This window comes from Natrinema sp. CRL1 (assembly GCF_059162405.1).
Window position 1 is genome coordinate 1 of sequence record NZ_JBLVOY010000008.1, and the last position, 54,501, is coordinate 54,501.

Annotated in this window: 55 protein-coding genes and 8 pseudogenes (1 of these 63 only partly in view); 33 read left to right on the forward strand and 30 right to left on the reverse strand. The window is 59.9% G+C overall.

The window, feature by feature from the left end:
* Positions 1 to 183: 183 nt before the first annotated feature.
* Positions 184 to 815: pseudogene (locus ACJYUO_RS19915) on the forward strand (GAP family protein).
* A 265-nt stretch (positions 816 to 1,080) separates the two neighbouring features.
* Complete coding sequence (locus tag ACJYUO_RS19920; RefSeq protein ID WP_494347083.1) at positions 1,081 to 1,485, forward strand: DUF5518 domain-containing protein; 405 nt, start codon at positions 1,081 to 1,083, stop codon at positions 1,483 to 1,485.
* 100 nt (positions 1,486 to 1,585) lie between these two features.
* On the opposite strand, the pseudogene ACJYUO_RS19925 reads toward ACJYUO_RS19920, so the two are convergent.
* Positions 1,586 to 1,864, reverse strand: a pseudogene (locus tag ACJYUO_RS19925) (DNA-binding protein); the annotation flags it as partial.
* Between the two features lie 91 nt (positions 1,865 to 1,955).
* Between ACJYUO_RS19925 and ACJYUO_RS19930 the strand changes: the two are divergent.
* From ACJYUO_RS19930 to ACJYUO_RS19960, 7 genes and pseudogenes are all read left to right on the forward strand, one after another.
* A complete protein-coding gene (locus tag ACJYUO_RS19930; protein ID WP_494347084.1) occupies positions 1,956 to 3,383 on the forward strand; it encodes a sodium-dependent transporter in 1,428 nt (475 codons plus the stop codon).
* A 371-nt stretch (positions 3,384 to 3,754) separates the two neighbouring features.
* On the forward strand, positions 3,755 to 4,009 hold the full coding sequence (locus ACJYUO_RS19935; RefSeq protein WP_494347085.1) for a hypothetical protein: 255 nt from the start codon (positions 3,755 to 3,757) through the stop codon (positions 4,007 to 4,009).
* Between the two features lie 10 nt (positions 4,010 to 4,019).
* Entirely contained in the window at positions 4,020 to 4,964 is a 945-nt protein-coding gene (locus tag ACJYUO_RS19940) for a mannonate dehydratase (RefSeq protein WP_494347166.1), read from the forward strand.
* Between the two features lie 27 nt (positions 4,965 to 4,991).
* Entirely contained in the window at positions 4,992 to 5,882 is an 891-nt protein-coding gene (locus ACJYUO_RS19945) for an NAD-dependent epimerase/dehydratase family protein (RefSeq protein WP_494347086.1), read from the forward strand.
* 110 nt (positions 5,883 to 5,992) lie between these two features.
* Positions 5,993 to 7,143: pseudogene (gene dgoD / locus ACJYUO_RS19950) on the forward strand (galactonate dehydratase).
* A gap of 270 nt (positions 7,144 to 7,413) precedes the next feature.
* A complete protein-coding gene (locus tag ACJYUO_RS19955; protein ID WP_494347087.1) occupies positions 7,414 to 8,070 on the forward strand; it encodes a nucleotidyltransferase domain-containing protein in 657 nt (218 codons plus the stop codon).
* Positions 8,067 to 8,549 (forward strand): DUF8154 family protein, encoded by a 483-nt coding sequence (locus ACJYUO_RS19960; protein ID WP_494347088.1) that lies wholly within the window; start codon positions 8,067 to 8,069, stop codon positions 8,547 to 8,549. The genes ACJYUO_RS19955 and ACJYUO_RS19960 overlap by 4 nt, the downstream gene beginning before the upstream one ends.
* Before the next feature lie 389 nt (positions 8,550 to 8,938).
* Here the strand turns inward: ACJYUO_RS19960 and ACJYUO_RS19965 are convergent, their stop codons facing one another.
* Positions 8,939 to 9,796 (reverse strand): SMP-30/gluconolactonase/LRE family protein, encoded by an 858-nt coding sequence (locus ACJYUO_RS19965; protein WP_494347089.1) that lies wholly within the window; start codon positions 9,794 to 9,796, stop codon positions 8,939 to 8,941.
* A gap of 422 nt (positions 9,797 to 10,218) precedes the next feature.
* Between ACJYUO_RS19965 and ACJYUO_RS19970 the strand changes: the two genes are divergently transcribed.
* Positions 10,219 to 11,397, forward strand: coding sequence for a Fic family protein (locus tag ACJYUO_RS19970; RefSeq protein ID WP_494347090.1), 1,179 nt, complete (start codon positions 10,219 to 10,221; stop codon positions 11,395 to 11,397).
* Positions 11,398 to 11,452: 55 nt separating this feature from the next.
* On the opposite strand, the gene dgoD (ACJYUO_RS19975) is transcribed toward ACJYUO_RS19970, so the two are convergent.
* The 5 genes from dgoD (ACJYUO_RS19975) to ACJYUO_RS19995 all read right to left on the reverse strand — a co-directional run bounded on the left by dgoD (ACJYUO_RS19975) (position 11,453) and on the right by ACJYUO_RS19995 (position 16,906).
* Complete coding sequence (gene dgoD, locus ACJYUO_RS19975; RefSeq protein WP_494347091.1) at positions 11,453 to 12,607, reverse strand: galactonate dehydratase; 1,155 nt, start codon at positions 12,605 to 12,607, stop codon at positions 11,453 to 11,455.
* Between the two features lie 170 nt (positions 12,608 to 12,777).
* Entirely contained in the window at positions 12,778 to 13,632 is an 855-nt protein-coding gene (gene nadE, locus ACJYUO_RS19980) for an NAD(+) synthase (RefSeq protein ID WP_494347092.1), read from the reverse strand.
* Between the two features lie 459 nt (positions 13,633 to 14,091).
* Positions 14,092 to 14,676 carry a cysteine hydrolase family protein gene (locus ACJYUO_RS19985; RefSeq protein WP_494347093.1) on the reverse strand — a complete coding sequence of 195 codons (585 nt, stop codon included), beginning with the start codon at positions 14,674 to 14,676 and terminating at the stop codon, positions 14,092 to 14,094.
* A 6-nt stretch (positions 14,677 to 14,682) separates the two neighbouring features.
* Entirely contained in the window at positions 14,683 to 15,504 is an 822-nt protein-coding gene (locus ACJYUO_RS19990) for a YqcI/YcgG family protein (RefSeq protein WP_494347094.1), read from the reverse strand.
* A gap of 73 nt (positions 15,505 to 15,577) precedes the next feature.
* Positions 15,578 to 16,906, reverse strand: a complete 1,329-nt coding sequence (locus ACJYUO_RS19995; RefSeq protein ID WP_494347095.1) for a 5'-deoxyadenosine deaminase — start codon at positions 16,904 to 16,906, stop codon at positions 15,578 to 15,580.
* Between the two features lie 348 nt (positions 16,907 to 17,254).
* Between ACJYUO_RS19995 and ACJYUO_RS20000 the strand changes: the two genes are divergently transcribed.
* The 3 genes and pseudogenes from ACJYUO_RS20000 to ACJYUO_RS20010 all read left to right on the forward strand — a co-directional run bounded on the left by ACJYUO_RS20000 (position 17,255) and on the right by ACJYUO_RS20010 (position 20,121).
* Positions 17,255 to 17,794 (forward strand): TrmB family transcriptional regulator, encoded by a 540-nt coding sequence (locus ACJYUO_RS20000; protein WP_494347096.1) that lies wholly within the window; start codon positions 17,255 to 17,257, stop codon positions 17,792 to 17,794.
* A 406-nt stretch (positions 17,795 to 18,200) separates the two neighbouring features.
* Positions 18,201 to 18,638, forward strand: a complete 438-nt coding sequence (locus ACJYUO_RS20005; RefSeq protein WP_494347097.1) for a DUF7575 domain-containing protein — start codon at positions 18,201 to 18,203, stop codon at positions 18,636 to 18,638.
* A gap of 174 nt (positions 18,639 to 18,812) precedes the next feature.
* Positions 18,813 to 20,121 (forward strand): annotated as a pseudogene (locus tag ACJYUO_RS20010) (RNA-guided endonuclease InsQ/TnpB family protein).
* A gap of 484 nt (positions 20,122 to 20,605) precedes the next feature.
* On the opposite strand, the gene ACJYUO_RS20015 reads toward ACJYUO_RS20010, so the two are convergent.
* From ACJYUO_RS20015 to ACJYUO_RS20040, 6 genes are all read right to left on the reverse strand, one after another.
* Positions 20,606 to 20,881, reverse strand: a complete 276-nt coding sequence (locus tag ACJYUO_RS20015) for a hypothetical protein (RefSeq protein ID WP_494347098.1) — start codon at positions 20,879 to 20,881, stop codon at positions 20,606 to 20,608.
* 963 nt (positions 20,882 to 21,844) lie between these two features.
* Complete coding sequence (locus ACJYUO_RS20020) at positions 21,845 to 22,357, reverse strand: hypothetical protein (RefSeq protein ID WP_494347099.1); 513 nt, start codon at positions 22,355 to 22,357, stop codon at positions 21,845 to 21,847.
* The gene (locus tag ACJYUO_RS20025) at positions 22,357 to 24,045 is read right to left on the reverse strand and encodes a sodium/proline symporter (RefSeq protein ID WP_494347100.1); all 1,689 of its coding nucleotides are present in this window, start codon (positions 24,043 to 24,045) and stop codon (positions 22,357 to 22,359) included. The genes ACJYUO_RS20020 and ACJYUO_RS20025 overlap by 1 nt, the downstream gene beginning before the upstream one ends.
* Positions 24,035 to 24,181: a hypothetical protein gene (locus ACJYUO_RS20030; protein ID WP_273737065.1), complete on the reverse strand. Its 147-nt coding sequence runs from the start codon at positions 24,179 to 24,181 to the stop codon at positions 24,035 to 24,037. Before ACJYUO_RS20030 ends, ACJYUO_RS20025 begins: the two co-directional genes overlap by 11 nt.
* A gap of 236 nt (positions 24,182 to 24,417) precedes the next feature.
* Positions 24,418 to 25,257: a proline dehydrogenase family protein gene (locus ACJYUO_RS20035; protein ID WP_494347101.1), complete on the reverse strand. Its 840-nt coding sequence runs from the start codon at positions 25,255 to 25,257 to the stop codon at positions 24,418 to 24,420.
* Positions 25,258 to 25,345: 88 nt separating this feature from the next.
* Positions 25,346 to 26,074, reverse strand: coding sequence for a helix-turn-helix domain-containing protein (locus tag ACJYUO_RS20040; RefSeq protein ID WP_494347102.1), 729 nt, complete (start codon positions 26,072 to 26,074; stop codon positions 25,346 to 25,348).
* Between the two features lie 133 nt (positions 26,075 to 26,207).
* Here ACJYUO_RS20040 and ACJYUO_RS20045 point away from each other — a divergent pair, with 133 nt between their 5' ends.
* Positions 26,208 to 27,743, forward strand: a complete 1,536-nt coding sequence (locus ACJYUO_RS20045) for an aldehyde dehydrogenase family protein (RefSeq protein ID WP_494347103.1) — start codon at positions 26,208 to 26,210, stop codon at positions 27,741 to 27,743.
* A 504-nt stretch (positions 27,744 to 28,247) separates the two neighbouring features.
* A complete protein-coding gene (locus ACJYUO_RS20050; RefSeq protein WP_494347104.1) occupies positions 28,248 to 29,024 on the forward strand; it encodes an IclR family transcriptional regulator in 777 nt (258 codons plus the stop codon).
* Positions 29,025 to 29,079: 55 nt separating this feature from the next.
* Here the strand turns inward: ACJYUO_RS20050 and ACJYUO_RS20055 are convergent.
* Positions 29,080 to 29,404: pseudogene (locus tag ACJYUO_RS20055) on the reverse strand (aldehyde dehydrogenase family protein); the annotation flags it as partial.
* A 12-nt stretch (positions 29,405 to 29,416) separates the two neighbouring features.
* Entirely contained in the window at positions 29,417 to 29,587 is a 171-nt protein-coding gene (locus ACJYUO_RS20060; protein ID WP_494347105.1) for a hypothetical protein, read from the reverse strand.
* 153 nt (positions 29,588 to 29,740) lie between these two features.
* Here ACJYUO_RS20060 and ACJYUO_RS20065 point away from each other — a divergent pair, with 153 nt between their 5' ends.
* Positions 29,741 to 30,418, forward strand: coding sequence for an IS6 family transposase (locus ACJYUO_RS20065; protein ID WP_494347106.1), 678 nt, complete (start codon positions 29,741 to 29,743; stop codon positions 30,416 to 30,418).
* Positions 30,419 to 30,634: 216 nt separating this feature from the next.
* Here ACJYUO_RS20065 and ACJYUO_RS20070 read toward each other — a convergent pair whose 3' ends face one another.
* The 6 genes from ACJYUO_RS20070 to ACJYUO_RS20095 form a co-directional block, all read right to left on the reverse strand.
* Positions 30,635 to 31,195, reverse strand: a complete 561-nt coding sequence (locus ACJYUO_RS20070; protein ID WP_494347107.1) for a class I SAM-dependent methyltransferase — start codon at positions 31,193 to 31,195, stop codon at positions 30,635 to 30,637.
* A 2-nt stretch (positions 31,196 to 31,197) separates the two neighbouring features.
* On the reverse strand, positions 31,198 to 31,638 hold the full coding sequence (locus ACJYUO_RS20075; protein ID WP_494347108.1) for a DUF302 domain-containing protein: 441 nt from the start codon (positions 31,636 to 31,638) through the stop codon (positions 31,198 to 31,200).
* Between the two features lie 489 nt (positions 31,639 to 32,127).
* Complete coding sequence (locus ACJYUO_RS20080; protein ID WP_494347109.1) at positions 32,128 to 32,577, reverse strand: universal stress protein; 450 nt, start codon at positions 32,575 to 32,577, stop codon at positions 32,128 to 32,130.
* Between the two features lie 192 nt (positions 32,578 to 32,769).
* Positions 32,770 to 33,195, reverse strand: coding sequence for a universal stress protein (locus ACJYUO_RS20085; protein ID WP_494347110.1), 426 nt, complete (start codon positions 33,193 to 33,195; stop codon positions 32,770 to 32,772).
* A 451-nt stretch (positions 33,196 to 33,646) separates the two neighbouring features.
* A complete protein-coding gene (locus tag ACJYUO_RS20090; protein WP_494347111.1) occupies positions 33,647 to 34,531 on the reverse strand; it encodes a universal stress protein in 885 nt (294 codons plus the stop codon).
* Between the two features lie 63 nt (positions 34,532 to 34,594).
* A complete protein-coding gene (locus tag ACJYUO_RS20095) occupies positions 34,595 to 35,056 on the reverse strand; it encodes a DUF2267 domain-containing protein (RefSeq protein WP_494347112.1) in 462 nt (153 codons plus the stop codon).
* Between the two features lie 189 nt (positions 35,057 to 35,245).
* On the opposite strand from ACJYUO_RS20095, the gene ACJYUO_RS20100 reads away from it, so the two are divergent.
* The 6 genes and pseudogenes from ACJYUO_RS20100 (at position 35,246) to ACJYUO_RS20125 (ending at position 38,406) form a co-directional block, all read left to right on the forward strand.
* Complete coding sequence (locus tag ACJYUO_RS20100; protein WP_494347113.1) at positions 35,246 to 35,713, forward strand: hypothetical protein; 468 nt, start codon at positions 35,246 to 35,248, stop codon at positions 35,711 to 35,713.
* Positions 35,714 to 35,785: 72 nt separating this feature from the next.
* Positions 35,786 to 36,196, forward strand: a complete 411-nt coding sequence (locus tag ACJYUO_RS20105) for a universal stress protein (RefSeq protein WP_494347114.1) — start codon at positions 35,786 to 35,788, stop codon at positions 36,194 to 36,196.
* A 66-nt stretch (positions 36,197 to 36,262) separates the two neighbouring features.
* On the forward strand, positions 36,263 to 36,682 hold the full coding sequence (locus ACJYUO_RS20110) for a universal stress protein (protein WP_494347115.1): 420 nt from the start codon (positions 36,263 to 36,265) through the stop codon (positions 36,680 to 36,682).
* Positions 36,683 to 36,798: 116 nt separating this feature from the next.
* Complete coding sequence (locus tag ACJYUO_RS20115) at positions 36,799 to 37,002, forward strand: dodecin family protein (protein WP_494347116.1); 204 nt, start codon at positions 36,799 to 36,801, stop codon at positions 37,000 to 37,002.
* A gap of 53 nt (positions 37,003 to 37,055) precedes the next feature.
* Entirely contained in the window at positions 37,056 to 37,496 is a 441-nt protein-coding gene (locus ACJYUO_RS20120; protein WP_494347117.1) for a universal stress protein, read from the forward strand.
* 89 nt (positions 37,497 to 37,585) lie between these two features.
* A pseudogene (locus ACJYUO_RS20125) lies at positions 37,586 to 38,406 on the forward strand (IS5 family transposase).
* Positions 38,407 to 38,620: 214 nt separating this feature from the next.
* On the opposite strand, the gene ACJYUO_RS20130 reads toward ACJYUO_RS20125, so the two are convergent.
* A complete protein-coding gene (locus ACJYUO_RS20130; RefSeq protein WP_494347118.1) occupies positions 38,621 to 39,031 on the reverse strand; it encodes a winged helix-turn-helix transcriptional regulator in 411 nt (136 codons plus the stop codon).
* Between the two features lie 134 nt (positions 39,032 to 39,165).
* Between ACJYUO_RS20130 and ACJYUO_RS20135 the strand changes: the two genes are divergently transcribed.
* A complete protein-coding gene (locus ACJYUO_RS20135) occupies positions 39,166 to 39,726 on the forward strand; it encodes a DUF2703 domain-containing protein (protein ID WP_494347119.1) in 561 nt (186 codons plus the stop codon).
* Positions 39,727 to 40,183: 457 nt separating this feature from the next.
* Here ACJYUO_RS20135 and ACJYUO_RS20140 read toward each other — a convergent pair whose 3' ends face one another.
* Complete coding sequence (locus ACJYUO_RS20140; RefSeq protein WP_494347120.1) at positions 40,184 to 40,846, reverse strand: SOUL family heme-binding protein; 663 nt, start codon at positions 40,844 to 40,846, stop codon at positions 40,184 to 40,186.
* A 159-nt stretch (positions 40,847 to 41,005) separates the two neighbouring features.
* Between ACJYUO_RS20140 and ACJYUO_RS20145 the strand changes: the two genes are divergently transcribed.
* A complete protein-coding gene (locus tag ACJYUO_RS20145) occupies positions 41,006 to 41,947 on the forward strand; it encodes an ABC transporter ATP-binding protein (RefSeq protein WP_494347121.1) in 942 nt (313 codons plus the stop codon).
* 27 nt (positions 41,948 to 41,974) lie between these two features.
* Here ACJYUO_RS20145 and ACJYUO_RS20150 read toward each other — a convergent pair whose 3' ends face one another.
* Positions 41,975 to 43,144: a COG1361 S-layer family protein gene (locus ACJYUO_RS20150; protein ID WP_494347122.1), complete on the reverse strand. Its 1,170-nt coding sequence runs from the start codon at positions 43,142 to 43,144 to the stop codon at positions 41,975 to 41,977.
* Positions 43,145 to 43,308: 164 nt separating this feature from the next.
* Between ACJYUO_RS20150 and ACJYUO_RS20155 the strand changes: the two genes are divergently transcribed.
* Both ACJYUO_RS20155 and ACJYUO_RS20160 read left to right on the forward strand, forming a co-directional pair.
* Positions 43,309 to 44,109 (forward strand): ABC transporter permease, encoded by an 801-nt coding sequence (locus ACJYUO_RS20155; RefSeq protein ID WP_494347167.1) that lies wholly within the window; start codon positions 43,309 to 43,311, stop codon positions 44,107 to 44,109.
* A gap of 191 nt (positions 44,110 to 44,300) precedes the next feature.
* Complete coding sequence (locus ACJYUO_RS20160) at positions 44,301 to 44,489, forward strand: hypothetical protein (RefSeq protein WP_494347123.1); 189 nt, start codon at positions 44,301 to 44,303, stop codon at positions 44,487 to 44,489.
* 94 nt (positions 44,490 to 44,583) lie between these two features.
* Here ACJYUO_RS20160 and ACJYUO_RS20165 read toward each other — a convergent pair.
* Positions 44,584 to 45,048, reverse strand: a pseudogene (locus ACJYUO_RS20165) (zinc ribbon domain-containing protein); the annotation flags it as partial.
* Positions 45,049 to 45,131: 83 nt separating this feature from the next.
* Positions 45,132 to 45,581, reverse strand: a complete 450-nt coding sequence (locus ACJYUO_RS20170; RefSeq protein ID WP_494347124.1) for a pyridoxamine 5'-phosphate oxidase family protein — start codon at positions 45,579 to 45,581, stop codon at positions 45,132 to 45,134.
* 504 nt (positions 45,582 to 46,085) lie between these two features.
* Here ACJYUO_RS20170 and ACJYUO_RS20175 point away from each other — a divergent pair.
* Complete coding sequence (locus ACJYUO_RS20175) at positions 46,086 to 47,234, forward strand: MBL fold metallo-hydrolase (protein ID WP_494347125.1); 1,149 nt, start codon at positions 46,086 to 46,088, stop codon at positions 47,232 to 47,234.
* 259 nt (positions 47,235 to 47,493) lie between these two features.
* Positions 47,494 to 47,919 (forward strand): universal stress protein, encoded by a 426-nt coding sequence (locus ACJYUO_RS20180; RefSeq protein ID WP_494347126.1) that lies wholly within the window; start codon positions 47,494 to 47,496, stop codon positions 47,917 to 47,919.
* A 155-nt stretch (positions 47,920 to 48,074) separates the two neighbouring features.
* Here ACJYUO_RS20180 and ACJYUO_RS20185 read toward each other — a convergent pair whose 3' ends face one another.
* Positions 48,075 to 49,313, reverse strand: a complete 1,239-nt coding sequence (locus ACJYUO_RS20185; protein WP_494347127.1) for an RNA-guided endonuclease InsQ/TnpB family protein — start codon at positions 49,311 to 49,313, stop codon at positions 48,075 to 48,077.
* Positions 49,314 to 49,502: 189 nt separating this feature from the next.
* Here ACJYUO_RS20185 and ACJYUO_RS20190 point away from each other — a divergent pair.
* From ACJYUO_RS20190 to ACJYUO_RS20205, 4 genes and pseudogenes are all read left to right on the forward strand, one after another.
* A pseudogene (locus tag ACJYUO_RS20190) lies at positions 49,503 to 49,598 on the forward strand (IS6 family transposase); the annotation flags it as partial.
* A 107-nt stretch (positions 49,599 to 49,705) separates the two neighbouring features.
* Positions 49,706 to 50,734 carry an ABC transporter substrate-binding protein gene (locus ACJYUO_RS20195; RefSeq protein WP_494347128.1) on the forward strand — a complete coding sequence of 343 codons (1,029 nt, stop codon included), beginning with the start codon at positions 49,706 to 49,708 and terminating at the stop codon, positions 50,732 to 50,734.
* A complete protein-coding gene (locus ACJYUO_RS20200) occupies positions 50,731 to 51,573 on the forward strand; it encodes an ABC transporter permease (protein WP_494347129.1) in 843 nt (280 codons plus the stop codon). The genes ACJYUO_RS20195 and ACJYUO_RS20200 overlap by 4 nt, the downstream gene beginning before the upstream one ends.
* Complete coding sequence (locus ACJYUO_RS20205) at positions 51,564 to 52,352, forward strand: ABC transporter ATP-binding protein (protein WP_494347130.1); 789 nt, start codon at positions 51,564 to 51,566, stop codon at positions 52,350 to 52,352. The genes ACJYUO_RS20200 and ACJYUO_RS20205 overlap by 10 nt, the downstream gene beginning before the upstream one ends.
* Before the next feature lie 379 nt (positions 52,353 to 52,731).
* Here the strand turns inward: ACJYUO_RS20205 and ddfA are convergent, their stop codons facing one another.
* The 3 genes from ddfA to ACJYUO_RS20220 are packed head-to-tail and all read right to left on the reverse strand — an operon-like array spanning position 52,732 to position 53,834.
* Entirely contained in the window at positions 52,732 to 52,977 is a 246-nt protein-coding gene (ddfA, locus tag ACJYUO_RS20210; RefSeq protein ID WP_494347131.1) for a DdfA family disk-determining factor, read from the reverse strand.
* A gap of 3 nt (positions 52,978 to 52,980) precedes the next feature.
* Positions 52,981 to 53,589 (reverse strand): DsrE/DsrF/DrsH-like family protein, encoded by a 609-nt coding sequence (locus tag ACJYUO_RS20215; protein WP_494347132.1) that lies wholly within the window; start codon positions 53,587 to 53,589, stop codon positions 52,981 to 52,983.
* Positions 53,589 to 53,834 (reverse strand): sulfurtransferase TusA family protein, encoded by a 246-nt coding sequence (locus ACJYUO_RS20220; protein WP_444722355.1) that lies wholly within the window; start codon positions 53,832 to 53,834, stop codon positions 53,589 to 53,591. The genes ACJYUO_RS20215 and ACJYUO_RS20220 overlap by 1 nt, the downstream gene beginning before the upstream one ends.
* Positions 53,835 to 54,077: 243 nt before the next feature.
* Here ACJYUO_RS20220 and ACJYUO_RS20225 point away from each other — a divergent pair, with 243 nt between their 5' ends.
* Positions 54,078 to 54,501, forward strand: the 5' end (the start) of a protein-coding gene (locus ACJYUO_RS20225; protein ID WP_494347133.1) for an MBL fold metallo-hydrolase. It continues 770 nt past the right edge of the window; 424 of the gene's 1,194 nt are visible here — the first part of the coding sequence; it begins with the start codon at positions 54,078 to 54,080; the stop codon falls past the right edge of the window.

Here is a 54,501-nt window from a genome sequence, read left to right on the forward strand (position 1 = left end):
TTTTTAGCTAACTGAACGACTTTGCTCGTGAAGCGGGAAATTTTCGACATGGACATCGACGGTTTCCCGCTTCATCTTTCTAGTTCTGACGGTTGAAGCCGACGCCGTACAGCGATTCACCAGAGCCCTACAAACAGAACGCCGTGAGGGCGAAAGCGAATCAAACCACAGTGGGTTCCAGCCATGAGCCTCGTACAGGTTCTCCCACTGGCTATCGTAATGATCGCGGGTCCACAGATACTCTCGACTATCTTCCTCGCCACGAGCGAACAGTGGCAAAAAACTCTGCGGCGTACGTCTTCGGCGCGTCTCTCTCGATCAGTCTCATCGTTATCATCGCATACTTCCTCGGGAACAGCTTCGGCGGCGGTGGCGGTCTACTCGGTGCGAGTGCAAGGGAATTGCTCTATCTCATCGTCTTCGTCCTCCTCCTCTACGCGGCGGTAGATACCTACCGAAAGCGGAACGTGTCTGAACCGCCGGAGTGGATGGGCAAGTTGACCAACGCGTCACCGCGGTTCTCGTTTCGACTGGGGTTCCTCCTGTTGGGGGTTTTCCCGACTAACATCCTCACCTCAATCAGTGTCGGCACCTATCTCGCGGCGAACGGTGCCCCGGTTACGGACGCGATTGGATTTGTCCTGCTCACGCTGTTCCTCCTGGCGATCCCGTCGCTCGGCGTGTTTCTGCTCGGAGAACGAGCGGAAACTGTACTCCCCGAAATCCGCGACTGGATGAACGACAACTCGTGGATTATTTCCGAGGCAGTGATTCTGCTCTTCGTCGTCCTGACGCTCCAGAACCTCCTCGGGTAAGACCGGTATTTTCGGACAAGACGAAACTGATCCTGGTATTCCTTCGTCGCACGGACTCGAATAGTGGTGGTACCGTGGGGCGGCGAAGCCGGTTTGTCTTCCGCACGATATTCCTGACTAACATGTCAGCTTGGGAATTGTTTATTACCACAGATGTCCGTTACACCGTATGCTCGGATGGAAAACCAGCCAGTCCGTACAATTGCACTGTCCGTATCCCCTGAGATGGTGTTTATATCCAGTAACAGCATAGTAACAATTGATCATGGACATCAACTGGACAGCTGTACTAACTGGATTCGTCATGACCCTCGCATTGGGGTTCATCAGCGGCCTCGTCTTCGTCGGATCGGGGGCTTCGATCGTACTCCTGTACTGGGGTGGGATCGGGCTCCTCGGCGGGCTTACCGCCGGATACTTCGCTGGCGGAACGATAGGGTCCGGTGCAATCCACGGCGGTATCGCCACCGTCTTTGGATCGCTGGTTCTGTTAGCCCTTGCGACGTTTACGACCCTGCTCTTCGGGGGCCTGGTCGCATCGTTCAGCGTGCTTGTGCTCGGCCTGCTGATGCTTGCGTTCTACGCCATTCCCGGTGCCCTGGGTGGCGCGATCGGCTCGTGGGCAAAGCACCGCCGGGTCACTCCGGAACCGACGGGAACCCGAGCCTGAATCGATCACTGGCGGCTCATACCGACTTTTTGTCGACTAGACGCGGCGAACGATGTTCACCGTTTCACAGCTCATATCCTCGAGTTCAGATATATTCCAGCGCCGTCTGTAACTCCTCAAATACACTAACGACCGCAGTCGGAAGCTCGCCCGTTGACAACCGCCTCGGCCAGCCGCCAACTGATTGCCGCTCGAGACCAGCCATCGAGCCGTTTGCCTACCCGTATCGACTGTTCGTTCACGGCCGCCAGTTTGGATCGTGTGCGGACTCTGGGGTCCGCCACTCTGAGTTTGCTTTCGGGGTCACGCTCGCTGCCCGTTTCTGGAACTGCTCTCCTCGTTCCGAACTCCGTCGCATGGCGATGTCTCGCACCCGCCTCACGGAACGCTACCGCGTGATGTAACCACGACTAAATCTATGTCATTAATCGACAACCCTTATGCGTACCGAGTCGGTTCGCTGAGACAAGATGGGACGTGAAAGTTGGTCCAGTCGGACAGGATTCATCCTGGCCGCGGTCGGAAGCGCCGTCGGCTTAGGGAATATCTGGCGGTTCCCGTGGATGACCGCGGAGAACGGCGGCAGCGCCTTTCTGTTAGTATATCTGCTTATCGTCCTTATCGTCGGGGTGCCGGGCTTGCTGGCCGCGTTCGTGATTGGACGCCGGTCAAACCGGAATCCGGTCGGGGCGTTCAAATCGCTCGCCGGATCGCGCATCTGGACGGCGCTGGGCGCGCTCTGTGTCGTCACCTCGATCGTACTACTGTCGTTCTACAGCGTTGTCGGCGGGTGGATCCTTCGCTACTTCCTCGAGAGCGCGACGGGTGCCTATTTCGCGGCTCCCGAGACCCACTTCGCGGCGATCAGCTACGGTGCCGAAGCGTTCGGGTACCAGCTCGCCGTCCTCGCAATCACGTCCCTGATCATCGCTGCGGGGATCAGACGCGGCATCGAGGCGACGACGAAGGTGATGATGCCCGGCATCGTCGTCTTACTCATCGGACTTGCGGTCTGGGCGGCCCAGCAGCCCAACGCGACGCAGGGATACGAGTTCTACCTTAGGTTCGACGGTACCTACCTCGCGGAGAATTTCCTGTCGATACTGGGGGCCGCTGCTGGCCAGGCACTGTTCACTCTCTCGATCGGCAGCGGAACGATGATCACCTACGCCTCCTACGTCGACGACGATCGTTCGCTGCCCCTCGACGCCTCAGCCATCGCTGTATTTAATCTCGGTATCGGCATCGTGGCCGGACTCGTGGTGTTTCCGTTGTTGTTCTCGTTCGCATCGGGACCCACTGGGGGCGGTCCCGGTGCCCTGTTCGTTGGGATCGCCGGCGCGTTCGCGAGCCTGCCCGGCGGACGACTCCTCGGCGCGGTCTTCTTCCTCGTGGTTCTGCTCGCCGCCCTCACGAGTCTGGTCAGCATGCTCGAGATTCCGGTTTCGCTCCTAGTCGACGAGTTCGATCTCGAGCGGTCAACGGCGACCGGCGGGCTCTTCGCGCTGGTCGCACTGACCGGCGGCGTGAACGCGTTCAGCCCCGCAGTGTTTACGTTATTCGCGGACCAGCTCGTCAATCTGCTTCTGGTGCTAGGCCTGACCGGGTTCATGGTGTACGCGGCCTGGGTACTCGGTCCAGCCGCAATCGAGGAGTACCTCAAAGGCGCGGGACCGATCTCGCGCCCACTGGTAATCCCGTGGCGATACGCGATTGGGACACTCTTCCCGGCGTTCCTCCTCTTTACGTTCTACGCCGACGTCACAGCCCTCGTCGGGCTTTCAGTCGGCAGAGGGTCGTTGTTGGTCACGTCGCTGGTGACGCTGCTAGTACTCGTGGTAGTGGCCTGCCGCTCCGTCTCCGAAACTCGACCGCAACTGAACGAGAGTGCGGACTGACTGAGAGGGCGGGTAATGCAAACAGTACCGGCCGGAGTGACGGAGATGATGTACTGTTGAGGCAACGGAAGCGGCCACGGTACTCGACCGGACGAGTCTCTCGTGTATCTTGTTGGTCGAGTTCAACGCGAAATATCCGCCTCGAGGACGTCGAACTGAACGCCGAGGCAGTCGACCGAAACAGTTTCGAGGTTGTCGTCGACGTAGTCGAACCCATGGGGAGCATCTCGTACGTCCACAAAGGAAACAAGGCGAGTGCCTCGGGGCTTGACCTGAGGCGGACGGAACGCCAATCGTGTCCGACCAGTATGGGTGGGCGCTGGCTGAGGCCATCGGCGCTTCCGCGGCGCTCGCCGAACGAGCGACCACACATGGAGACATCGACGTGGTCGACCGCCTACGGGAGGAACCGACGGTTCCTCGCGTGTACAGACAGCTACCGCGGCCCCGCCGGTCTCTGGTACGAGAAGCGCCTCGCGGCCGATGATACCGGTCTCGTTGTCCTCGACCCGCCGGACGTCGAACCCGACTCCCATCCCGCCAGTGCCTTCTATGAGTGCTGGCGTTCCGCACAAGAGGCACAGCGTGACGACCGCCCTTTCGCGACCACGAACACAAATGACTGACCGATACGACATGGATCCGACCGTACTGCTCCCGCCGAAGCCCGATCGGCGGTGGACTATCGCCAAGCAACTCGGCATCGACACGGCCGTCGTGCGTTTCTGGGGCGTCGAGAACTGGTGGAAGTACGACACGCTCCAGCGCACCGTCACCCGCTTTGAGGACCACGGCTTCTCACTGGACGTCGTCGAGGATCGCCCGCCGATGGAACAGACCGTCCTCGGACGAGACGGCCGCGACGCGGAAATCGAGACGGTAAAGACGCTACTCGAGAACATGGGACGGCTCGGGATCGATACCTACTGCTGGGTGTGGACCGAGAACCCGCTCGGCGTCGTCCGGACCTCGGACTCGCTGCCGGGTCGCGGCGACTCCCAGCGCATCGGCTACGACCACGAATGGACGGAACGCGCGCCCGAGCACGAGGCCGCCGACATCACGGCGGCAGAACTCTGGGAGAACCTGGAGTACTTCCTCGAGGAAGCCGTTCCCGTCGCCGAGGAGTACGGCGTGAACCTCGCGCTCCACCCGGACGATCCGCCGACCTCACCCGTCCGCGGGGTTCCGCGAATCGTCCAGTCCGTCGAGGACTACCGCCGTATCCTCGAGCTCCACGACAGCGAGCGCCACGGCGTCACGTTCTGTCAGGGGAACGTCTCCGCGATGGAAGCCGACATCCCAGCGACGATCCGCGAATTCGGCGACCGGATTCACTTCGTCCACTTCCGCGATGTCGAGGGCAGCGAGCGAAATTTCGTCGAGACGTGGCACGACGAGGGACCGACCGACATGAAAGCCGCCATCGAGGCCTACCAAGAAGTCGGCTTCGACGGCCCCATTCGTCCCGACCACGTCCCGCGGATGGTCGGCGAAGAGGACCGCGAGGACGCGATGGCCGGCTACACCGATATGGGTCGGCTGTTTGCGATCGGCTACATCAAAGGACTGCTCGAATAGCGACTCAGGACTTAGACCTTCACAGAGATGACACTCGAGACCATCGCAGTCACGGGCGGCAACGGGAAGATCGGCGAGGTGATCCTCGCACACCTGAACGAACACGGCTACGAGACGGTCAACGTCTCCCGCGGCAGACGGCGCGAGGAGGAGGCAGACAAATACATCACGACGGATCTCTTGGACGCAGGGGAGACCTACGGCGCGCTCGCGAAGACTGATGTGGACGCCGCCGTTCACATGGGGACGATTCCGAACCCGTACAGCAACCCCGACTTCCGGGTGTACGAGAGCAACGTGATGTCCGCAACGCACGTCTTAGAGGCCGCCGAGGGGCTCGGACTCGAGTCGGTCGTCCTCCCCTCGAGCATCAACGTCATGGGCAGCGAACACCAAGAGCGGCCGGCTGACGTGCGATACGTCCCGATCGACGAAGAGCACCCGCGGACGCCCGACGACCCGTACGGCATCGCCAAGCATGCGATGGAGGTGACCGCTGATGGCGTCGCCCGGCGTCCCTCGACTGATCTCACTATCGCATCACTGCGGTATCCGTGGGTGATGACAGATGAGGAGATGCGTGAAAATTTCATCGAACGGGACCGCTCGCTGGCTGCACTCCACGATGTCCACCCCGCGACCGGCCGCGACGTCCTGTTCTCGTATCTCACCCTCGACGATGCGGCGTCTATCGCTCGAAACGCCGTCGAGGCCGACTTCGACGGCCACGAAGCGTTCTGGGCGGTCGCCAGCGATACAACCGCCAACGTGCCGACGGCCGACCTCGTCGAAGCGTTCTATCCCGATGCGGAACTGCACGAGACGCCCGAAGATCGCGACGCTATCGTCGACCTCTCGAAGGGGCGCGAGCTCCTCGGCTGGGAGCCCGAACACAGCTGGCGCGATCTGTCAGCGTAGTTGCTACAGGATTCGGTCGGTTCGACGACAGCGGTTGCCCTGCGAACGATGCCGTCCGAAACGCATCGGGTACTCGGTGTCTTGAAGTGACAGTCGTCGAGAAATAGGGCATGTGCGTTACCGGCTACGAACTCTTCGCTGTCCCGCCGCGGTGGCTCTTTCTCAAACTCGAGACGAGCACCGGCCTCGTCGGCTGAGGCGAGCCGATCGTCCAGGGGCGACTCGAGACGGTCAAGACTGCCGTCGACGAGTTCGTCAGTGGGTACCTCCTCGGGAAAGATCCGTTAGCGGCCGAACGCCAGTGGCGGACGATGTATCGGGGCGGATACTACCGCGGTGACCCGATCTTGATGAGTACCCTGTCCGGGATCGACCACGCCCTGTGGGACATCAAGGGGAAACACTACGGGGCACCGGTCAACGAACTGCTCGGCGGACAGGTCCGAGACCGGGTGCTGGTCCACCAGTGGATCGGCGGCGAGGACGAAGAGGAGATCGCGAAAGCGGCGATCACCCGTCGCAATCAGGGGTACAAAGCCCTCAAAATGAACGCGACCGCCGAGTTCCGTGCCCTCGAGCCACCGGGTGCAGTCGAACGGGCGAGACGGCGCGTCGCCACCGTTAGAGACGCCGTCGGCAACGATCTCTATCTCGGCGTCGACTTCCACGGGCGCGTCTCGAAGCAAATGGCCCGCCGCCTCGTCGAGGCACTGGAACCGTACGGGCTGATGTTCGTCGATCAACCGGTGTTGCCGGAACACTCGGAGTATCTCTCAACGCTTGCCGAGCGGACGACCGTCCCCGTCGCGACCGGCGAGCGGTTCTACTCACGGTACGATTTCAAACCGCTTCTCGCGGAGGGTGCAGTCACGGTCATCCAGCCCGACGTGACACACGTCGGCGGCATCACGGAACTACGGAAGATCACGACGATGGCCGAGGCATTCGACGTGGCCGTCGTTCCGCACTGTCCGTTGAGTCCGATCGCCTTCGCAGCGAATCTGCAAGTAGTCTTCTCCTCGCACAACGCCGTCATGCAGGAACAGGATCTGTCGCTGCACGACCCCGAGGAGAGCGTCGGTCTCCAGTACTTAGAAGACCCGGAGACGTTCGAGTTCGACGACGGCTACGTCAGTCGCCCGACCGAACCGGGGTTGGGAATCGACGTAGACGAGCCGTACGTCCGCGAACAGTCACGGGCCGACGTGAAGTGGTACAACCCGTCTGGCGTCACGAAGACGGCGGGATCGCCGAGTGGTAGATCTGTTTCGATTGGGCACCCCGTCTATGATACCCATTTCGACGTTCGATCGGGACTCGAGTCCGCCAGTTCTCGCCTCTCGTTGCCGGCCCGGCACAGTCTCATGTGGGTCCCTCCCCTCGAGAACTCGGCAGCCTGCCGGGCCGGTGGAGAAACGCTCGACGGTCTCGGACCGAGCGCGTTCCTCGCGAGTGCGTCATTCGCGCGTTGAGTCCCCTTCTGCCGATCGATGAGTATATGTGGTATAACGCGTTACAAGAGATATAACGAATGGCCGTCGAAGTCCGACTCCCACTCCCTGACGAGCAAGTCTTTCGGTACGGGGCGATGGACGAGGCGCTCGAGATACTCGCCCGTAACCCGACCGAGGAATTCTCGAACCGAGATCTCCAGCGACTGACCGGTTACGGCGGTCCCAGCGTTTCGAAGGCGCTCTCCCTCCTCGAGACGATGGGACTCGTCGTCAGGCGCGACCCGGGGAATCGGACCCTCTATCGGATCGACGAACGCCGGCTTCACGATGCCGACGACCCGCTTCTCGAAATCCCGCAGGCAGAGTTTCGCGAACCGCTCGGACGATTCGTCGAACGAGTAGACGACGAAGTGTCCTCGATTGCTGGAATCCTCTGTTTCGGCAGCGTGGCACGCGGCGAGGCGGACCGCGCGAGCGATGTCGACCTCTTCGTCCTCGTTGACGAGGGCGAGGATCCGGTTTCGGTGCGACGAACCGTCTCGGACATCGTTCGCGATCTCGAGGAAGAACCGATCGAGGGCGATCGGTACGAGTTCGATGTCTTCGTCGAATCGCCCGAGAGCGCCCGTAAGCGCGGCGAAGATTTGCGCCCCATCCTACAGGAGGGAATTACCCTCACCGAGAGCGAGACGTTCCGGCGGGTAAAGCGCGACGTCTTCGGGGTGGACGGATGACATCGAAGGAACTCGAGGCGGCGCTCGCGGACGCGGAAGACGCGTTCCAGCGAAAGCCCGAGAATCCGGAGGTCGGACTCGAGCACGTCTCCGATCCAGCCGTCCTCCAGTTGCGGAAGGCATGTCGACTCCTCGACGCCGCCGGCTTCCTTCTCGATCGAAACGGCCACTTTACCGTCATCATCGAGAGTTCTTTCGTCGCAATCGAACGCTCGATCCAGTTCTACGTCGAGGAGAAGGGGTACGACGTTGCCGGGCAGCGCCACACCGAAGTGTACGATCTGGGAGTCAGAGCTGGCCTCTTCTCGCGGGACGTTGCTGAACGACTCGAGGAGCTCTGGATCGAGAACCGGTCGGAGTCGTACTATCGCACCGGCGTCGCAGGCGAGTATCGGGCGCGAACGATCTACGAGCTCGCGGCGCAACTTCACGACGAGATCGTCCAATTGACCCGGACCCGGGACTGCCTCTACGAGTAACCGCGGCCGATCCCCTAAGTACGATGAGGGGAACACATCCGGAATGCGTGTTGAGGAGATGATGAGTCCGTCGAAACATTCCTCGAAAGACACGTCGAAAACGGACGCCACGATCTACCGTGGCGCGACCCGGACGCGTCGCCCTTCGAAACCGATCGGTGAGGTGATCGAACCGCTGGGGCTGCAAAAATGGACGGAGAACGTCAGGCACGCTTCGCCCAACTCCGCGCGTCACATCGGTCGCGCACCCGACTCGCGATCGGAACTCCTCGGATTGACGGAGTCAGCGAGTACACCGCCGCCTCGGTGCTGGCACACGGACGGGAGTCGCAGGACGGTAGAAACCCACACCGGATTGGAGCCTGGCGCCTCGAGTTGTCAGCCCAGCGTTACACGTCGGATCGGAATTCGGCTCTCCCCTCGACCTCCGTCTCCGGTTCGAAACGCAACAGTGCACCGGCGTGTTCACCCTCGTCCTTGCGGCTCCCGTCGGTCAGCGCCGTGGTCACGTACGCGTCCGTATACCCAGGTCCCCCGAAGGCGATCGAGGACGCTTTTCGTGCGGGAACTTCGATGCGATCGACTTCCTCGCCGGCTGGATCGTATCTGACTACACAACTCCCGTTCCACCGTGCAGACCAGAGATAGCCGTCAGCATCGACGGTCATCCCGTCCGGGATACCGGCTTCGTCCTGTACGTCGACGATCACCTCGCGGTTCGTGATGGCACCGGTTTCGGGGTCGTAGTCGAACTGGGAGATGCAGTTTCCGTCCGAGTCAGTGAAGTAGAAATGGCGCTGATCGGGTGAGAACCCCATGCCGTTGGGGAGCCCGACATCGTCGAGGACGCGCGTCACCGATCCGTCGGTATCCAGTCTGTACAGTCGGCCCGGCCGTTCCTCTGTCGGCATCGTTCCGCAGAAAACCCGACCGCGCGGGTCGGCGATGACATCGTTGAATCGGGAGTCGGCTTCGCCGTCGATCTCCGCGACAGTTGTCGTCTCACCGTTGACCAGACGCTCGATTCGGCCGCCATCCTCGAACAGCAACAGTCCCTCGTCTTGGATGGTGAACCCGCCGATGACGTCCGTCTCGTAGCGCTGCGTATGGGTATCCGTTGCGGGGTCGTAGCTGAACAACCGACCGTTGGGGATGTCGACCCAGTAAAGCAATTCTTCGTCCGGGTGCCACACGGGACCTTCACCCGTGTGACACCGATAGTCCGCGGCGACTGTCATCGGCGACATATACGGTTCCACTACCGTGAAACATCAAAGGTCTTACTCAGCGCGTTCGGCGTTCCGATCACCGACTGTACTTTTTCGCCACGCTGCCCCTTCACAGAAGTCTATTCGGAAGGGGATGCTTGGGACCCGCTCCGACGTTTTTTCGAGGTCTCCGATACCACGAGCAGGGCTCGCTACCCGTCTCGCCGAGTACCGATCCAGCGCGATGGTTCCTCGAGGTACGGGTTCCCGGACACGGCATACTGCAGAGTCACACTAGACCGTGGCTGCAGACAGTCCACTGAGACACAACAAGGCCCTCCGCTAAGACCATTGTATGCATTTAGCGGTTCTATATACAACTACGATGGAGAGGTAGCGGTGTTGTTCGCATTTAGTGCCGGTAGATTCAACTATGTCGGATCAATAGAGCAGTTACGTGCATGAAGAGGATCGAAGTTCAAGACACGGCACCTGGCGAACTCATTTCCTACGGGAGAGAGTCATACTACAAGCCGGATCCACTGCCGCCCTCACGAGACCTCACGGTAGATGCAGACTTCTATGACCTGCTCGCCGACGCCACGTTTTGGCTCGGCAAACTCAGCGGCGTCAGTCTCGAACTCGACTTTCTGCCCGTCCTCTACACGTCGCTTCTACGGAAAGAAGCGATGGAATCCGCTGAGATCGAGGGCGCTGATGTCGACTATAACGCACTCTACAGCCTCGAGACGCGAAATCTCGACGAAGCTGAGGACGAATATGCTATCGGACCAACGAGTGACACAGATACCAAGGACACGCAGGAAGTCCTCAACTACGAACAGGCTATCGAAGACGGTATTGAGAGACTCGACAGCGGGGGAGAAATTTCCGTGTCGCTTCTTCACGATCTCCACGAAACGTTACTTACGGACGTCCCGGACGACCGCGTCGATACGGATACGATTGGTGCCTACAAGGCGGTCCCGAACCACCTCGGAGACTTTCTCCCACCAGTTCCGGTCGAAGTTGACGGGCTGATGGACGCACTGGTGACCTACTACCGGACCGGCGGGAGCTATCACACGCTCGTAGACATCGCGCTCTTCCACTACCAGTTCGAAACGATCCACCCGTATGGCGACGGGAATGGACGGCTCGGTCGTCTGCTCATCACACACCAACTGTACGATAGTGGCCTTCTCGAGCGCCCGAACCTCTATCTCAGCGAATACTTCAATCGAAACAAAGCCGCGTATGTCGACCGCATGGACGCTGTCCGATCCCGCGGCGACTGGGAAAAATGGCTCTCGTTTTTCGTGAAAGGAGTTGCCCAGCAGGCAGAAGAGTCCGTTACGCGAACGCTGGCATTAGACGAGCTACGACGCAGTTACGAGGCGGAGTACGGTGGCGTCCAGTACGCGAAGAATCGCTTAGCGTGCAGCCTCTTCGAACAGCCGTACCTAACGACCAAGACAGTCGCCGAGAGGCTCGATATCGAGCGATCGACCGCGTACCGTGCGATTGACACCCTGGAAGCAGAAGGTGTTTTAGAGGAAGTGACGGGCAACGATCGAAACAAGGAGTATCGGGCGAAGGAAATATTCGACATTCTCGAGCGGCCGCCCCAGACGTACTGAGCTTTCTTGACCTCCTCCCGCGCCTAAAGTCGCGGGAGGAGGTCAAAAACCGCTGTTACCACTCTGCGACGCTACCGTCGTCGTGTCGCCAGACTGGATTGTGCCAGTCGTGGTCGCTCTCGGCTTGCTCTCGAACATGTTCTTCGTCGATTTCGATACCGAGCCCGGGCTCGTCCGGAATCTGGACGTAGCCGTCGTCGTAGTCGAAAACGGACGGATCGGCGAGGTACTCGAGTACGTCGCTGGTCTCGTTGTAGTGGATGTTCAGGCTCTGTTCCTGAATGAACGCGTTGTGCGAGCAGGCGTCCACTTGAAGGCAGGAGGCGAGTGCGATCGGTCCGAGCGGGCAGTGGGGGGCCATCGCCACGTCGTAGGCTTCGGCCATCGCCGCGATTTTCTTGACTTCCGTGATCCCGCCGGCGTGGCTGAGATCGGGCTGAATCACGTCGACGGCACCGTTCTCGAACACCTGCTTGAAATCCCACCGGGAGAACATCCGCTCGCCGGTGGCGATCGGGATCGTCGTGTGAGATGCGATCTCCGGCAGTGCGTCGTTGTGCTCCGGTAGAACCGGCTCTTCGACGAACATCGGTTCGTGGGGCTCCAGCTTTTCGACGAGCCGTTTCGCCATCGGTTTCGAGACGCGGCCGTGGAAGTCGACGCCGATGTCGACCTCGTCGCCGACGGCCTTGCGAACCTCGCGGAGCCGCGTGACGGCGGCCTCGATCGTCGCGGGATCGTCGACGCGTTCGATCTCCTCCGTCGCGTTCATCTTGAGCGCTGTAAAGCCCGCTTCGACCTGCGCTCGAGCCTGTTCGGCGACGTCGGAGGGGCGGTCGCCACCGATCCACTGGTAGACCCGAATCCGATCCCGAGTTGCGCCGCCGAGCAGGTCGTGGACCGGGACACCCAACTGTTTGCCCTTGATGTCCCACAGCGCCTGATCGATGCCTGCGATGGCGCTCATGAGCACTGGGCCGCCGCGATAGAAGCCGCCGCGGTACATCGCCTGCCAGTGGTCCTCGATCCGTCGTGGGTCCTTCCCGAGCAGGTAGTTCTCGAGGAGTTCCTCGACTGCGGTCCGGACGGTCTTTGCGCGACCCTCTACGACCGGCTCGCCCCAGCCAACCGTTCCGTCAGCCGTTTCAACACGCAAAAACAGCCACCGCGGTGGTACTTCGAAGAGTTCGTAATCGACGATTTCAGACATTCCGGCTCTTGCAGAGCCTTTCCGGCTGTTTCGTTTAGTCGTTTCGGACGGTACTGCCCGACGATGAGAGAGAACCGGAGCGATCCCTCGAGTTTGTCGTTGAACCGCTTATCGGCCACGCGTCTCGGAGGAGAGGTATCTATCCCTTGGTCCGAATACGGCCGACACGACTAACAGCGATCTACCCCCGGCGTCGGCGGTTGCTGTCGTTTGTGTCGGGTTCGGACACACCACTCGTCGAGCCGGTCGACGAGTTCCGGATCGACCTCGAGCCGCTCCGCAACGGTCGCTATCTCCACCTCCTCGTCGAAGCGCAGTCGAAGAATGCGATCGACGGTTTCCGGCGGGACAGCTACCTGTTCGATTGCTGACTGCCCGGCGTACAGCGGCGACCCCACCGTTTCGACGGTGAGGTCCTCGGGAATCCCGATGTGGCGTGCGAGCGCTCGCACTTCGGTTCGGTAGAGATCGCCGAACAACAGGCAGTCCGCCGCCGTTTCACCGTGTTTCGTCGCGGATCCGAGGAGGTACCGCGTGCGATCGATCGGGCCGACGACGAGGGCATTCGACGTGTTCGAAACGTAATAGGTACAGGCCATTCGGAGCCGTGACAGCACGTTGTTCGTCGCGAGTACGTCGTCGACCGGCCCGTCCGATTCGCCGAGTGTTTCCTGAACGGCGGCCAGTACCGGCTGGAGCTGGAGTCGGCTATGATCGATCCCCAGTGACTTGGCGACGGCTTCCGCGTTTCGAGCGATTCCCTCGTGACTGATGAACGCCGGCATCACGAGCCCCGTCACGCGGTCCGCGCCGATCGCATCGACGGCGATCGTCGCTGCGACCGCCGTTTCGACACTCCCGTCCAGTCCCACGACGAGGCCGTCCGCGCCGGCGTCGGCGATCAGTTGTTCGAGAAACGCGGGGAGCCGTTCGCGAAGGGTCATCAACGCCTCGTCGGTCGTCGCGAGCCCGTCCGAATCGCGGGGGAGATCCCTGACGGCCGTGTCGGAACCGGTCGCCGTCATCGTTCCGTCAGCAGGAGACGAACTGGAGCAGTAGTCGGACGACGGTCGCGCGGGTCGACCGGCCGGGAACGGCTCGAGACCGGGCCGAAAGCCGTGGTGGAAGACGGATAGATCATCGTTCAGGTTACGAGAAACTGATCACGAGATATAATGCTTTCTAGCCGAATCCTTGCCCACTTGTGAATCGATAGGAGAATATATTATAATATATATGTGGTAGAAGACTATCTTGCTGTAGAAGCGTTTCTTTATTCGAGTGCTCAGTCAGGCAGTAGGACTGCGATTCGATTCGAGCGTTTTGCGCCCAATGCAACACTGACTGAGAGACCGGTCGAGGGGAGGACAAGCGTGCTCGAAGTTCCACCAACGTCGGCCGCGGGTGTGACCCGCAGCACCCTAATCGCGTCGACCGTGGTTCCTCGAGGTGCTTCGCACTCGGAAGGCCGAACGATGATCGAATTACGACGATTCCCGGTCGCACTCGGTGCTCGTGGCGTTGATGAGATCTGCCGCCGAACTGATTTCTGCGAATTCGCCCTCGAGGTGGGCGAGAGCCGTTTTGTGGACCAGCGACGGGTCGAAGCGCTCCCCGTCGAACGTCCGACCGAACGTCGCCGTCGCGTCCCGAACGAGGGTAACATCGAACCCTCGATTCTCCGCCATTCGGGTCGTCGTCGAAACGCAGTGATCCGTCGTCAGGCCACAGATTACGAGCGAGTCGACACCCTGTTCGCGTAGCCACGACTCCAATTCAGTGTCGACGAAGGCCCCGTTGACCCGTTTGACGAACTCGGGCTCGCCGTCTCGAGGGGCGAGTTCCGATTTGAATTCGAATCCCGGCTGGTCGCCACGAAGCGGCGACTCCGCTTCCGTCGAATCGTGCCGAACGTGGGCGATCGGCGAGCCGGCAGTCCGCCAGTGGGAAAGCAGCCGGGCCGCGTTTGCTTCCGCGTTCGGATTGTTGCGACTCCCCCAGACCGGATCGTCGAACCCCTGCTGGAAGTCGATGAGTACGAGGGCCATGCGGGCCAAAGTATCGGTCATCTTTGATCACCGCGTGACCGCGTGACTCGACGATTCGAGGAGATACTCCGATTTAGGATGGGTTCGGGTTACGGTAATCGGACACTCGCTCGGCGATTCGGTATCGGTTTCGGTCAGCATGTACTGCGGCCACTCGCGGTCGCCCTCGTTGCCCCAATCGCCGAGGTCGGCGTGGGGACAGACGCCGTCGTAGTCCTCGAGTCGGTCCTGAATCACGTCTCGGGCGTGCTGGCCGGCCTCGGTGTCGCCGGTGACGTTCAACTCCTCGAACAGCGCGCGGGGCTGGAACGTGATCTCGAGGCCGACCGGACAGTAACGGCTCTTTCGGTCCTCGTAAAACGGGGCGCGACAGGTCGGGAACATCGGCTCGCCGCCGAAGCAAAACTCCCAGTGAGGGTCGTCGGGCTCGGTCGGGATCCGGTCAGGCCACGGCTCCGGATCGTGGACGTGGAGAAACTGGAGGATGTGCCAGAGCGCGCGGTGGTACTCCGCCTCGGACAGGCTGTCTTCGGGCGGTTTGAAAAACGTCACTAACGACGCGCGCTCGCTGTGGTCCCGATACGTCTCGAGGTACTCGAGCAACGTTCGACCCAGCTCAAGCAGGGCGTCTTTGTCGGTCATCGACGGGACGGCCGTGTACAGCGGCTCGCCGTTCTGGACGGACTCGACGCCGAAGAAACAGGGGAACGGACTGTCGTTTCGCTCGCCCAACAGCCCATCGCGAAACGACTCCCAGTGGGCCGCGACCCAGTCGGGTGCCCCACCGGATTCGACGCGTGCCGCCACGGTCGCTTGGTCGTTGAGCGTGCCGACGACGGAATCGGTCATCGACTAGAATTCGATCCGTTCCGTCCTTTTAGGTATCGGTTCCCACGAGTGCGGCACAGCCGCGAGCGTCTACTCATGGTCGCGCGTCGGTCGCATCCTCGCGGTGTTCCTCGAGCGAAAGATCGATCTCATTTGCCTGTTCTCGGATCTCGGCTGCGTCGACGACGGTAACCTCGCCGTCCTCGAGGAGGACCTCCCCGTCGACCATGGTAAACGCTACGTCATCGCCGTGAGCGCCGAAGACGAGATGCGAGAGCGGGTCGTGCAACGGCGTCGCTCGAGTCAGATCGGTATCCAGCCCGATGATGTCGGCACGCCATCCCTCGCGGAGTGCGCCGAGGCGGTCGAATCCGGCCGCCTTCGCGCCGTTTATCGTTGCCATCTCGAAGAGCGCCTCGGCCGGTGCGGCGACCGGATCCAGCCCGTCGACTTTCTGGAGGAGGCTCCCCTGGCGCATCTCCGTGAACGGGTCGAGCGTGTTGTTACACGGCGGGCCGTCGTTGCCGATCGCGACGTTGATCCCCCGCCCGAGGTAGTCGGTGATCGGCGCGATCCCGCTCGCGAGTTTCATGTTCGACGACGGGCAGTAGGTGACGTGGGTGCCCGTCTCCGCGAGCAGCTCGCGTTCGCTCTCGTCGGTCCAGACGCAGTGTGCGAGGACGACATCGTCGCCGGTGAGGCCGACTTCATCTAGCCAGTGGATGTTCCGCATCCCGGTGTCGTCCTCGACGGTCTCGATCTCGCCGCGGTTTTCGCTGGCGTGGGTGTGGATCCGAACCCCCTCGTACTCGTCCGCGAGGGCTCGAGCCCCGCGTAGACATTCCTCGCTGCAGGAGACGGCAAAGCGCGGCGTTACCGCATACCGGATTCGGTCGTCGAACGCCCCGTGGTACTCCTCGATCAGCCGCCGACTCTCGGCCAGCGCCTCGTCGGTGTCCTCGAGCAGGCCGTCCGGCGACCGTTGGTCCATCAGGACCTTCCCAAGGATGCCGCGAATCCCGATCTCGCCGGCCGCCTCAAACGCGCGCTCGGCGTGGTTGACCGAGAGGTGATCGATGCAGGTCGTCGTCCCGCTCTCGATCATCTCGAGGTAGCCCAGTTTCGCCGCGATCTCCATCTCTGCGGCCGAGAGCGACGCTTCCATCGGCAGAACGTACTCGAACAGCCACTCGAGCAGTTCCGAATCGTCGGCGATGCCGCGACCGAGGCTCTGGACCGAATGGAGGTGGCCCCCGACCAGTCCCGGCAGGAGAATATCGTACGACTGCTCCTCGCGGTCCGGGTACCGATCGCGGAGTTCGTCGTATGGGCCGACGGCGGCGATTCGAGAGCCGTCGACGACGACCGCCCCATTCTCGATGACGGTGTCCGCGTCGGCGATGACCGTTCCGGAAAGTAGCATATCACCCGAGAATCCAGTCCGACGGGCAAAACGGTTTGGACTACGGCCGACCGTGGCGTCTGCGGGGTGCCGCTACTGTCTCGGTAGGCATCTCGGATCTCGGTTTGCCTCGGCAACTCTTGACTCGCGATACCGTCCCGAGCGGGTTCGACGCGGCGAGAGTGACTGTTTAAGACCGGATCGAAGTCGGTTCGATTGTCGGCAGAACTTACCCACCCTTAGTGTGTATAACCGTTTTATCGATGTCGTTGTCGCGATATAATCGAACGATCCCTAACCGCATGGCGGCGGCGATGTTCCGGCCCTCGATACCTAAGTACGAAGAGCGTGTACGGTGCTTGTACGACGATGAGTACGATTGATTTATCGCAACGACAACGACGAACGCTTACTGAACTCGTCAACGAGTATCAGGCGACCGACTCGCCGGTTTCGGCGACGGACCTCGCAGACACGCTCGACCGCAAGCCGGGCACGCTTCGGAACCAGATGTCGTCGCTCCGCTCGCTCGACCTCGTCGAAGGAATCCCCGGGCCCAGCGGCGGGTACAAACCGACTGACACCGCCTACGAGGCTCTCGATCGAGAGCCGCTTGCCGACGCCGAATCAGTCACCCTCGCGCGCAACTACGACCGCGTCACGGCGACCGTCGACACGATCGATTTCACGACGGTTCACAATCCGGATCTCTGTCGAGCGCAAGTCCACTTTCAGCAGTCGGTCCGGGGCTTCGAGAAGGGCGACGAGATCGCGATCGGACCGACGCCGGTCGCGAACCTCGTCCTCGGCGGTGTGATCGTCGCTGTTAACGAGAGCGAAAACATGGTGATCCTCGATGTCGCTCTCTTGGAGGCACCGATGGAGGGGGACGGGACGGAACCCGCCTGAGAGTCGCGAGCGCATCGAACTGTTGTGCGTCGACGATTACCGAGTTACCGCGGTGTCTGCCGATATCTCGTCGGTTAATCCAGTCCGATAGGCGGTTCGAGAGCGGGATGTAGCGGTGATTGCTCTGTCCGAACGCTGAGAGATCCAACGCGAGCGGACACGCTGTCCGACCTGTCGTCGGTGGTCCGTTCGGGCGATGCCAGTCAAATCGGGACCTAATCAATTAGACTAACTGGTTAGACTAACCAGATTGATGGAACTATTCGTTCACGTAGCCACGCTGACTACCGGCTCTCGACCTCGTTTACCGGTCGCTCGAACGAACGACTCACCTCTGAGCAACGCCTTCACACAAAGCGGGGCGCGGAGAGGAAGATTTATGGCTGACTGACTGGTTAGTCAGTGCATGGGCCAGCTATCGCAGAAACGACCGTGGCTCGCAGCGCTGCTTGCGGCACTCGTGACCGGTCTCGGCCACCTCTATCTCCGTCGGTGGCGTCGCGCGGTCGGATGGCTCGCCGCGTCTTTCGTGACGACCGCGCTATTCGTCGACCCGGCCGCATTCGACGCGTTCGTTGCCGGTAGTTTTGGCCGCGAGACGCTGATCGCGATCGCGCCGATGTTCGTCGTCATCGGCCTCAGTATCGTTGACGCGTATCTCCTCGCTCGAGCACAAACCGACGGCACTGTCGCCGGCTCGGGCGACGGCACCGATGCGGACACGGTCGCCTGCCCTCACTGCGGGAACGAGCTCGATCCGGATCTCGAGTTCTGTCATTGGTGTACGAACTCGGTTGCGGATATCGATCGCGACCGCTCGGACCCGATGGACGAGGATCGCTGACGACCGCTGGATCAGCCGACGGAAACCGCGGTTGCAGTGGGACGTGACGACCGCACTGTTGGCCTCCGATTATTCTGAGCGACAACCCACCGACGACACTCTAGCCAGATATTCAACGCCTAGTCGTGTATTTTAATAGGTCTCTTCTCATAACTAGTTATGGACCACAGACAGATGCTGGAGACGACCCGTACCTACGTCGCACGCATTACGAATCACGAAGAGGTCCGTAACGACCTCGACCAGTGTGGGTTCTCCGCATCCAAACTGTGGAACGTCGGTCGCTACTACATCCAAGGTCGGTGGGACGACGACGAAATTCCCGACGAGGCCGAACTGAAATCGGAGTTGAAAGACCACGAACGCTATAGTGACCTGCATTCTCAGTCAAGTTCGCTCGAGACGGCGAAGCCGTCTCGTGATGCCAATGAGCTTCGCTCATTGAGCACAGCGAGTTCTCGAAGAACTTGCTGAGGCGTTTATCGGCTGGTACAACTCCGACGACGGTAACAACCCACCGGGCTACCGGAAACGTGGCGACGCCCACCCGCGTTCCACTGTCACGTGGAAGAAACGGGCTATCAAGCACGACGACAAACACGGCCAACTCCGCCTCTCGAAAGGGTTCAACTTGAAAGAGAGTCGGTCTGACTTCATCCTCGCGGAGTACGAAACCCGCCCCGACGTAGAGGTCGAGAATATCCAGCAGGTGCGTGCCGTCTGGAACGGAGACGAGTGGGAACTGCATCTCGTCTGCAAGAAAGAGATTCCAGTCGAAGACGCACCCGGCGACAAGACAGCAGGTATCGATCTCGGTATCACGAACTACCTCGCCATCGACTACGAAGACGGCCCTTCGGAGTTGTATCCGGGGAACGTGCTGAAAGAGGACAAGCACTACTTCACCCGCGAAGTGTATCAAACTGAAAGCGAGAACGGGCCGTCAAAACGTGCGCGAAAAGCCCGAAAGAAACTCTCCCGACGCAAAGACCACTTCCTCCATACCCTCTCGAAACACATCGTTCAGCGGTGTGTCGAAGAAGGCGTAGAAGAGATCGCGGTTGGTGACCTCAGCGGTATCCGCAAAGACGAGAACGGTGACTCACGGAACTGGGGCCAGTCGAGGAACAAGAAACTCCACGGATGGGAGTTCGACCGATTCGCTCGCCTTCTCGAATACAAGACCGAGGAACATGGCATCCTCGTTGACCGCGTAGATGAGGAGAACACGAGCAAGACGTGTTCGTGTTGCGGGCAGATTCGAGATAGCAACCGCGTGGAGCGCGGTCTGTACGTCTGTTCGTCGTGCGAGGCGACGATGAACGCAGATGTGAACGGTGCGGTGAACATTCGCAGAAAGATAACTCAAAATCCCCCGACGGGGGATATGAGTAACGGCTGGTTGGCACAGCCCGAAGTCTTCCTGTTCGACCGCGAGAGCGGGTCGTTCAAAACGAGAGAGCAGGGAGTCTGCAAACCCTAATATCCCAACGCTGAGCGAACCGGTGGTTCGCGACGTACGCGAATCTTCGATTCGCTTGACTCGGGATTCCTCCGCCTTCAGGCGGAGGAGGATGTCAACGAGGCGCTAGGGACTGTCGAAAGCCAGTCGTCGGTATCGGTGTGACGCTTGCGGACATCGACGAGCAGTACAGAGAACACGTCACGACAGTGGAACGGGGGTTCGGAACAGTCAGTCGAATACAGTTCGTCCTCGCGGAAGACACCGTCACTCTCCAACCTGGTTCGCTGTCGTCCACTGTACGACGACTCCGGCGGCACGCGACGCGCCGTCTGACCGAGGTCGAGCGGGCGCTCGATGAACGATCGCCCGTCGCCGATGTCGTCCCCGTACGAGCCTTCGTTAGAGAGGCTGCGCCGGACCGGCTACCGAAGCGGTGTCGGGACTGACTCGAACGGGGCCCCCTGTTGGTGATGACGGGTCGCCGAGGCGGTTCACAAACGAATCAGGCCGTTTCTGACTGCTCTCCCCTCGAGCGAAGATCGGTCTCAGTAAGCCACTCCCACTCCGAAAGCTGATCCGCGATATCGTTCGGCTGTCCGGATAGCGACGCATCGGCATCATCGATCGGGACGACTCGCTTCATCGGATACGGGGCGTGGCCGAGGCGGTCGCCCCGCTGATACTGCTGTCGGTCGAATACGTAAACGCCATCGCTGCTATCGATAACGATCGCGGCGATATCGTCGGTCTTGAGATCTTCCAGGAAGCTTTCTGCCAACGGATAGCCGTCGTGTAAGTTCGAAAAATGCTTCCGCTCTCGAGAAACGTATACTGCGGCTCGACCGTCCGAAAGGGTGAATTTCGACACGGACTCCGGTTGGCTATCGTACAGCCTCGACATATAGGAATCTGTTATCATCATCAGATCCTATACGTATGCCTGTCTGCGTGTACGCTTGAAAACAGCGGGGAGCTTTTGCCAGAGTTTGTCGAGATGGTTACAGCAGCCGCTGCAAACGGAGACGATATCCACAGCTAGTTGACTTTTGACAGACCGAATCGGGCGGGAATTCATAGCCCAGTGCTATCCTGGGTAGATCGTCCGACGGCACACACGTTCCAACAGAGTCTTTCTCGAAATGTCGACAAATAGAACGTTACGAAGAAACATAAGAGATCCTGTTTTTCCTATTCTATCCCGGCGGCTACGTTTCGCGAATCGAACCGAAACTGGTGTCGACGACCCACAGCGGTAGATTCCGGAACGGGACCGACGAGAAAGACATCGGTTCAACGGTTCGTGATTCCGTGACCGTGGTACCATCAGACAAAACCACAACGACGCCGAATCGGGAGTATAGACGGCGAGTAGTTGCTCTTTCGACTGGCAGCGATGTGTGGCTACCAGCGGTCAGGAGCGTAGCGGATCACTGCGTGCTACTCGTCAGTCGGAGCATCTGTCTGGGGTCCGCCTCCAGACGATGATTTGCGTTCCTGTCGTGATCCGGAATCATCGACCGCACCACCTCGATCGATACCTTTCTGGAAAATAACCACTATCGGAAACTGGTAACTACTGTTTCGTGAGACGTAGATATGTAATCGACTCGAGAAAGTCACTCACTGATAACTGATCGAAGCAGGTATCTGGAGTCGGCGGTCGGTGCTTCCCCCGGCGACAGCGAAGATTTGGCCGGCGGTTTCGATCGCGCCGAAAGCGTTCGGTGGCGTCCGAGCGCTCTCAGCCGTCCAACGGCGACTCGGTACCGCGAACGCTGTCGACGATCACGTCGCCGTCGGGCCGGGACGCGATCCAGAACAGTTTGTGGGCGTCGACCGACTGCTCGAATTGGACGTCCGGCGCGGAACCCACGGCGATCTTCCGGAGCGTCCACTTGAATAGCGCGTTCTCGGCTTTCTCGTGGACCTGCTCGTCGGTGAGTTCGGACGGAACGACGAGGACGTCATCGACGGTTCTCGAGACGGTCTCGGGGACCACGTCGGCCCGCACGGCGAGTCGTCGAGCGCGGTCGACGCTGACGACGTACTCGAGGTCCCGGTCCGCGATTAGCGGCCGGTTGACCGTCACGACCGCGTCGTAGACGCGGTACGGATACGCGACCGCGCCGACGCGGCCGGTCGAGTCGACGTCCTCGCGTGCGACCGTCGGCTCGATGACGGTCAGGTTCGTACGCTCTCGGGTCTGCCCCGTGATGTCGGCTGTCTCGGCCTGCTGTCGACGCGTTTCGCTCATTATTCTTCACCCGAGTCCCAATACTTGCTCTCTTCGACGTGGGCGCGAATGGTGTCCGTTTCCGTCACGGCCTTCGGATCGACGTCGCGACCGCCGTCGGTCACGTACTCGGGCGTCCCGGTTGGATCGTCGCTGCTCGAGAGCGCCGAGAGCGGCTTGTTGAACGACTTGAAGTGATCGTCGACGCCCTCCGGTGGCTTCGTCAACAGCGAGACGACGATAAGCGTCGTCGTCGAGAGGATGAACGCGGGGAAGAGCCCGTAGACACCGACCAGCCCCGTGAGGAACGGCGAGCCGTCGATCGCACCCATGAGTCCGAGCAGTTCGAGGACGGTCGAGAGCTGGGTCCACAGGATCATCGTCGTCGTGCCGACGATCATACTCGCGACGGAGCCCGTCGCAGTGACGCGTTTCCACCACAGTGCGGCGATGAGCGTCGGCCCGATGGCCGCTCCGAGACCGCCCCACGCGTAGTCGAGGACGAGCGTGTAGATGGGCGTGTTCTGTGCGAGGAAGGCGAAGGCGACGCTCGCTGCACCGAGCGCGAGCGTGACGTACTGGGAGTACCGAACCAGCGTGTCCTGACTCGCTTCCGGATTAACGTAGCCGTGGTAGACGTCCTCGACGATGGCGCTTGTCGCGACGAGCAGTTGCGAGTCGGCACTGGACATCATCGCGGCGAGTGCGGCCGCCAGGATGATCCCCGCGATCGCACCGGGGAAGAACTCGAGGGTGAGCAGCGGCATGACGTTGTTCGGGTCCTCGATGCCGCTCTGGCCGAAGACGACCAGTGCGTACAGCCCGACGAAGCCGGCCCCGAGGTAGGCGATGAACATGAACAGCTGGGCGACGAGGGCAGCGAGACGGATGTTCTTGACCTCGTCGATCCCCATGAACCGGACCATCACGTGCGGGTTTCCGGGGATACCGAGCCCGATGGCCGCGTAGCTGATGATGCCGAAGATGGCCGCCCAGCCGGTCATGCCGGCCGTGACGCTGGTGTAGGAACTCCCGACGGACGCGAGTTCGCCGAACGGGAGCCCGTAGTTGGTAAACGCGATAACTGGCAGGATGATGAACGCGGCTAAGATGATCGCGCCCTGCACGTAGTCCGACCACGCGACGGCGAAGTAGCCGCCGAGCATGGTGTAGCCGACGACGATGACGCCGCCCACGAGGATCCCGACCACCGACGAGACGCCGGTGAGGACCTCCAGTAGCGTCCCGGCGGCGACGATCTGTGCGCCCACGTAGCCGCCCTCAAAGATCATCAGGACGAACGCGGAGACGCCTTTGACGTAGCCGGTGTCGTCCTGCAGCCGCGTCTCGAAGAAGGTCGGTAACGTGACCGCTTTCACGATCTCCGTATACTTCCGGAGGCGCTTTGCGAGCCCTGCCCAGGCGAACAGGTCGGCTGGGATCATCCCGAGCCCGTTGTAAAACGCCATCACACCGGTCCCAAACGCGTCGCTCGGGACACCGAGCGTGAGCCAGCCGCTCATCTCGGAGGCGCGTTCGGAGAACCCGGTGACGACCGGGCCGATGCTGCGCCCGCCGATGACGTAGTCGTCGACGGAGTCCATGAGTTGCGAGGAGTACAGCCCGATTCCGAGGAGGACGAGCAAATACACCCCGAAGGTCCCAAGCACCCAGACGCCAGCCGAGCCGGCCAGTCCCTCACTGACCATGCTCTGCCTCCTCGTAGCGTTGGCGCAGTTGTTCCTCCCGTTTCCCCTCCCAGACGTAGTATACGCCCAGCATGACTAGGTACACGGCGAACGGTCCGAATAACCAGACCAATTCGACCGAACCACTCTCAGGCATACAGGTGTGTGCTTACCACCCACACATAAACGTACCGAATTTGCCCCTTTTTTTAATGGTGAATTAGTCGTCTCGAGGAGAGTGCTGTTGCTGTCGTCCCGCAGTGAGATCGTTTCGAGCGGTCGATCGCGGGCCACCACGAGATGCTTCCGTCGAGTCGGGCAGCTCTCGGGAAGCGTGTCTCGAGTCGGAACCGGCGAACGCGTCTCGCGCGCAATGGAGCGAAACCGGGTCAGTCAGACGCCGACGACGGCCCGAAGCGCGAACAAGGCGTTTTCCTTTCGCTCGCGGATCCGACGGTAGAAGTACTGCATCCACTTGTCGCCGTAGGGGATGTACTGATTGACCTCGTAGCCCTTCGTGGCGAGGTCGCGCTGGGCGTCCTCGCGAACGCCCATGAGCATCTGGATCTCGAAGGGAGTGTCGTGTTCCTTGTGAAGGTCGATCGCAGTCTCGAGCATCTCCAGGTCGTGGCTTCCGACTGCGATTCCCTGATCGAACTCTCGGAACAGGAACTCGAGATGCTCGATATACGCCTCGTTGACGGCTTCTTTCTTCTCGTAGGCGACTGAGGACGGTTCGTCGTAGGCACCCTTAACCAGTCGGACCGCCGCGGGAACGTCGGCGAGGCGACGCAGGTCGTCACCCGTGCGTTTGAGGTTCGCCTGAATGGCGACGCCGACGCCGTGGGGATGGTCCCGGGCCGTCGATTCGACGGCGTCTAAGGTCGTGTCAGTCGTCGTGTGGTCTTCCATATCACACCAGACGAAGACGTCTTCGTCGGCTGCGACGTCGACGATCCGTTCGAAGTTCTCCGTGAAGACCTCGGGGCCGACGTCGATCCCGATCTGGGACGGTTTGACCGAGACGGACCCGTTCAGGCCGCGAGAAGCCAGTTCGGAAACGAGACGGCAGTACTCGTCTGCGTCCGCGTCCGCGGGCTCGCGGTCGTGATAGTGTTCGCCGAGGAGATTGACGATGCCACCCATCCCCGACTCGTTACAGTCGGAGACGTGATCCAGCGTGCCGGACACGGTCGTTCCGGCGACGAATCGGCTCGCGATCGGGGGGATCATACCGTGTCGGTGGCACGCAATCCCCCTAAATCGATACCCGACCAAAAGATTCAGTCGGAAGCACCGAGAATCAATTACGGGTAGTCGATCAGGATTCGTCCGGGTTGAGCAGTTTCGCTTCGGCTTTCCGGAGGTGCTCGAGCAGCGTCGTCTTCGACACGCCGAGTTCGTCCGCGAGTTCGCGCGTGTCAATCTCGCGCGGCCACGCGTAGTAGTTGTGCTCGCAGGCGAGTTCGAACGCATCCCGTTGGCGGGGCGTCAGCCGATCGAGCCGGTCCGGCGTTCCCGACGAGTCGCCCGCCGGCGAGGCGATCTTGCTGATCGAGATCTCGGCATCGGTCTCGGCTCGGATGCTCTCGAGTCGGCTCTGAATCTCGGGGCGACCGTCGGCGACGAAGACCGGCCAGTGCTCGAGTCCGCGTTCGACGCGCACCGACGCGTCGTGAATGAAGCCGTGGGAGACGAGCGTGTCACTGATACTGTGTTCCGGCTCGTACTCGACGAAGAGTTCGCGGGTCGCGTTCCCGGGATCCGGTGCCCCGCTGGTCGGGCGCTGGCCGAGTTCGACCGTCGAGTGTGTCAGCGGTGACTCGTTTGCGAATTCGACGAACTCGTCGAGTTGCGCCGTCGTGTCCGCGTAGACGGTGAAGTGGCCCTTGACCGTTTCCTCGACGGTTCGGTGGACGGTATGGACGAGCAGTCCGGCGTCGACTGCCTCGGTCGCCTGTAACCCCCAGCAGTCGGGATGCCAAATCTCGAGCGCGAGTCGCGTGCCGTCTGTCCCCGTCGTCGTCGCTGTAGAACTCGTGCTGCTCATGTGTCGGTTCTGTTCGTCCGTTTCGGTGTGAGCAACATAAACATACTGAATACGAATACCGTGGTCCCCGCTCGAGTCGGTCCCGACCATGGGAGGCGGTGGTTATTCCCTGCCAATCCGTGACTCATACGGTATGAGCCAGCAGACGACAGCCCAGCCAAACCGTCACTACATCAACGGCGAGTGGACCGACGGCGAGGGCGACGAGACGTTCGAGAGCGAGAACCCAGCAACCGGTGACACGCTACGGACCTTCCACCGCGGAACCGAGGCCGACGTCGACGCGGCCCTCGAGTCTGCAGAACGCGTCCAAGACGAGTGGGAGGAACTGTCCCATATCGACCGCGCGGAGTACCTCTGGGACATCTATCAGGAACTCCGTGACCGGACGGACGAACTCGGCGAAATCGTCACCAAGGAGTGTGGGAAGGAAATCTCCGAAGGGCGAGCCGATGTCGTCGAGGCCGCACACATGGTCGAGTGGGCGGCCGGGAACGCCCGTCACCCACACGGGGACGTCGTTCCGTCCGAAATCGGGAGCAAGGACGCGTACATGCGGCGCAAACCCCGCGGCGTCATCGGCTGTATCACGCCGTGGAACTTCCCGGTCGCGATCCCGTTCTGGCACATGGCCGTCTCGCTGGTCGAGGGCAACACCGTCGTCTGGAAGCCCGCCGAGCAGACGCCGTGGTGTGCCCAGATCGTCGCCGAAATGTTCGAGGCAAGCGGCATTCCGGACGGCGTCTTCAACATGGTTCAGGGCTTTGGCGACGCCGGCGAAGCCATCGTCGAGGACTCGCGCGTCGACACCGTCCTCTTTACTGGCTCGGCGGAGGTCGGCCAGCAAGTCGGCCAAACCGTCGCCGAACAGCCCGGCAAGCTCGCGGCCTGCGAGATGGGCGGCAAGAACGCCGTCGTCGTCACCGACGAAGCCGACCTCGACACGGCCGTCCACTCGGCCGTGATGAGTTCGTTCAAGACGACCGGCCAGCGCTGTGTCTCCGCCGAACGCCTGATCGTCCACGAGAACGTCTACGACGAGTTCAAGGAGCGATTCGTCGACATCGCCGCGAACGTCGCCGTCGACGACCCGCTCGCTGAGGACACCTTCATGGGCCCGCTCGTCGAGGGCGAGCACAAGGAGAAGGTCCTCGAGTACAACGGACTCGCTCGTAGCGAGGACGTCAACGTTCTCGTTGACCGCGACGAACTGGCCGCAGACGAGATTCCAGAGGGCCACGAGGACGGCCACTGGGTTGGTCCGTTCGTCTACGAAGCCGACCACGAGGCGAATCTCCGCTGTACGCAGGAGGAGGTCTTCGGACCCCACGTCGCGCTCATGGAGTACTCGGGCGACATCGAAGACGCCGTCGAGATCCACAACGACACCGAGTACGGACTCGCTGGTGCGATCATTTCCGAGGATTACCGCGAGGTCAACTACTACCGCGACAACGCCGAGGTCGGACTCGCGTACGGCAACCTGCCGTGTATCGGGGCGGAAGTTCACCTGCCGTTCGGCGGCGTCAAGAAGTCCGGCAACGGCTACCCGAGCGGCCGCGAAGTGATCGAGGCCGTCACCGAGCGGACCGCGTGGACGCTGAATAACTCGAACGACATCGAAATGGCCCAGGGGCTGTCCGCTGATATCACGACAGACGATGACTGAGACGACCTGTCCCCTCTGCGGGCGAGAAGTCCGCGTCTCCGGCGAGTGGTGTCAGCGGTGCGGACGAACCGACCGCTGCGGTGCCGATTAACGCCGATCGGCGACGATCCGATCGACGCTGAACCGCCTGTCGGACCGGTCGTCGTCGGCCGATCGCGGGAGCGACCGCCTGATCGGCGTTCCGAATACGTGAACGAACCGTACGAAGAGCGGTCCGTTACCGTACGACACACTACTGGTAACCGATGCAACTATCGAACGACGTGGCTGATTCACACATTCCGAACAGGGGGTCGGCCGAAGGACGGCGCGATCGATCACTAGTGATAGACGGACAGAAATATCGTCAGTATACGGCCAGTAGTGTAAAATATAACAGAAACAGATCAGTAATATTCCCGGGCCTGTGAAACGAACCTCTAACCGACGCCCGTCATCACGACCCGTCCGAGCCCGTTCACACATTCCGAACGCTTATGCGTGGGTACGGCGAGGACTCGAACCATGACGGACGACGGCCCTCGCCCGGTCAAGACCACGAAAGCCTCGATCGCGCTCGTTCGCGCGGTCCACGACAGCGACGGCGCGACGCTGAGCGAACTGGCGGATCGTCTCGAGATGGCAAAGAGCACCGTCCACAATCACCTCCACACGCTGGTCGACGAGGGATTCCTCGTCCGCGACGGCGATACCTACCACATCGGACTCCAATTCCTCCCGTTCAGCGAGCACGCGCGCACCCGCAATCCGTTGTACGCGACGGCCCGACGGCGCGTCTATGCCCTCGCCGAACAGACGGGCAACGAAGCCGACTTCATCGTCGAAGAGAACGGCCGCGCTTATTCCCTCGAGTACGCGATCGGCGAGTCCTCTCGCGGGGGACTGCCGGAATCGAGTCCGTTTCGGGCGGGCAACCGCTTTCACATGCACAACTGCGCCTCGGGAAAAGCCATGCTGGCCTCGATGCCCGAATCGCGCGTTCGAGAGATCGTCGACCGATGGGGGCTTCCTGCCACGACTGAGCACACTATCACTGCGGAATCGGCCCTCTTCGACGAACTCGAGGCGATCCGCGACCGCGGGTACGCGACGAACGACGAGGAACTGATCGACGGCTACCGATCCATCGGCGCATCGGTAACGAGCCCCGACGGCGACGTGATCGGCGCGTTCTCCATCGGCGGCCCGGCCTATCGCATGGCCGTCGACGAGTCGACGACCGAAGAGATTGCACAACTACTGCGCGACGAGATCGACGCGCTCGAGGCGGACCTCTTCTGAGTCTGTCTTACATACGTATGTGTGTAATCTGTTCACTAGGGAACGGTACGGAGTATCATCTCAGTGCGAACCAGTGAACCGCCTCGGGGTCAAGCCCCGAGGCACTCGGCCTGCTCCGCCTGTAGACGGTCTTCGTCTGTCGGTAGTGATCGAGAGCCTCCTCGCCTAAGTCCCGCCCTACGCCCGATTGCTTTACGCCACCGTAGGACGTCCGGCAGAATCGGTCCGTACTCGATGTCGTTGGCCATCTCGATTACCTCGTCATACTCGCTGAACGAGAACACCCGTTTGACCGGTCCGAAGATTGCCTCCCTCGCGATCCGCATGTCAGGTGTCACGTCGGTAAAGACGGTGGGCTCTACGTCCCACCTGTCCTCAAGTCCGAGGGGATATCAGTGGACCACGTACTGAAGACGCCCGTCTTCCGCGACGACATCGACGATCACGAGTCGTCCAACGAAGCGTACAGTGACTTCTTCGATGACCATTTGGGTCACGATTTCTCGCGTTTTCCGATCGATCGGGTCGATACCTGCGTTTGCGGTTTCGAGGGTGCCGTTCAATTTTATCCACCGGCACCGTCTAGTGGTTCTTCAGCCGTGAATAGATGCATCAAAACCAGCAGACGAGAGCAGTCCTGTACTTATCGATTGAATCTGGAAGCAACACTAGTTAGCGCAGTTTGAGGAGTGAGCAGGTCGTAGAGTTGGCTTGGAATGATGCTCTCAGACCTGCTCAGCGAGAGCTACGCGGCGGAATTTGATGAATGTTGGGAGCGTGAGCGGACGGCGACGCCCGTCAGGGCGTTCGCCGTCCGGCTCCACGCGACCGGTTGTTCGCTTCGAGAGACACAAGCGATTCTTCGCTCAGTCGGCATTAAACGGTCTCATCAAGCAATCTGGCAATGGGTACATCGGCTGGCTGACAGCATCCCAGACCCGCCGACGGCGCAGCCGTCGCGGGTCGCGGTTGATGAAACCGCTGTCAGGATTAACGGCGACCGATCTTGGCTGTATGCTGCAATAGATCTCGACACGAAACTCATTCTCGACGTCGCGCTCTTTGGGCGACGAGGCACCGATCCAGCTGCTGCGTTTCTGCATGGACTCACCGAGAAACACGATCTCTCCGAGGCTGAGTTTCTCGTTGATGGCTACGGCTATCTGACTGCCCTCTCTCGGTTAGGATTGAGCAGTCACCTGGATTACGTCGATCGAAACCACATCGAAAAGTGGTTTCACACACTCAAAATGCGGATCGACCGCTTCCACAACTCGTGGGTGGGCAGTCGGGCGAGCGTCAGGGAGTGGCTTGAACAGTTTGTACACTATTATAACACGCAGCGACCGCACCAGTCACTCGACAAACAACCGCCAGCGGAGATGCTAAACTAGACAGTGCCATAGTCCTCCCACATACCATATAATTACAATACGTTACTCCGGATCGGCGGCTGATTCGAGCGAGCAGTTTAGTCGTTCATGTCCATCACAAAATTACCCACGACCACTGTGAAAAATGACGGGCATATCAGTGCACGATACGTTCGTTCGCGTCGGAGAAACGCGGTCTCGGAGCCGAAAACTGCTCTCGAGCGGGCTGTGTGACCGTCACTCGAGCGTCGCTATCAGCAGGAAGGTCTCCGGTCGGACGGCCTCGTGATCGATTGTGAACCCGGCGTCACGGAGGGCGTCCGCCGTCTCGTCGGCGCTGTATCGCTCGTCGACCGGGGGACCGTCCGCACCGGTACCGGTCGACGCCCAGTCGACGACGACGAATCGGCCGCCGGGCGCGAGGATTCGCCGAATTTCCGCGAGCGCCTCGTCGCTCGCGAACTCGTGGTAGGTCATCGTCGAGAACGCGGCGTCGATGCCGTCGTCGTCGAACGGCAGGTCGCTCACATCACTGGTCACGAGGTCGACGTTCTCCGGGACCCCTTTCTCCCGGTAGTATTCGTGCATCTCCTCCTGGACATCGACTGCGTGGACCGTGCCGGCGTGGGGAGCGACATCGTCGGTGAAAAAGCCCGTCCCGCTGCCGAGGTCGGCGACAGTGTCGTCCGACGAGAGCGAGAGCGCCCACACTAGTTCCTCGGACGAGAGGAAGCGATAGCGTGTCTCGGCCTCCTCTAACTTGTCGGCCCGCGACGCGTCGAAGGTGTGGTATCCCATGGTTACAGTTCCTCGAAGGCAGTATCGACGAGATCGCCCGTCTCCTCCACGATCGCTGCCATCTCATCGTCGTCCGGTGCCATACCGACGAGCCGCGCGATCCGCATGATCGAGACGTGGTAGACGCGCTGTCGACCGGGTTCTTCTTCCCAGACGACGACGTTACACGGGAACAACGCCCCGAGTTTTCCGCCGGTAGCATCGAGCGCTCGGTCGGCGACCGCCGGGTTACACGCGCCGAGGACGTAATAGGGATCGCGGTCGGCATTCACTGTTTCGTTCAGCAGTTCCGACGGAGAGAACTCGACGGGGACGCCGAATCCTGCGTCGGTGAACACCTCGCGGACGTGTTCGATCGCGTCCTCGTGATCCATCTCGAGGGTCGTCTGTTTCGCACCGATATCATCCGGATCGAGTTGGGCGGGGTCGATAGGCAACGTCATCGTGTATAGTATTGGGAGTACAGCGAAATCACTTTCGGCTTCCGTCTCCGGCGTCCGTCGAGCACTCTCTCACGTGGGTGATCCTGTCCGGTTTCTCGGAGCGCGGAATGAACTCTCGAGGAGCGCGTCGTACAAACCGCTCACTCGAGTTCTGTCCCTCCGTTAGCACCCGGTCGCGCGATGCCAAGCCGTCCTTCGACAAATGCGGCCACGTCAGCGGCAAACGCTTCGACTTCGTCTCAGTCCGTGACGATGAGGACGCATCGAACTCGTCGAGGTCGAACCCTGCCGGGAGCTCCTTGAGGTTGATCGCCGTCGTGACCGCGTTCGTCGAGTGCGTCGGCGATGCGGCCGGCGACGGTTTCCGTCTGTCCCTCACCGGTGCCGTAGAGGACGGGAAACGAGAGCATCGGATCGGTGTCCTTCCACGAGCAGGAATATAACACGACTTCCCCGGACACGTCACCCGGCGGGCGACGACCGATCGGTTCAGTCGCGGACGACGGTGACGGAGACGGGTGACCGGTGGACGACCATCTCGGCGACGCTGCCGAGCATCAGTCGTGTCGTCTCTATCCGTCCATGACTGCCGATGACGATGTGGTCGATCTCGTTCGCCTCGGCGTAGTCGACGATCTCGCGCGCGGGCTCGCCGGTTGCGGTTTCGGTATCGAACTCCCTGCCGTATTTGCTCGCCAATTCGCGTGCGTCATCGAAGATTTTCGCCTCCTCTTCGTTCGCCCGCTCGTACCACTCGTCGGAACCGTGGGGCGGTTCGTTTCTGATGTCGACATCGGTCGGAGAACTGTACCCGGGATCCATGGGATCGAGTATGTGGAGTGCGACGACGGACGTATCGTCGGACTCTTCGAACGCGTATTCCAGCGCTCGTTTAGACAGTGGTGATCCGTCAACGGGAACCAGTAGTTGCTGGGGCATCGAACTACGTACCTCGTGGAGTCGCAAAATACTATCCGGCAACCCCCGATATAGAAACGCGCCGGGCTCAACCACAACGGATCACGATGATCCACAACACCGTTTCTACAGCCTGCTTGTCACCGCTTTGCACCCACAACATCGACCGCTAGGCGCGATCGGCTCAACTTCCGTCTCGAATCGGCGTCGACGCTACCGGACGACGATGACGGGAATCGGCGACCGGCGGACGACGTTTTCCGCGACACTTCCGAGCAGGATACGCGAAATCCCCTCACGGCCGTGGCTCCCGATGACGATCGTATCGTACGCCTCTTTCTCCGCCAGATCGACGATCTCGTGGTCGGGCTTTCCGGTAGCGATTTCGGTATCGAGATCGCGGCCGCGGTCCGCAGCGAGTTCGGCCACCTCGTCGAGGATATCGCGCCCGTTATCCCGGGCCCGGTCGACAGCGGGAACCCGATCTTCGGGATCCTGGAACGCCGGCCAATAGCCGTCCGGAACCGGGACAACGTACAGGGCAACGAGGTCTGCGTCCGGGAACGTCTCGAAGGCGTACTCGAGCGCCTCTCTTGCCGGTTCTGAACCGTCATACGGAACGAGGAGTCGGGTACTCATACGACGCTGCACGGGACACATCGATATAATACCGTGACCGTGTTCGAGGAAGAGCACAAACCACCGGCACCTCGGCGTTCTGGATGACGGTTTCCGCCACGCTTCCGAGGGCGTGACAGTCCATCCCGTTCGGCTGTGGGTCCCATCGTGACAGTTTCGATGAGACTGTCGTTACATTCCTCCACACGTTCGCAAACCACCTCGAGTATATCTCCGTCGGGAAACTGTTGCTCCCGACCGACTGAACCCCGGAGTCAGTCGAGCGATCGAACACGCTACCGATGGCCCCAAACGGTGCCATACCGAACTGCACGTGCTGTACGTCGTGAACACCAAAGCGTGTAGTTCGTACCCCAGTGGCGATGCAGCCAACCCGTGATCGACGTGTCCAGCCTCGCCACGGTCTCGCTCGACAGCACGAACTGCGATGAGCGGACACACTGATCGCCCACTACGGCGACCGCGCTACGACCAGTACAGGGACGTCGACCGTTCGGAGGAGAGTCGAGGTGACGCTACCGAGGACGTGACGACCGAGGTTCGACTGACCGCGCGCACCCATCACGACGAGGTCGATATCCTCATCGTCGACGTACTCGCGGATGCCAGCGGCGACACCGTCGAACGACGCCGTCCGAACGACAGCAGTCGTGACGTTGGCGATCTCGTCCTCGATTTCCGTCACTACGTCCTTGACGATCGCTTTGCCGTCCGCCTCGAGTCGCTCGACGAATTCACGCTCGAGGCCACCCGCGTTAAAAGCGCCGCCTACGGCTTGCAGATCGACGACGTTCAAAACATGGACTGACGATCCGTACCGCTGTGCGACCGCGGCACCGTGTCCGGCCGCGTTTGCGGCGATGTTACTCCCGTCCGTTGCAACGAGCAGGTCGGAGTAGTCGGTCGTCGCGTCCGAGGCACCGTTCGGAACGACAAAGACGGGGACATCGCTTCGGTGGAGAAGCCGTTCCGTGACGCCGCCGAGGAGTCGCTTCCCGACCCCTGTCAGTCCTTGCCTTCCGACGACGATCAGGTCCGCGTCCCGTTCAGTTGCGTATTCAGAAATCCGGGTTGTGGGCTTTCCCTCGGTCAGTTCCGCCGTTACGGGTTGATCGATACCGGCCGCGAATTCCTCGATTTCTTCGAGAACGGTCTCACCGCGTTCTCGAAGTCGCGTCTTTTCGTCGGCGGATGTCGCGAGCCGGAGCGCTTTTCGCTCGACGACGTGCAAGACGTCGACGGTCGCGTCGAAGACGCGGGCGAACTCGAGGCCGCGTTCCGCCGCCCGCTTGGCCTCGTCGCTTCCGTCGACGGCGATCAAAATTCGGTCGTACATGTGCCGATCTCCGACTGCCACTGTCTTCTTTCTTCGCCAACCTCGTCGGTCAGTTCCCCAGGATCACCCGTTCTCGGGTTGTGGTCCACCGCCCGTCTGCGCCTCTTCGGCGTCACCCCAGCCGCCTGCGTCGGTGACTTCGAATAGCTTCCCCCAGTTCTCGTCCCCTTGGTCTTCGGGGAGCTGATCACGGAGCTGCCGAAAATCCGACTGCGGAACCTGCGTCCGAACGAGATCGACGATGACACGGGCGTGATACGCAGCCTCGGACGGGTCGTTTCCCTCGATTTCGCACACTCGCGAGACGAACTCCCGCCAGTCGAAGCGTTGGCCGTGCTCGTCGACGGCACCGGTCATGTACCAGCGGATCTCCATCGGGAGCGAGGCCGCGAGATCCTCGGCTGCGCCGTCCGGAATCCGCTGGCCAAGCGTCACGAGAGTCGCTCTGATCGCACGGACGGTTTCACCAGTTCCGGGAAGCTCGAGGCGATGTTGAACTTCACCGGTGAATTCGTCGAAATTCATGGGACTCGGAGATTGCACACCTCGCAGTGATATAAACCCCTTTTGTTGAGTACACAGGTTGTCGTTCTGATTATTTCCGGAGTCCGGCGCGTAAGCGAACCCGAAACGTACTGCCACCACACCAACTCCACCGAGGGACGCGCCCGAGAGTGACAAAGTATCACACGGTTCCGGAGCGTATACCGGCGTATGAACGCCCAACGGCTCACGCGGTTGCTCGAGTTTTTCGTTATCGGCATCGTTTTCGGCGTCACCGAGGACGTTCTCGCCGTCGTAATCGCAACGGATGCAACGGTCACGCCCGACGTGATCGGTATCGTCGTACTGATCGCGATCCCGTTTGCCGTCCTTTCGGAACTCGTCGTGGATCATCCGCAGTTCCACCACTTCGACCGACTGGCGCTTCGAATCAGGCGCGGTCTCTCGAGAGACGGGGTGACCGATGATACGCATCCACCTCGTAACTACTCGAACGAACGCCCCGAGCAACTCCCCTCACCATTGCAGTATCACTATCGATGTAATATCTGCGGGAACGACTACGAAACGGGCACGCTTCTGCGTGAACACGTCGAACGCGATCATCCATCGGACGACGTTCACTGGTGGGTCGTCGCAGAATCACCGGGATCCGTTCCCGAACGGTCTCGGGACTAGTATCGCCCCAGATGTTGAATTATTGATGTCTGTAAGGTATATGGTCGGTCCGGGTGTGAGAGCAGTACGACTATGTACGACACGATCCTCGTCGCGACGGACGGAAGCGACGCCGCAAATCGTGCGGTCGAACACGCGACTGATCTCGCCTCGTCGTTCGACGCCGACCTCTATGTTATCTACGTCGTCGACACGACACGGTACGGACAGGCGGTGCTGTCCGAGGCCGGTGGTGTGCTCGAAGAACTCGAGGACCGCGGCGAAGAAATTCTCGAAGATGTCGCCGCGCGATCGGACGTCGAGGTGACGGCCGAAATGCGAAGCGGACGTCCGGACGAGGAGATCGACTCCTATGCGACGGCTATCGAGGCCAATCTCGTCGTTCTCGGCAATCGAGGACTCGGTTCCGGCCCCGACGAACAGCTCGGCAGCATTGCCGAACGGGTCGTTCGGAGCGCTGGACGGCCGGTAATCACGGCCTGATCGGAGCATGTCACCATTCGCGATGAAAGATATATGCCCCGAACCGGTGTGGCTCCGAGTGATTCGATGTACGATACGATACTCGTTCCCACCGACGGAAGCGATCCCGCGAACCGCGCCGTTGAACACGCTCTCGCACTCGCAGATCGGTACGGCGCTCGCGTGCACGCACTATACTGCGTCGAGACGCACCGGTACGGAGAGCCCGCGTTGAGCAGTACTGCAATCGTTCTCAACCAACTCGAGGAGCAGGGTCAAGCGATGCTCACGGAATTAGACGACCGGGCGGACAACGCCGGTATCGAGTGTACGTGGGATATCTGTCACGGTCGGCCCTGGGAGGAGATCCTCGAGACCGCTGACGAACTCGATGCCGATCTCGTCGTGATCGGCTATCAGGGGCAGAGCCACGCGCGAGCCGGCAAGATCGGCAGCGTCGCCGAACGCGTCGTCCGCACAGCGGATCGACCGGTGCTGACCGCGTAAGTGGCGGAGCGATCCCCGCCAGGGGAGTCACCGACATCCCCGATACCTCGTGGGATGCGAACGTCAGGATCGGCGTGAGTGGGGATTATAACGGAGACTGTGGTACGACGATTGCCATGACGGCAGTCAAAGTAATCCGCGTGATGGGAACGTCAGAAGAGTCCTGGGAAGACGCAGCCCACGAGGCGTTTCGTGAGGCGAGCCAGACGGTCGACGACATCTCCGGTGTCAACGTCGAGAACTGGACGGCAAACGTCGAAGACGGTGAGATCGTCGAGTACAAAGCGACGACTGAAATCGCGTTTCCGGTCGAGTACTGAACGTCACGCTCGTTCCGAACGGGTTTCTTGTGTGCTCGCGACGTGTCCCCGGTATGGGAACGCACGTACTCGTCCCGCTCGACGGCTCACCGCAATCGTGGGCCGCATTCGACTACGCGATCTCGAATTACGAAGGGGAGACGGTCAGGACGGTACACGTTGTCGATCCGATGGAAGGAGTGTACAGTGACTACGGAGGCGGCGGCTACTACGACGCACAAACCCACGAACGGGCCGTCGAATACGGCGAAGAACTCGGCAAGCGGGCGCGCGACCGAGCCGATGACGCAGGGATTCTCGAGACAACCGTCCTCGAAACCGCGGTCGAGACGGGGCCGCCCGCGCGAACGATACTCGACTACGCCGAGGAGAACGATGTCGACCACATCGTGATGGGCAGCCACGGTCGGTCCGGCGTCGTCCGGATTTTGCTCGGAAGCGTGGCCGAAACCGTCACGCGGCGAGCACCGATACCAGTCACAATCGTTCGATAACGGTGTAGCCAGTCGATCGTATGGAACAGATCCAGTCGGCTCCGTTGAAATCCTCAGATAGATACATGTTCGTCCTGTAATCCCACGAGATGAAGGCCCTCCCGAAGTCGCAGATTCTCCGTTTTACTGAGAAGGCGATCAATATGGCACGGCGAGCGGTCTCTCGATATTCCTCGAAATTCTCTAAACACCGCTATACACTCCCTCAGAACGTTGTTCTGCTGTGTCTCAAAGTTCGGAAGAACACGACTTACCGTGGCCTACTGGACGAATTGATCGAGATGCCACGCATCCGTCGAACTCTGGATTAGCTGAACATCCTACGCCATCAACGCTCTGTAAGGCGTTCAATCGACTTGACATGGCCGTATGGCGTGTCTTATTGATACTCTCAGCGACGATACTTCCGACAAACGGAATCGTTGGTGTTGATGCGTCAGGATTTGACCGCAGTCACGCCTCGAAACACTACACAAAACGAGCTGACCTCACGATTCAGCAGTTCAAAGTGACGCTATTGGTCGATGCGAAGGTGAACGCGATTCTCGATTTACACGTGATGACTACACGAAAACACGATAGCCAAATCGCCCCGTCATTGATTAAGCGCAATCCCGAGAGTATTGACATCGTTCTCGGTGACAAAGGGTACGATGATCAGAAAATCAGACGACTCGTCCGCCAACACGAGGTTCGTCCACTGATCAAGCATCGTGAATTCACGTCACTTCACCAGGCATGGAACGCACGCTTGGACGCTGATCTCTACAGACAACGGAGTCAATCAGAGACGGTCAACTCAACGCTCAAGCGGAAGTACGGTGCGTTCGTTCGCTCCTGACGATGGTGGAAGCAGTTCCGTGAACTCACTATCGCTTGTCTCAGTCATAACATTGACCGATGTCTCTGAGTGGTCAAGGCAGGACGCATATTCATCGATCCACCCGTTCGACCCAGTAAATCCGAACCGTGCTCCGCCCTGTTCGCTCTCGGTACCAGTGATTCATGGAATTCCGGCCTCTATTAGATTCCAGTTCTCGTTCCGGCGTTCACCCGGAGATCGTTTCCTGTGAGACTCGCTGAGAGCCCCTGTCGCTAGAAAAAGTACGCCTCTCACGTCGGATTCAACATTGATCAACAGCCGTTACGCATCCGGTTGTGAGTGCCTCGTCGCGACACTCCTGAGCGGTGGGCGAACAGCCATTGGTTTCGGGACCATCTCCATAATCGTGTAACTCGACGAGCGGTTCCAATTCTCGAAGCTGAGTAGCAATTTCAGTTCCCTGCTCGGTCAGTGAGTACGTCGTAGTAGGAGGGGTCGTATCTGCTACCATCCGCTCAACGAGACCGTGACATCGAAGCTCTTTGAGCCGCTGAGATAGCATCGGTGCGGTCAAGCCATCGAGCTCGCGCTGAATACCGTTGAACCCCTGGGGCCCTTCTGACAGGAGACGAAGGATGTGCAGAGTCCACTTTGGCCCGAGAATGTCCTGTAACCCGTGCCATTTTGCCTGCCACTGCTCGCTCTCGCTCATTACGTAAGACCAGCCGCTATAGCGAAATATACGTTCGGTATCTCTCCTCACTCCGGGCGGTTTCAATACGCTAACCACGTTTATGTCTAATTACTGAACAGTATAAGAGCCATCAACCCGTATGGTGAAATGCGATGGACGACCCCACAGACAGCAAGACGGTATCGATTATTCAGCCAGCAACCGAGGAGTACACACGGAGGACGGTTACAGTCGATTTCCTCTATCTGGACAACGAATCCTGCGACCGATGTATGGGAACTGAAGATGCACTCGAAATGGCGCTTAAACGGATCGAACCGATTCTTGATGTGCTGGATGTCGGCATAACCGTCAGAGACATTCACATCTCGACGCTGGAGGCAACCGAAGCGACGCAACTCGCCGTGTCACCAACGATCCGCATCGATGGCCGGGACATCCAGCCAGACTATATTGAAAACACCTGCGAATCGTGTGGAGATCTCTGTGAGTGTGACGGTGACATCGATTGTCGCCTCTGGCAGTACCGCGGTGAGGAACACTCGACAGCGCCTGTCGGACTCCTTGTCGAGTCGTTAGTGCAAGCTATTGCACCGAATGGGATGCAGCCTAGTGAATCACGAGAGAGCCAAGCCTATCAGCTTTCGTCAAACGTCCGGGACTTTTTCGAAGGGGCGGGCAGCGACGAATCGGACTGTGAGTGTGGTTGCTAAGCTACGATTCTTGTTAAACGTTTTTTGACTTATTCTCGACTGGCATGTAGAAGAGTTGAGCAATCACCGAGGTCGGCACGGTTTTCTTCGGGAATCAGTGAGGTTGGACGCTCCCAGTCAGTTCGAAGTCTTTAGCGAACAGTTGTTTCGGAGGAGAATATATATGAAGAAGAGGGTTTCAACAAAGCCATCCAGTCAGTTACTGCTTGAAAAGGCGACAGAGCTCGAGCGTGTCCTACTGGTCGAATCGTCCGTCGATTCGACTGGCTAAGGCGGGCTTCGGCCTCGAGTTCGGCAACGAACCCGTCGGCTCTGGGACAGTCAATCGGTCGCATTTCTCGAGCGGCGGCGAAAAGAGAACGCCCAGTAACAAACGAGTCCACGTAGATGCTCCCGTCTGATCCGCAACGGTATCTACGGGAACTCTCTGACTGTCCGCGACCGGCCGACAACCGTACTATCTCTCTGCCACCGTCCGCCCGCGGTCGCTGTGGAGGTGATCCGGAACGTCTTCCAGAACGACTTCGACCTCGTTCGTTCGCATGAACGGCGGCGTCCACGGATCGTTGTACTGGAGCAACGTCGGTTCGCCGCGCGTCTCTATGCCCCGTCGCGAGAGCGACTCGAGCAGTCGGGTCCGTTCTCGAGCGACGCGTTCGTCCGTCGCGTACCACGAGAACCGGCGAACTGCGACCGTCCGCGGCGGTTCGGCGACGAGTCGAACGTCGGAGTCGGTCGGTGTCGGAGCGGTTCCCGACGTGTACGTTGACGGGAGGTAGAAGGCCATCCTCACGTCGCCGCTATCCGATCCCGTTCGCACGGGCGAGGTCATGGGAATCGACGCCCCCTGGACCGCAACCGGTGCGGTCATCGCCACGTCTTCGCGATGTGCGTTCGCACCCGAGATGTAGCGAAACAGGCGTCCGAACGCCGTTCTCGCGTCCGGTCCTGTCGTTTCGACGAGGGTCGTCCGCGGATAGCGACGGATTTCGACGCCGTCGAATCGATTCAGCGTCTCCGACGGAACGCGTTCGGTCGTTCGGCTGACGTACGCGCCCCACCCGACCCACAAGACGAGCAGTCCACCGATTCCGAGTAGTGTCTGTCGTGCCGATCGCATACGAACCGTACGCTGTCCCAAGCAATAATCCCGTAGGGTCCTTCGGTGTTTTCCCTCACTCGCTGCTCGTCCAATCGTGTCGAGTGCCACCGCGTAATGACGGCGAACGGCGACGAATCGCCTGATACGTATAAGGACCGAGGCATCGTCATTCGACGGGTGGTCAGCGATAGCCCGAACCCGATCGAACTCGATTCCCTGACGAAGTATTACGGTGACGTTCGGGGCGTCGAAGACCTCACGTTCACCGTCAATCGAGGCGAAAGCTTCGGCTTTCTCGGACCGAACGGCGCGGGTAAGTCGACGGCGATTCGCGTCCTCCTCGGACTGTTGAAACCCACTACGGGAACAGCGTCTCTGCTGGGACACGACGTAACAGACCGGAACGAGCTGCGCGAGGCGAAACGACACCTTGGCTATCTCCCGAGCGACGTCAGCTTCTACGACCGCGTGACGGGCGCGGACATCCTCGATCACTTCGGTCGGCTACGCGGCGACGAACGCCGCGCGGAACTCCTCGATCGCTTTCCCGTTCCCCTGGACCGGAACGTGAAAGCGTATTCGAGCGGCAACAGGCAAAAACTCGCCATCGTCGTGGCGTTCATGCACGAACCCGAACTGGCGGTCATGGACGAACCGACATCAGGATTGGATCCGCTCGTCCAGAACGAATTCTACGAACTGCTTGAGGAACGACAGGAAGCGGGCCGGACGAGCTTCTTCTCATCGCACATTCTGAGCGAGGTTCGACGTGTCTGCGATCGCGTCGGAATCATCAGAAACGGGCGGTTAATCGAACTCGACACTGTCGAGAACATCCTCGCCGAAGGCGGCACCATCGCCACCGTTCGACTGGCCGAGAAACCGCCCCCGGCCGCACTCGAGTTCACGGGAGTCGTACGCGTCGACCGGCAGGACGGTGAGTACAGGCTCGTTCTTGCACGGGAGTTCGACGCCTTGATCGACTGCCTCGACGAATACACCGTCCTCGAGCTGGAGGTTCGCGAGGCGTCCATCGAGGACGTGTTTATGCACTTTTATGGAGATGCCGACGACGGAGAACTCGATTCCGCAGCGAGCAGCGGAAACAACGCATCGTGATCCGAACGAAACGGGACCCTCATCCGCTCAGCGCCTCCGGAGCCACCAAATCGCCGTGAGTGCGAACACGAGTGCGACGCCAACGAATGGAGCGACGGAGTCGACGTCAGACTCCTCGTCGGCGTCGACGATCGCGACAGGGACCGGAGCCGGTTCCGTGCTCGTGCGGTCGCCGGTGCCGGTGTCGTACGCGAGCGTGATCATGACGCTGGTGGTCGTCTCGATTGCCTCCGTGGAGGATTCGAGAGCGAACCGGGCCGTTTTCGAGTCGCCCGGCTCGAGCGTTCCGACATACGCCGTCGGCGATTCGCTCGACAGCGGCGGTGCGACCTCGACAGCGGCAACGACGCCAGTCACCGATTCGCCGCCCTCGTTCGCTATTTGGACCTCGTAGATCCCCTCCCCGTCGACGGGCACTTCGTCGTCTATGGGAGTCACGTCCAGAGACTGGGGCCCGTCGACCGCGACCTCGAGGACCGTTGGTCCACCGGTCCGGACGCTCTCGACCACCTCATCGTCGTTCGTCTCGTCGGTTTCGTCGAGGACGTCCTCGTCATCGGGTGATTCTGTATCGATGCGGTACTGGACGCCGGCAAATAGCGGATACGTTCCCGACTCAACCCGTGCGGCCGCGACTTCGACATCGGCAGTCTCAGTGTCGCCGGCCCAGAGATCGGCGACGGCGATCGATTGCGTCGTCTGCGGCGCTGCGGATGGGCCGAGCGTCAGGGTCCCGTCCGCTGCTCGCACCGTTACGACGATGTCAGTCGCCTGTCGGTCGCCGTCGTTCGTCACCTCGAGCGTGATCGACGTCGCGTCGCCAGCACGGACCGATTGGTTCTCTGCGACGGCGACAGTGACGTTTCCTTCGGGCCCCTGTATTATCTGCGGGTCCGTCACTGGCGGCTCGGCTAGCGTCGGTTCGGACGTGTTGTTCTCCGCGGACAATTGTGCCGCGGCCTCGTTTTGGGCTGCCGTGGTCGAACGATTGCGGTCGCCGTCAATCGGTTCTGCGGCCAAGTCGGTCGTATTCGTGTCGTTTTGTGATGCCCCATTCTGCTGTGGTATTGCTTGGGGGCCGAACGTCGCCATCGCCGCGGCGGTGCCAGTCGACAGCAATCCGACGAGCAACAGGGAACTTACCGCAATTGCCGTTCGCCACCGTTTCCGATTCGGTTCCCCGTCCCGCTCATTCATGTCCACCCGAAATGGATGAACGGCGATAAATTACCTCGCCCGTTCCACGACAGAACAGGGTATTACTGATTCGATATCGGGACAATTGACTGTTACCTCGAAGAGCGACGGCTCACTTATAAGTCGATGTTCACCGTCGGAAGTGGATGACGGTCCAATATCCGATGCTTGAGCTCACATCGTTCGAAGCCGATCGCCGACTTCGCGGCTCTCTGTTACTCGCCGGTGCGATGGTCGCGCTGATCGCCCTCACCGTCGCACTCTTTCCATCGATTCAGGAAACGGGCGCCGATCTCGATGCCTATCTCGAGTCGCTGCCGCCCGAAGCGACGCGAGCGTTTGTCGGAAACGTGACGACGTTGACCACGATCGAGGGCTACCTGGTCTCTCAACTCTACCAGTTCGGATGGGTGTTACTGCTCGCGGTCTACTACGCGTACGCTGCGGCCTCGACGGTCGCAGGGGAGGTCGAGCGCGGGACGGTGGGACTGACGCTATCGTTACCGGTGACGCGAACCCGAGTCGTAGTTGGCAAGTTTCTGTCGCTCGTCCCGGGCGTCGTCGTCGTGAACGCGATCACGTTCCTCACAGTCGTTCTCGGCGTGGAATTCGTCGACGAGTCGATCGATGTCATTCACCTGTTCACCGTACACGCGTATTCGATCGTCTATCTGCTCGCCTGCGCTGGTATCGGACTCCTGGCGTCCGTCGCGTTCGACTCCGTCCGCCGTGCACAAACCGTCGGTGCCGGATCGGTCTTCGGTCTGTTCTTGCTCGATACGTTTACGTTCGATACCGACTACGAGTGGCTGGGAGACGTCGCGTTCTCCAGATATTTCGACCCCGGCGCGATTCTCGTCGGTGGCGAAATTTCGTGGTCAGATCTCTCCGCCCTTCTGATCGCCGTTGTCGTCCTCGTCGTCGTCAGCAGTGAATACTTCGAACGACGCGACCTCTCCGGTTGACTCACGGCGATCCGTCGATGGCGTCTCATCCCCTTCGTCACCTCGACGCGACCCCGCCTCGCTCGAGAGTGTCGCGACGAATACCGCGAAACGGCAGCAACCCCGCTTCGAGACTATTGAACCTCATTCGTTCTCCAATAGTGTTCGTGTTGGTGGATCGTTATTTGTGTTCGTACGTGGCAGAGCAGTATATGGACCCGCAGGCAGAGCGCTGGTGTCACGTTTTGATCGGCATAGCGTTAGTTCTCTTGACGATCGGTATCGGATACGATTTCGTTTTCGGAACGAAGTTAGCAGACTTCCTCGTGATACTCGCCGGACTCTTCGTCGGATGGGTGGCGTTTCTCTACTGCTTGGGGAACGCTTCGTTCTGGGATTGACATCCTCCTCCGCCTGAAGGCGGAGGAATCCCGAGTCAAGCGAATCGAAGATTCGCGTACGTCGCGAACCGCCGGTTCGCTCAGCGTTGGGATATTAGGGTTTGCAGTCCTCCTGTTCTCTCGTTTTGAACGACCCGCTCTCGCGGTCGAACAGGAAGACTCCGGGCTGTGCCAACCAGCCGTTACTCATATCCCCTGTCGGGGGACTCTGAGTTATCTTTCGCCGGATGTTCACTGCACCGTTCACGTCCGCGTTCATCGTCGTTTCACAGGACTTGCAGACGTACAGCCCACGCTCCACGCGGTTCGCATCTCGAATCTGCCCGCAGCACGAACACGTCTTGCTGGTGTTTTCCTCGTCTACGCGGTCAACGAGAATACCGTATTCATCCGCCTTGTACTCGAGCAGACGGGCAAATCTGTCGAATTCCCATCCGTGCAATTTCTTGTTCCCCGACTCACCCCAATTCCGCGAGTCGCCGTTCTCGTCTTCGCGGATGTCGCTGAGGTCTCCAACTGCTATCTCCGCCACGCTCTCTTCGACACAGCGTTGAATAATTCGACCGCCCAGCGTTCAGCGCCAGTGGCGTCGATTCGTTCCAGTCCTCAGTTCGGCTCCGTTCTCCACGTCGCACGTCGGCGCTACGAGTCAGTTCTCGCTTCTTTCCGACCCGTCATCGTCGTGGGCTCGAGGCTGAAATACCGGAACGTCGTTTCTTTCGGTGGTCGATCGAAAATGTCGACGAGTGGGATTTCGATGGACCACATCCCCTGTATTTCGGCGGACTCGTACGGTGCATCGGACGTGTCCGATAGCCGCCCTGTGACGACGACACTTCGCCATCCGCCGTCAGTTTCGTCGTGGGTAACGAAAGAGACCGGCCGATCTACGAGTTCTTCTTTCCTGCTGTCCTGGGGGAAGGAGAGTCGATAGTAGAAGCGCGTCACGTCCGCACTGTATCCGTACGAAACAGGTATCGAAACCGGCGGTTCATCCTGGCCCGTAGAAAACGAAATGGTGCCCGTTCCGCCTTGGCCGAGGAATTCGTTTATCTCTTCCTCACTCATTTGAACCCAGCGCAATCCCTGCATATCGTCCTACACGACGCAGAGATAGAAAGTACCCAGTTACAGCGAACCGTACGTTCAGTGTAACGAGAATGGTACTGGTTTCGCACAGTCGCTTCAGGAACTCCCCTCGAGGCAAGCCCAGTGCACTCACGGAATGTCCATTACTGACTCAAATCTGGTCTGAATATTGGTACGTTTTGACGAACGCACCTGCGACAGTGACCGATGGTCGCGCTGATGAATCTGTTGTGATACGTCGGGGCTACCTTCTTAATATATATTTAGACGCTGATGGTTGCAGATCACTCAGTCACTCGTCCCTACGGCCCTCTTCTCTCTCGACTGCAGAGTGAGACTCGGCTTCACCTCGATACATGTCTTCTGTCCACCACTCGTGTATGCTGTCTGAGTATATAATGCATATATAATATTTAAGTTATATTGGTTGGCCGTCAGACAAGGGTGATCATGCAGGGGTGAGAACTATCTACTGAAATACACTAGTAGTATTGTAAGGGAATTCCAATGGTGGAGCAGATTACTCCCGACCGGCTCGCAGAGATGATCGATTCGGACGAGTCGTTCACACTCGTCGATACGCGTCCCGAGGAAAGTTACGAGGGGTGGCGAATCCACGGGACCCAGAACATCCCGTTCGGCCCGGGCGACGAGTTCGGGAACGAGCAACTCGAGCGGATCGAAAAAGCCAGAACTGGTGACCCGCTCGTCGCGATCTGCGGGAAGGGGCTTACGTCGACGCCGTTCAGCTTCGAACTCGAGCAACACGGCTACGACGACGTGTCCGTCGTAAAAGGCGGTATGGAGGACTGGAGCACGGTTTATGAAGTCGTTCCCGTCGAGACCGAAAACGACGACCTCATCGTCCGTCAGCTGCAGCGACGAGCGAAGGGCTGTCTCGGCTACGTCGTCGGATCGAAACGCGCCGGATCGGCAGTTGTCGTCGATCCCACCAGACAAACGGATCAGTTCAAGATCGTCGCCGGAGAGGCCGGGCTCACGATCGATCGCGTCCCCGACACCCACGTCCACGCCGATCACATCTCGGGTGTACCGAAACTAGCGGATGAGCTGGACGTTCCCTACTCGCTTGGCGAACACGCGAGCGAACGTGGCGTCGAGTACGACTACGAACCACTCGCCGACGGCGAAACGATCGAGCTCGGTGAGATCGAGGTCGAAACGCTGCACACGCCGGGGCACACAACCGAGATGGTCAACTACTTCGTCGACGGCGAGACGCTGCTAACCGGCGATACGCTGTTTATCGGATCAGTCGGACGAACAGAGCTACAATTCGGTGACGAGGACGCGGCGAGGGGCGCTGAACTGCTATTCGAATCGCTTCACGAGACTATTCTCGAAGCCCCGGACGAGACGCGGATTCTCCCGGGACACGTCTCAGTCACGGAAGACAATCGATACGAGATCGGCTCACCGGGTGAACTGATCAGCGCTCGATTGAGCGAACTTCGTGCCGAACTCGACCTGCTCGAACTGGACAAAGACGAGTTCGTAAACCGATTAGTCGAGAACGCACCCGAGAAACCGCCGCACTACGAGCGCGTGATCGAAATCAACACGGGCTCGGAATCGCCCAAAGACGAGTCCGAAGCGGTGGAACTCGAGCTCGGCCCGAACAACTGCGCCGCCTGACTTGCCGACGAGAGCAGCCCACAGAGTGTCACGTCCAGGCGGCAGACTCCGTTTTCGCCGATCAGTATCTCTCGTGGCAGCAATCGATAGGACGATCGTTGGGTTCCGCAGAAATATCGCGGCCCACCCGGCACTGACCAAACTCCACGTGACGCTGCGAGACAGTGTTTGGTCTCCCTGGCTCTCCCAGTATCGGAACCCAACTTTACCCGTCACATCCGCGTGACAGATTTATACCGATTGGTCGAATCCGTTCGTCATGGCTGACCGAATTCTCGTTCCGTACGACGGATCTCCACGGGCTATCCAAGCCCTCGAATTGGCATTCGAAGAGTTTCCAGATGCGGCTGTTATAGCGCTGTACGTCATCGAGATCCCGGACAGTCGCTGGGCACAGATTGTGGGTCCCGAACTGCAAATCCCTGTCACCGAGCGAGCGCAGGAATCCGTCGATGACATCCTCGAGTCTGCGACGGAAATAGCGACCGAGCACGGCCGCACTCTCGAAACGAACGTCGTTACCGGCGAGCCGGATCACCGCATCGTCGCGCAAGCGAAAGAAGAATCGGTTGATCTGATCGTCATCGGAAGCCACGGACAGGAAGGGATTTCGCGCGCCCTGCTCGGGAGCGTCGCCGAAAAGGTCGTTCGCCGATCACCGGTTCCCGTCCTCGTGGCCCGGTAGATTGTAAATCGTCGGACCGTTCTCGAGAGTGACAAAATAAGCACACAGACACGGTGTTGTTGAGCCAGCGTGAGGAACGAGCTGGTCGTTGAGTCACTTGACCGAAGTAAGCTACCACGCCCTGAAGGGCGTGGCATTCAGCATGGACTCCCGTTCTAACCGCTGAGAGCGGTAGACGAATACTCGCCGTTCACGTTCAACATCCCGCTGTTCAAGCGCACGCCTACGGGTACGCCTCCACGTCCAGACTTTTGCTGATCGCGGAGATACTTCAAGCCGATATTCTTCGCGGCGTTGTAATCCGCGTGAACATCGTACCCGCACTTCAGACAACCGAACTCGTCCTGCCCGTTGTTGTGCGGACGGTTATCCTCATGGGTGAACCCACATTTCGAGCAACGTTGACTCGTGTACGCCGGATTAATCTGCTTCACCACAAGCCCCTCAGATTCGGCCTTGTACGTGACGTACTCAAACAAGCGGTGGAACGCCCACTTGTGAACCGCCTTCGCGTGCGGGAGGCGTTCGCGGATGCCTTTGAGTTGCTCGAACACAATATGCGTACACTCGTTCTCAAGAGCTTCCTCAACCAGTTCGTTCGAGATGGTGTGGAGTATCTGCTCGAAACGCTCGGTCTGCTTGCGACCGACTCGCTGAACGTTGATGTGCGCCCAACGAGTCCCAGTCTGTTGCAGGTCACCACGACGCTTCTCGTATTCCCGGTGCCAGTGGTTGAGTTCGCCACCGCTCCAGAACTTGCCTGTTGAGGTAGTTGCGATGTTTGTGATGCCGAGGTCAACACCAAGGACGGAAACGTGCTTGGAATCGCCTGTGTCGGCCTCATCGTTCTCCACGGCGGGCTTTGTCCGCACGTGAAGGTAGAAACAGTCCTCAACCGTGTCGTAGTGGAGCGTGGCTCCTTTCACGTCATAGTCGTCGTTGAACAAGTACGCCGAGTGAGGCGTGTCACGCTGTTCGTTTGGGAGGACGAACTCTGCGGTCACTCGCCCGTCGATTGTGGCGAGCGTGCAGTGGTCGTCGTTGACGGTGGCAGTTCGTGCGTCGTAGCTGGCGAACCGTGACGTGAAGTGGGGTTTCGAGGCTTTCTTGCCTTCCTTCCAGCGTTCAACACAGCCTTTGACGGCTTCTGCGGCTCGGTTTCGCGCGGCTTGCACGAGGTTGGCCGGAAGTGGTGAGTCTTCTCGAACGTCGTAGTACGTTTGGTCGTGGAGTTTCTGTTTACTGGTGATTTTCCAGTCTGGTTCCCACGCGACGTCTACGACGTGGTTAGCGGCGTCGAGGAAGTGGTCGGTTGTCTGATGGAGAAGGTCAGCGGCACTCTCGTCCACATCGAGTTTGATGGGCACGGTTCGAGTGCTCGAATTCTCCACCATCTGTACTTCATATGTAGAGGCCTATATTTATATTAGTTTGGGTTTGCGTGGGGAGTCAGCCTGCTATCGAACGTGGTTTGTGTGCGTGTTGTCGGCTTCCTCCCGCGCCTGAAGGCGCGGGTTTCCGCCTTGCGGTCATTATGAGACCAGTTCAGCGGGAGTTCCGATACGAGTTTAAAAGATCCGAGAGAGAACGAGCGGACGGCGACGTCTATCAAGGCGTTCGCGGTCTACCTCCACGAAACCGGTTGTTCGCTCAGAGAGACAACAACGGTTCTCACTGAATTCACGCGGTTCTAGCAATATCTACGAATCAGAGCCCCTCGAGATGTTATACTACCACTCTAAAATCACAGGTGTTATTATAATAGGTAGCAGACTTAGTAACACTGATGGCTCAAACCTCGCGCCGAAGACTGCTCCAGAAAGCAGGCGCAACCACGGTTGCTGCGACGGGAATCGCCGGCTGTCTCGGTCGAAGAGGCGGGTCGCTCGATTCCGTCACAGTCGCGTACGTCCCGATTTATCCGAACATGCAACAGTACGTGATGAATCAAGAGGGCTACTACGAGGACGTCCCAACGGATGTCACAATAGAGCGGTTCAGCTCTGGTCCTAGCGTCGTCAAGGCGTTTGCCAGCGGGGACATCGACGTTGCGTTCTTCGGAATCACTCCTGCGATGGTTCTCGTCGACAAAGGCACCGATGCCGGTATCCTCGCGGCAAACTCGAGAAATGGTTTCAAGGTCATGGGGACAACGGAACTCATCGAGCGCTACGAACGGGAAGGGGCAGCCATGTTCGAGCGCTTTGAGCAAGAACATGGTCGCAAGGTACGGTTCGGTGCGCCACCGGATGGGAGCGTTCCCGACACCGTCCTTCGATACTGGATCCAGGAGGATCTCGATGTCGGTGAGATGGAGTCCGCAATTAGCAAGTCGAAAGTCCCGCCAGCGAAGGCGGTCCAGACGATTCAGTCGGGGGATATCGACGCGACGATCATTCAGGAGCCGTTCGCGACGATCATCGGCCAGGATGACGGCTTCGGCGAACTCGCCTGGTCCGGACATATACTGGAAGACCACCCGGTCACGGTGCTGTTCGCGAACCAGCGGGTGCTCGACGATAGCGAAGTCGCCCAGTCGCTGGTCGAACAGCACATCGCAGCGACCGAGTTCACAGCAGATTCATCGGATGCAGCCGCCGCCCACGCCGCATCGGTGATTGGCTCCGGCGTGAGCGAGGACCTCGCTACGGCGGCCATGGACTCACGGGCGTCGGATTTCTTCTCGGACCCGCACGCGATCACCGACCAAGCTGCGACGATGGGTGAGTTCGTCGCAAACGTCGGAAACATCGAGGAACCGAGCGCGACTGAGGACCTGTTCGCGTTCGATCCCTACGACGCCATCCAGGAATGAGTACGAAGACTGATACCAGTTCCAACGCGGTGGTCGCCGGCAGCCTCGAGGGTGACCGAAAGCGGTATCTGCGCGGTCTGGGCGGTCTGCTCGTGTTCCTGTTCGTCTGGTGGCTCGGAGCGATGACGACCCAGCCGTCGTACCTGGTGCCGGGGCCCGTCGAATCGATGCGTGCGTTCATCGACCTCTTCGCAACCTCGACTGCGATTATCGTCCCCGTCTTCGGCTCACAGTTGGTGTTGCCAACCGGCCTCGCACACCTCGCACAGACGTTGTTTCACTACGTTCCCGGCCTGCTCCTCGGGGCTGGCTGTGGTATCAGCCTCGGGTTAGCGATGGGCTGGAACGGGGCGCTCGACGACTGGTTGCGGCCGCTCATTCGGGTGCTTCGCCCCATCCCGCCGCTGGCGTGGGTGGTCTTTGCGATCGTCTGGTTTGGGATCCATCACACCGGCGCAGCGTTTATCGTCTTCGTCGGCGCGTTCTGGATCAACTTCTACGGTGCCTACGGGGGTGTCGAAGGCGTCTCGAACGAGCTGACCGATGCCGCATCGACGCTCGGCGTGGAGCGCGATCTCTCGATGCTGAAACTCGTCGCGCTCCCGAGCGCAGCTCCGCAGGTGTTGACGGGGTTCCGAACGAGCATCGGTCGCTGCTGGATGATCGTCGTCGGCGCTGAACTGTTCGGCGCGCCCGGTGTCGGCTACGAGATCATCAACGCCTCGAACAACCTCGCGATGGCGACCAGCGTCGCGTACATGTTCCTGATCAGCCTCGCGTTCCTCTGTATGGACGTTGGGTTCCGGCTCGTCGAAGGGAGGGTACTCGCATGGCGCTGAGTACGGACTCATCGACCGACCGAGAGCCGACCGAAAAGATCACCGTCCGGAACGTCAGCAAATCATACGAGGCGATGCAAGCGCTTTCAGCTGTCTCGTTCTCGGTTGGGGCAGGCGAGTTCTGTTGTGTCGTCGGTCCCTCCGGCTGTGGGAAGACCACGCTCTTGCGGGCGATCGCCGGCCTCGAGGACCCGGATCGTGGGTCGGTCCTCGTCGACGGCGATCCGGTTACCGGTCCCGGCCTGGATCGAGGAATGGTGTTTCAGGAATATGCGCTGTTCCCGTGGCGAACCGTTCGCGGAAACATCCGGTTCGGCCTCGATCGGCCCGCGTGTGAGTGTCCGGATTGCGAGGCACGGGTCCGAGAGTTGATCGAACTCGTTGGCCTCGAGGGCTTCGAGGACGCGTACCCGAAGGAGTTGTCCGGCGGAATGAAACAGCGCGTCGGGATCGCCCGCGCCCTCGCCGTCGATCCGGATATTCTACTGCTGGACGAACCGTTCGGCAGCGTTGACGCTCGGACACGCGACCGACTTCACGCCGAGTTGCTTGAGATCTGGACCCAGACCGAGCAGACCGTCGTCTTCGTCACACACGATATCGACGAAGCCGTGACCCTGGCTGATCGCGTCGTTGTGATGGACGCCGACCCGGGAACCGTTCAGTCGACCGTCCCAATCGACGTAGAACGCCCGCGCGAGCGGACGGCTCCGGAATTCGTCGATCACGTTGCACGAATCAGAAACGAACTCGGTGGTCCAGGCGATACGAGTAGCTGAAACGTTCTGGAGAACGTTGTATCATCAAACCACCGACGTTACCGATGAGTATTTGATGGTGTCCTCACCGTTCTGCCCTTCTACTCAGCGATCCATTCTGACCCGCGCTACTCGTAGAGACGATTTGAGATCTGCTCGACTGTCTTCGCAAAATAGCCATCCTCTGAAGCTATGGGGATACCCACAACCTCGGAGGATAATTTTGATGCGTGGCTTTGTTTCTCCCTAGCTAGAAGAGAAACTGATAGCAAGTAGAGTACGACTTGCTCAGTAATTAATCGATTCCAGACCTTCTGCGTTACATGATTCAACCGACGGGTGTAGTAGTGGATGAAAATGACAATAGCCGAGGGTCGTAGAATCGAATCCTAAACTCTTCTTACGACAGTTTGACGGCCCCATCCGAAGAGATTGTTATGTCATACCCCCGGTACCGGAACGAAACGTGTCCGCTTCGGACCGAGTCGTCAGCAGCGGTCGGTTCAAATAATCGGTCCAGCGCAGCAGGATCCACAACGTCGTTGAGCGGTGGCTCGAGGATAATCGGCGAGACATCTTCTGCGTCGGCAATCGCTTCAAGGACGCGCAGGCTCGGCTTTGAGCGCGTGGACTCGGTGTCGGTCATGGCTCAGACGAGGAGCTGGATGTCGGATTCAGCCATGTGCTGCAACGCGGTGGCCGCGCCGATGCCGGTGGTGACGCCGTCGTGGAAGTCGTCCTCGTCGTAGTCCATCAGCTCGATCGTCATCTGACAGGCCTGCAGATCGACGCCGCTCTCGAGCGAGAGGTCGATCAGTTCCTCGATGGTGGCGGTCCCGTTGTCGTCGATCTTCTTCTGCATCATCTTCGTGGCCATCGTATCCATGCCGGGGAGCGCGGCGATGGCGTTCGGGACGGGCATGTTGGGATTGCCGACGGCACTCAATTTGAGATCTTTCGACTTCTCCTCGTGGAGAATGTCGAGCCCCCAGAACGTGTGGAAGACGACGACCTCCCAGCCGAACGCAGCCGCGGTGCTCGCGAGGATCAGCGGCGGATACGCCATGTCAAAACTGCCCTGCGTCGCCACGATCGTCATCTTCTTTTGGTTGTCGCTCAGATCCGCCTCTGCGAGGGACTCCTCTAACTCCTCGACGCGCTCGCGTAGGGCCTGCAACTCGGCGGTATCGATCTCGGGGTTGGATTCGGCGTCCGCCTCGCCGTCTTCGAGCGGTGTCGTTTGATTGTCCGTGCTCATTATTCGGTTTTCTTCACGTAGTGGGTGTAGATGTCGTCCCCTTCGACCTGCTCGAGGAGTTCGACGCCGTCGGTGCCGTCGGCCCACCCCTGAATGTCGCTCATGCTGCCCGAGTCAGTCGCGACGACCTCGAGGACGTCGCCGGCCTCGAGCTCGTCGATCGCTTGCTTGGTCTTCACGATAGGCATCGGGCAGGACTGTCCTTTCACGTCTAGCGTCTCCGTGCTCTGGTATTCCGAACTCATGATTTCGTTTTGTGCCCCATATTGGAGCTATCACACAATATTGGTGGCATCCATATAAGACCTCCGGTTATTGTACAATACACGAACACCCTTGGCCCAGAGCAGGGTATGAAATAGTTAGCATCTCCCTCATACGCGCATTTAGCCTCAATGAGGAAGTGGTTGGCTAGTCTGTATTGTGTATAATAGGAATTACTATACAAACCCTTAAGTGCCAGTGGCCGATACTGGAAACCGTACAACATGGACGATATGGATCTTCCAATGCCGGACGTCGAGATCGAATCGGTCAGTCCAAACGGATTGAAGGACCGAATCGACGCGGGCGAGGACGTCACGCTCCTCGATACCCGTATGGAATCGGAGTACAACGAGTGGAAGATCGACGGAGAGACCGTCGAATCGATCAACATTCCGTACTTCGAGTTCCTAGACGACGAAATTGACGGCGACGTCCTTGCACGGATTCCCGATGACCGCGAAATTACGGTTCTCTGTGCGAAGGGGGGCTCGAGCGAGTACGTCGCCGCGACGCTGAAAGAGCGCGGCTACGATGTCAATCACCTTGAGGACGGGATGAACGGCTGGGCGCGTATCTATGAGCGCGTGGAAGTCGAACGCTACGACGGTCCTGGGACACTCTACCAGTACCAGCGTTCCTCGAGTG

What these genes read in the sequence shown, in the direction of transcription:
- ACJYUO_RS19920 (WP_494347083.1), top strand. Translation starts at nt 1,081, where the DNA reads ATGGACATCAACTGGACAGCTGTACTAACTGGATTCGTCATGACCCTC.
- ACJYUO_RS20115 (WP_494347116.1), top strand. Translation starts at nt 36,799, where the DNA reads ATGACGGCAGTCAAAGTAATCCGCGTGATGGGAACGTCAGAAGAGTCC.
- ACJYUO_RS20130 (WP_494347118.1), bottom strand. Translation starts at nt 39,031, where the DNA reads ATGAGCGAGAGCGAGCAGTGGCAGGCAAAATGGCACGGGTTACAGGAC.
- ACJYUO_RS20070 (WP_494347107.1), bottom strand. Translation starts at nt 31,195, where the DNA reads ATGGGATACCACACCTTCGACGCGTCGCGGGCCGACAAGTTAGAGGAG.
- ACJYUO_RS19985 (WP_494347093.1), bottom strand. Translation starts at nt 14,676, where the DNA reads ATGACCGATACTTTGGCCCGCATGGCCCTCGTACTCATCGACTTCCAG.
- ACJYUO_RS20155 (WP_494347167.1), top strand. Translation starts at nt 43,309, where the DNA reads ATGCTTGAGCTCACATCGTTCGAAGCCGATCGCCGACTTCGCGGCTCT.
- ACJYUO_RS19955 (WP_494347087.1), top strand. Translation starts at nt 7,414, where the DNA reads ATGGCCGTCGAAGTCCGACTCCCACTCCCTGACGAGCAAGTCTTTCGG.
- ACJYUO_RS20175 (WP_494347125.1), top strand. Translation starts at nt 46,086, where the DNA reads ATGGTGGAGCAGATTACTCCCGACCGGCTCGCAGAGATGATCGATTCG.
- ACJYUO_RS20085 (WP_494347110.1), bottom strand. Translation starts at nt 33,195, where the DNA reads ATGAGTACCCGACTCCTCGTTCCGTATGACGGTTCAGAACCGGCAAGA.
- ACJYUO_RS19960 (WP_494347088.1), top strand. Translation starts at nt 8,067, where the DNA reads ATGACATCGAAGGAACTCGAGGCGGCGCTCGCGGACGCGGAAGACGCG.
- ACJYUO_RS20215 (WP_494347132.1), bottom strand. Translation starts at nt 53,589, where the DNA reads ATGAGCACGGACAATCAAACGACACCGCTCGAAGACGGCGAGGCGGAC.
- ACJYUO_RS20110 (WP_494347115.1), top strand. Translation starts at nt 36,263, where the DNA reads ATGTACGATACGATACTCGTTCCCACCGACGGAAGCGATCCCGCGAAC.
- nadE (WP_494347092.1), bottom strand. Translation starts at nt 13,632, where the DNA reads ATGACGGCGACCGGTTCCGACACGGCCGTCAGGGATCTCCCCCGCGAT.
- ACJYUO_RS20040 (WP_494347102.1), bottom strand. Translation starts at nt 26,074, where the DNA reads ATGAGCAGCACGAGTTCTACAGCGACGACGACGGGGACAGACGGCACG.
- ACJYUO_RS20045 (WP_494347103.1), top strand. Translation starts at nt 26,208, where the DNA reads ATGAGCCAGCAGACGACAGCCCAGCCAAACCGTCACTACATCAACGGC.
- ACJYUO_RS19935 (WP_494347085.1), top strand. Translation starts at nt 3,755, where the DNA reads ATGGAGACATCGACGTGGTCGACCGCCTACGGGAGGAACCGACGGTTC.
- ACJYUO_RS20050 (WP_494347104.1), top strand. Translation starts at nt 28,248, where the DNA reads ATGACGGACGACGGCCCTCGCCCGGTCAAGACCACGAAAGCCTCGATC.
- ACJYUO_RS19940 (WP_494347166.1), top strand. Translation starts at nt 4,020, where the DNA reads ATGGATCCGACCGTACTGCTCCCGCCGAAGCCCGATCGGCGGTGGACT.
- ACJYUO_RS20005 (WP_494347097.1), top strand. Translation starts at nt 18,201, where the DNA reads ATGGGCCAGCTATCGCAGAAACGACCGTGGCTCGCAGCGCTGCTTGCG.
- ACJYUO_RS20135 (WP_494347119.1), top strand. Translation starts at nt 39,166, where the DNA reads ATGGACGACCCCACAGACAGCAAGACGGTATCGATTATTCAGCCAGCA.
- ACJYUO_RS20075 (WP_494347108.1), bottom strand. Translation starts at nt 31,638, where the DNA reads ATGACGTTGCCTATCGACCCCGCCCAACTCGATCCGGATGATATCGGT.
- ACJYUO_RS20105 (WP_494347114.1), top strand. Translation starts at nt 35,786, where the DNA reads ATGTACGACACGATCCTCGTCGCGACGGACGGAAGCGACGCCGCAAAT.
- ACJYUO_RS20150 (WP_494347122.1), bottom strand. Translation starts at nt 43,144, where the DNA reads ATGAATGAGCGGGACGGGGAACCGAATCGGAAACGGTGGCGAACGGCA.
- dgoD (WP_494347091.1), bottom strand. Translation starts at nt 12,607, where the DNA reads ATGTCTGAAATCGTCGATTACGAACTCTTCGAAGTACCACCGCGGTGG.
- ACJYUO_RS20030 (WP_273737065.1), bottom strand. Translation starts at nt 24,181, where the DNA reads ATGCCTGAGAGTGGTTCGGTCGAATTGGTCTGGTTATTCGGACCGTTC.
- ACJYUO_RS20120 (WP_494347117.1), top strand. Translation starts at nt 37,056, where the DNA reads ATGGGAACGCACGTACTCGTCCCGCTCGACGGCTCACCGCAATCGTGG.
- ACJYUO_RS20200 (WP_494347129.1), top strand. Translation starts at nt 50,731, where the DNA reads ATGAGTACGAAGACTGATACCAGTTCCAACGCGGTGGTCGCCGGCAGC.
- ACJYUO_RS19930 (WP_494347084.1), top strand. Translation starts at nt 1,956, where the DNA reads ATGGGACGTGAAAGTTGGTCCAGTCGGACAGGATTCATCCTGGCCGCG.
- ACJYUO_RS19995 (WP_494347095.1), bottom strand. Translation starts at nt 16,906, where the DNA reads ATGCTACTTTCCGGAACGGTCATCGCCGACGCGGACACCGTCATCGAG.
- ACJYUO_RS20095 (WP_494347112.1), bottom strand. Translation starts at nt 35,056, where the DNA reads ATGAATTTCGACGAATTCACCGGTGAAGTTCAACATCGCCTCGAGCTT.
- ACJYUO_RS20170 (WP_494347124.1), bottom strand. Translation starts at nt 45,581, where the DNA reads ATGCAGGGATTGCGCTGGGTTCAAATGAGTGAGGAAGAGATAAACGAA.
- ACJYUO_RS20180 (WP_494347126.1), top strand. Translation starts at nt 47,494, where the DNA reads ATGGCTGACCGAATTCTCGTTCCGTACGACGGATCTCCACGGGCTATC.
- ACJYUO_RS20205 (WP_494347130.1), top strand. Translation starts at nt 51,564, where the DNA reads ATGGCGCTGAGTACGGACTCATCGACCGACCGAGAGCCGACCGAAAAG.
- ACJYUO_RS20195 (WP_494347128.1), top strand. Translation starts at nt 49,706, where the DNA reads ATGGCTCAAACCTCGCGCCGAAGACTGCTCCAGAAAGCAGGCGCAACC.
- ACJYUO_RS20035 (WP_494347101.1), bottom strand. Translation starts at nt 25,257, where the DNA reads ATGATCCCCCCGATCGCGAGCCGATTCGTCGCCGGAACGACCGTGTCC.
- ACJYUO_RS20080 (WP_494347109.1), bottom strand. Translation starts at nt 32,577, where the DNA reads ATGCCCCAGCAACTACTGGTTCCCGTTGACGGATCACCACTGTCTAAA.
- ACJYUO_RS20020 (WP_494347099.1), bottom strand. Translation starts at nt 22,357, where the DNA reads ATGAGCGAAACGCGTCGACAGCAGGCCGAGACAGCCGACATCACGGGG.
- ACJYUO_RS20025 (WP_494347100.1), bottom strand. Translation starts at nt 24,045, where the DNA reads ATGGTCAGTGAGGGACTGGCCGGCTCGGCTGGCGTCTGGGTGCTTGGG.
- ACJYUO_RS19965 (WP_494347089.1), bottom strand. Translation starts at nt 9,796, where the DNA reads ATGTCGCCGATGACAGTCGCCGCGGACTATCGGTGTCACACGGGTGAA.
- ACJYUO_RS20090 (WP_494347111.1), bottom strand. Translation starts at nt 34,531, where the DNA reads ATGTACGACCGAATTTTGATCGCCGTCGACGGAAGCGACGAGGCCAAG.
- ACJYUO_RS20160 (WP_494347123.1), top strand. Translation starts at nt 44,301, where the DNA reads ATGGACCCGCAGGCAGAGCGCTGGTGTCACGTTTTGATCGGCATAGCG.
- ACJYUO_RS19945 (WP_494347086.1), top strand. Translation starts at nt 4,992, where the DNA reads ATGACACTCGAGACCATCGCAGTCACGGGCGGCAACGGGAAGATCGGC.
- ACJYUO_RS20185 (WP_494347127.1), bottom strand. Translation starts at nt 49,313, where the DNA reads ATGGTGGAGAATTCGAGCACTCGAACCGTGCCCATCAAACTCGATGTG.
- ACJYUO_RS20140 (WP_494347120.1), bottom strand. Translation starts at nt 40,846, where the DNA reads ATGCGATCGGCACGACAGACACTACTCGGAATCGGTGGACTGCTCGTC.
- ACJYUO_RS19990 (WP_494347094.1), bottom strand. Translation starts at nt 15,504, where the DNA reads ATGACCGATTCCGTCGTCGGCACGCTCAACGACCAAGCGACCGTGGCG.
- ACJYUO_RS20000 (WP_494347096.1), top strand. Translation starts at nt 17,255, where the DNA reads ATGAGTACGATTGATTTATCGCAACGACAACGACGAACGCTTACTGAA.
- ACJYUO_RS20100 (WP_494347113.1), top strand. Translation starts at nt 35,246, where the DNA reads ATGAACGCCCAACGGCTCACGCGGTTGCTCGAGTTTTTCGTTATCGGC.
- ACJYUO_RS20065 (WP_494347106.1), top strand. Translation starts at nt 29,741, where the DNA reads ATGATGCTCTCAGACCTGCTCAGCGAGAGCTACGCGGCGGAATTTGAT.
- ddfA (WP_494347131.1), bottom strand. Translation starts at nt 52,977, where the DNA reads ATGACCGACACCGAGTCCACGCGCTCAAAGCCGAGCCTGCGCGTCCTT.
- ACJYUO_RS19970 (WP_494347090.1), top strand. Translation starts at nt 10,219, where the DNA reads ATGAAGAGGATCGAAGTTCAAGACACGGCACCTGGCGAACTCATTTCC.
- ACJYUO_RS20220 (WP_444722355.1), bottom strand. Translation starts at nt 53,834, where the DNA reads ATGAGTTCGGAATACCAGAGCACGGAGACGCTAGACGTGAAAGGACAG.